This window comes from Wohlfahrtiimonas sp. G9077 (assembly GCF_002252155.1).
GTDB lineage: Bacteria > Pseudomonadota > Gammaproteobacteria > Cardiobacteriales > Wohlfahrtiimonadaceae > Wohlfahrtiimonas.
On record NZ_NEFD01000003.1, the window covers coordinates 115,343 to 173,013 of the forward strand.

Annotated in this window: 49 protein-coding genes (1 of these 49 cut by a window edge); 28 read left to right on the forward strand and 21 right to left on the reverse strand. The window is 43.4% G+C overall.

The window, feature by feature from the left end; all coding sequences use genetic code 11:
• Position 1 precedes the first annotated feature (1 nt).
• From B9T20_RS05395 to accD, 6 genes are read right to left on the reverse strand one after another with little or no spacing between them, the layout of a single operon-like run.
• Positions 2-724 carry an SDR family NAD(P)-dependent oxidoreductase gene (locus B9T20_RS05395; protein WP_094490147.1) on the reverse strand — a complete coding sequence of 241 codons (723 nt, stop codon included), beginning with the start codon at positions 722-724 and terminating at the stop codon, positions 2-4.
• Complete coding sequence (gene ubiG / locus B9T20_RS05400; RefSeq protein ID WP_094490148.1) at positions 721-1,437, reverse strand: bifunctional 2-polyprenyl-6-hydroxyphenol methylase/3-demethylubiquinol 3-O-methyltransferase UbiG; 717 nt, start codon at positions 1,435-1,437, stop codon at positions 721-723. The genes B9T20_RS05395 and ubiG overlap by 4 nt, the downstream gene beginning before the upstream one ends.
• Positions 1,438-1,454: 17 nt before the next feature.
• Entirely contained in the window at positions 1,455-2,063 is a 609-nt protein-coding gene (locus B9T20_RS05405) for a CvpA family protein (protein ID WP_094490149.1), read from the reverse strand.
• 19 nt (positions 2,064-2,082) lie between these two features.
• Entirely contained in the window at positions 2,083-2,817 is a 735-nt protein-coding gene (locus B9T20_RS05410) for an SPOR domain-containing protein (protein WP_094490150.1), read from the reverse strand.
• A 5-nt stretch (positions 2,818-2,822) separates the two neighbouring features.
• Positions 2,823-4,100, reverse strand: coding sequence for a bifunctional tetrahydrofolate synthase/dihydrofolate synthase (folC, locus tag B9T20_RS05415; RefSeq protein WP_094490151.1), 1,278 nt, complete (start codon positions 4,098-4,100; stop codon positions 2,823-2,825).
• The gene (gene accD / locus B9T20_RS05420) at positions 4,090-5,001 is read right to left on the reverse strand and encodes an acetyl-CoA carboxylase, carboxyltransferase subunit beta (RefSeq protein WP_094490152.1); all 912 of its coding nucleotides are present in this window, start codon (positions 4,999-5,001) and stop codon (positions 4,090-4,092) included. Before accD ends, folC begins: the two co-directional genes overlap by 11 nt.
• A 159-nt stretch (positions 5,002-5,160) precedes the next feature.
• Here accD and sufU point away from each other — a divergent pair, with 159 nt between their 5' ends.
• Positions 5,161-5,616 carry a Fe-S cluster assembly sulfur transfer protein SufU gene (gene sufU / locus B9T20_RS05425; protein WP_199415227.1) on the forward strand — a complete coding sequence of 152 codons (456 nt, stop codon included), beginning with the start codon at positions 5,161-5,163 and terminating at the stop codon, positions 5,614-5,616.
• Between the two features lie 12 nt (positions 5,617-5,628).
• Positions 5,629-6,015 carry a DUF59 domain-containing protein gene (locus B9T20_RS05430; RefSeq protein ID WP_008316548.1) on the forward strand — a complete coding sequence of 129 codons (387 nt, stop codon included), beginning with the start codon at positions 5,629-5,631 and terminating at the stop codon, positions 6,013-6,015.
• Positions 6,016-6,098: 83 nt separating this feature from the next.
• Here B9T20_RS05430 and B9T20_RS05435 read toward each other — a convergent pair whose 3' ends face one another.
• The 4 genes from B9T20_RS05435 to aroQ form a co-directional block, all read right to left on the reverse strand.
• Positions 6,099-7,364 (reverse strand): phosphoethanolamine transferase, encoded by a 1,266-nt coding sequence (locus tag B9T20_RS05435; protein WP_158520524.1) that lies wholly within the window; start codon positions 7,362-7,364, stop codon positions 6,099-6,101.
• A gap of 401 nt (positions 7,365-7,765) precedes the next feature.
• Positions 7,766-9,112: an acetyl-CoA carboxylase biotin carboxylase subunit gene (gene accC / locus B9T20_RS05440; RefSeq protein WP_094490154.1), complete on the reverse strand. Its 1,347-nt coding sequence runs from the start codon at positions 9,110-9,112 to the stop codon at positions 7,766-7,768.
• Between the two features lie 15 nt (positions 9,113-9,127).
• A complete protein-coding gene (gene accB, locus B9T20_RS05445) occupies positions 9,128-9,595 on the reverse strand; it encodes an acetyl-CoA carboxylase biotin carboxyl carrier protein (RefSeq protein WP_094490155.1) in 468 nt (155 codons plus the stop codon).
• Between the two features lie 17 nt (positions 9,596-9,612).
• Positions 9,613-10,083 (reverse strand): type II 3-dehydroquinate dehydratase, encoded by a 471-nt coding sequence (aroQ, locus tag B9T20_RS05450; protein WP_094490156.1) that lies wholly within the window; start codon positions 10,081-10,083, stop codon positions 9,613-9,615.
• A gap of 276 nt (positions 10,084-10,359) precedes the next feature.
• Here aroQ and B9T20_RS05455 point away from each other — a divergent pair, with 276 nt between their 5' ends.
• From B9T20_RS05455 to rluA, 7 genes are all read left to right on the forward strand, one after another.
• A complete protein-coding gene (locus B9T20_RS05455) occupies positions 10,360-10,776 on the forward strand; it encodes a hypothetical protein (protein ID WP_233491607.1) in 417 nt (138 codons plus the stop codon).
• A gap of 187 nt (positions 10,777-10,963) precedes the next feature.
• Positions 10,964-11,845: a transglycosylase SLT domain-containing protein gene (locus B9T20_RS05460; protein WP_233491609.1), complete on the forward strand. Its 882-nt coding sequence runs from the start codon at positions 10,964-10,966 to the stop codon at positions 11,843-11,845.
• An 85-nt stretch (positions 11,846-11,930) separates the two neighbouring features.
• The gene (locus B9T20_RS05465) at positions 11,931-13,172 is read left to right on the forward strand and encodes an aromatic amino acid transporter (RefSeq protein WP_094490158.1); all 1,242 of its coding nucleotides are present in this window, start codon (positions 11,931-11,933) and stop codon (positions 13,170-13,172) included.
• Positions 13,173-13,217: 45 nt separating this feature from the next.
• Positions 13,218-14,108 (forward strand): hypothetical protein, encoded by an 891-nt coding sequence (locus B9T20_RS05470; protein WP_094490159.1) that lies wholly within the window; start codon positions 13,218-13,220, stop codon positions 14,106-14,108.
• A gap of 206 nt (positions 14,109-14,314) precedes the next feature.
• Positions 14,315-15,985, forward strand: coding sequence for a Na+/H+ antiporter (locus tag B9T20_RS05475; RefSeq protein WP_094490160.1), 1,671 nt, complete (start codon positions 14,315-14,317; stop codon positions 15,983-15,985).
• A gap of 32 nt (positions 15,986-16,017) precedes the next feature.
• Entirely contained in the window at positions 16,018-16,923 is a 906-nt protein-coding gene (gene rarD / locus B9T20_RS05480; RefSeq protein WP_233491610.1) for an EamA family transporter RarD, read from the forward strand.
• 8 nt (positions 16,924-16,931) lie between these two features.
• On the forward strand, positions 16,932-17,591 hold the full coding sequence (gene rluA, locus B9T20_RS05485) for a bifunctional tRNA pseudouridine(32) synthase/23S rRNA pseudouridine(746) synthase RluA (RefSeq protein ID WP_094490161.1): 660 nt from the start codon (positions 16,932-16,934) through the stop codon (positions 17,589-17,591).
• Between the two features lie 12 nt (positions 17,592-17,603).
• Here the strand turns inward: rluA and B9T20_RS05490 are convergent, their stop codons facing one another.
• Entirely contained in the window at positions 17,604-18,923 is a 1,320-nt protein-coding gene (locus B9T20_RS05490) for a toxin-antitoxin system YwqK family antitoxin (RefSeq protein ID WP_094490162.1), read from the reverse strand.
• 248 nt (positions 18,924-19,171) lie between these two features.
• Here B9T20_RS05490 and fabG point away from each other — a divergent pair, with 248 nt between their 5' ends.
• The 4 genes from fabG to carB all read left to right on the forward strand — a co-directional run bounded on the left by fabG (position 19,172) and on the right by carB (position 25,136).
• Complete coding sequence (gene fabG / locus B9T20_RS05495; protein ID WP_094490163.1) at positions 19,172-19,927, forward strand: 3-oxoacyl-ACP reductase FabG; 756 nt, start codon at positions 19,172-19,174, stop codon at positions 19,925-19,927.
• A gap of 42 nt (positions 19,928-19,969) precedes the next feature.
• The gene (locus B9T20_RS05500) at positions 19,970-20,557 is read left to right on the forward strand and encodes a class III extradiol ring-cleavage dioxygenase (protein ID WP_255375202.1); all 588 of its coding nucleotides are present in this window, start codon (positions 19,970-19,972) and stop codon (positions 20,555-20,557) included.
• 220 nt (positions 20,558-20,777) lie between these two features.
• A complete protein-coding gene (gene carA, locus B9T20_RS05505) occupies positions 20,778-21,902 on the forward strand; it encodes a glutamine-hydrolyzing carbamoyl-phosphate synthase small subunit (RefSeq protein WP_094490164.1) in 1,125 nt (374 codons plus the stop codon).
• 15 nt (positions 21,903-21,917) lie between these two features.
• On the forward strand, positions 21,918-25,136 hold the full coding sequence (gene carB, locus B9T20_RS05510; protein ID WP_094490165.1) for a carbamoyl-phosphate synthase large subunit: 3,219 nt from the start codon (positions 21,918-21,920) through the stop codon (positions 25,134-25,136).
• Positions 25,137-25,182: 46 nt separating this feature from the next.
• Here carB and B9T20_RS05515 read toward each other — a convergent pair whose 3' ends face one another.
• Positions 25,183-26,130, reverse strand: a complete 948-nt coding sequence (locus tag B9T20_RS05515; protein ID WP_094490166.1) for an AEC family transporter — start codon at positions 26,128-26,130, stop codon at positions 25,183-25,185.
• Positions 26,131-26,302: 172 nt separating this feature from the next.
• Between B9T20_RS05515 and B9T20_RS05520 the strand changes: the two genes are divergently transcribed.
• Complete coding sequence (locus tag B9T20_RS05520; protein ID WP_008316574.1) at positions 26,303-26,587, forward strand: DUF2798 domain-containing protein; 285 nt, start codon at positions 26,303-26,305, stop codon at positions 26,585-26,587.
• Positions 26,588-26,649: 62 nt separating this feature from the next.
• Here the strand turns inward: B9T20_RS05520 and glyA are convergent, their stop codons facing one another.
• On the reverse strand, positions 26,650-27,900 hold the full coding sequence (glyA, locus tag B9T20_RS05525; protein WP_094490167.1) for a serine hydroxymethyltransferase: 1,251 nt from the start codon (positions 27,898-27,900) through the stop codon (positions 26,650-26,652).
• Between the two features lie 154 nt (positions 27,901-28,054).
• On the opposite strand from glyA, the gene B9T20_RS05530 reads away from it, so the two are divergent.
• From B9T20_RS05530 to B9T20_RS05555, 6 genes are all read left to right on the forward strand, one after another.
• Positions 28,055-28,696 carry a protein-L-isoaspartate O-methyltransferase gene (locus B9T20_RS05530; RefSeq protein WP_094490168.1) on the forward strand — a complete coding sequence of 214 codons (642 nt, stop codon included), beginning with the start codon at positions 28,055-28,057 and terminating at the stop codon, positions 28,694-28,696.
• 63 nt (positions 28,697-28,759) lie between these two features.
• On the forward strand, positions 28,760-31,003 hold the full coding sequence (gene parC / locus B9T20_RS05535; RefSeq protein ID WP_094490169.1) for a DNA topoisomerase IV subunit A: 2,244 nt from the start codon (positions 28,760-28,762) through the stop codon (positions 31,001-31,003).
• A gap of 79 nt (positions 31,004-31,082) precedes the next feature.
• Positions 31,083-31,697 (forward strand): 50S ribosomal protein L25/general stress protein Ctc, encoded by a 615-nt coding sequence (locus B9T20_RS05540; RefSeq protein ID WP_094490170.1) that lies wholly within the window; start codon positions 31,083-31,085, stop codon positions 31,695-31,697.
• A 6-nt stretch (positions 31,698-31,703) separates the two neighbouring features.
• Entirely contained in the window at positions 31,704-32,270 is a 567-nt protein-coding gene (pth, locus tag B9T20_RS05545) for an aminoacyl-tRNA hydrolase (RefSeq protein ID WP_094490171.1), read from the forward strand.
• A gap of 17 nt (positions 32,271-32,287) precedes the next feature.
• The gene (gene ychF / locus B9T20_RS05550; protein ID WP_094490172.1) at positions 32,288-33,379 is read left to right on the forward strand and encodes a redox-regulated ATPase YchF; all 1,092 of its coding nucleotides are present in this window, start codon (positions 32,288-32,290) and stop codon (positions 33,377-33,379) included.
• 328 nt (positions 33,380-33,707) lie between these two features.
• Entirely contained in the window at positions 33,708-38,117 is a 4,410-nt protein-coding gene (locus B9T20_RS05555) for an autotransporter outer membrane beta-barrel domain-containing protein (protein ID WP_094490173.1), read from the forward strand.
• A 52-nt stretch (positions 38,118-38,169) separates the two neighbouring features.
• Here the strand turns inward: B9T20_RS05555 and B9T20_RS05560 are convergent, their stop codons facing one another.
• Both B9T20_RS05560 and B9T20_RS05565 read right to left on the reverse strand, forming a co-directional pair.
• A complete protein-coding gene (locus B9T20_RS05560; RefSeq protein WP_199415232.1) occupies positions 38,170-39,639 on the reverse strand; it encodes a SulP family inorganic anion transporter in 1,470 nt (489 codons plus the stop codon).
• A 113-nt stretch (positions 39,640-39,752) separates the two neighbouring features.
• Positions 39,753-40,094 (reverse strand): RidA family protein, encoded by a 342-nt coding sequence (locus B9T20_RS05565; protein WP_094490175.1) that lies wholly within the window; start codon positions 40,092-40,094, stop codon positions 39,753-39,755.
• A gap of 323 nt (positions 40,095-40,417) precedes the next feature.
• Between B9T20_RS05565 and B9T20_RS05570 the strand changes: the two genes are divergently transcribed.
• Together B9T20_RS05570 and B9T20_RS05575 are read left to right on the forward strand one after the other, a co-directional pair.
• Positions 40,418-40,783: a hypothetical protein gene (locus tag B9T20_RS05570; protein WP_233491614.1), complete on the forward strand. Its 366-nt coding sequence runs from the start codon at positions 40,418-40,420 to the stop codon at positions 40,781-40,783.
• A 115-nt stretch (positions 40,784-40,898) separates the two neighbouring features.
• Positions 40,899-46,886 (forward strand): tandem-95 repeat protein, encoded by a 5,988-nt coding sequence (locus B9T20_RS05575; protein WP_094490177.1) that lies wholly within the window; start codon positions 40,899-40,901, stop codon positions 46,884-46,886.
• Between the two features lie 56 nt (positions 46,887-46,942).
• On the opposite strand, the gene B9T20_RS05580 is transcribed toward B9T20_RS05575, so the two are convergent.
• The 3 genes from B9T20_RS05580 to guaD form a co-directional block, all read right to left on the reverse strand.
• Positions 46,943-48,382 (reverse strand): amino acid permease, encoded by a 1,440-nt coding sequence (locus B9T20_RS05580; protein WP_094490178.1) that lies wholly within the window; start codon positions 48,380-48,382, stop codon positions 46,943-46,945.
• Between the two features lie 72 nt (positions 48,383-48,454).
• Entirely contained in the window at positions 48,455-49,831 is a 1,377-nt protein-coding gene (locus B9T20_RS05585; protein WP_094490179.1) for a glutamate decarboxylase, read from the reverse strand.
• A gap of 184 nt (positions 49,832-50,015) precedes the next feature.
• Positions 50,016-51,320 (reverse strand): guanine deaminase, encoded by a 1,305-nt coding sequence (gene guaD / locus B9T20_RS05590; RefSeq protein ID WP_094490180.1) that lies wholly within the window; start codon positions 51,318-51,320, stop codon positions 50,016-50,018.
• A gap of 104 nt (positions 51,321-51,424) precedes the next feature.
• Between guaD and B9T20_RS05595 the strand changes: the two genes are divergently transcribed.
• Positions 51,425-51,919 carry a MarR family winged helix-turn-helix transcriptional regulator gene (locus B9T20_RS05595; RefSeq protein ID WP_094490181.1) on the forward strand — a complete coding sequence of 165 codons (495 nt, stop codon included), beginning with the start codon at positions 51,425-51,427 and terminating at the stop codon, positions 51,917-51,919.
• Here the strand turns inward: B9T20_RS05595 and B9T20_RS05600 are convergent.
• The 3 genes from B9T20_RS05600 to greB all read right to left on the reverse strand — a co-directional run bounded on the left by B9T20_RS05600 (position 51,908) and on the right by greB (position 54,590).
• Positions 51,908-53,146, reverse strand: coding sequence for a D-amino acid dehydrogenase (locus B9T20_RS05600; protein ID WP_094490182.1), 1,239 nt, complete (start codon positions 53,144-53,146; stop codon positions 51,908-51,910). The genes B9T20_RS05595 and B9T20_RS05600 overlap by 12 nt on opposite strands.
• Before the next feature lie 71 nt (positions 53,147-53,217).
• On the reverse strand, positions 53,218-54,108 hold the full coding sequence (locus tag B9T20_RS05605) for a LysR family transcriptional regulator (RefSeq protein ID WP_094490183.1): 891 nt from the start codon (positions 54,106-54,108) through the stop codon (positions 53,218-53,220).
• Complete coding sequence (gene greB / locus B9T20_RS05610; RefSeq protein WP_094490184.1) at positions 54,105-54,590, reverse strand: transcription elongation factor GreB; 486 nt, start codon at positions 54,588-54,590, stop codon at positions 54,105-54,107. The genes B9T20_RS05605 and greB overlap by 4 nt, the downstream gene beginning before the upstream one ends.
• Before the next feature lie 189 nt (positions 54,591-54,779).
• Here greB and B9T20_RS05615 point away from each other — a divergent pair, with 189 nt between their 5' ends.
• The 5 genes from B9T20_RS05615 to upp all read left to right on the forward strand — a co-directional run.
• Positions 54,780-55,190, forward strand: a complete 411-nt coding sequence (locus B9T20_RS05615) for a YtxH domain-containing protein (RefSeq protein WP_094490185.1) — start codon at positions 54,780-54,782, stop codon at positions 55,188-55,190.
• Between the two features lie 60 nt (positions 55,191-55,250).
• A complete protein-coding gene (locus tag B9T20_RS05620; protein WP_094490186.1) occupies positions 55,251-55,640 on the forward strand; it encodes a hypothetical protein in 390 nt (129 codons plus the stop codon).
• A gap of 59 nt (positions 55,641-55,699) precedes the next feature.
• Positions 55,700-56,971, forward strand: a complete 1,272-nt coding sequence (locus B9T20_RS05625; RefSeq protein ID WP_094490187.1) for a glutamate-5-semialdehyde dehydrogenase — start codon at positions 55,700-55,702, stop codon at positions 56,969-56,971.
• Between the two features lie 79 nt (positions 56,972-57,050).
• On the forward strand, positions 57,051-57,383 hold the full coding sequence (gene grxD, locus B9T20_RS05630; protein WP_018121782.1) for a Grx4 family monothiol glutaredoxin: 333 nt from the start codon (positions 57,051-57,053) through the stop codon (positions 57,381-57,383).
• A 66-nt stretch (positions 57,384-57,449) separates the two neighbouring features.
• On the forward strand, positions 57,450-57,671 hold the 5' end (the start) of the coding sequence (gene upp, locus B9T20_RS05635) for a uracil phosphoribosyltransferase (protein ID WP_094490188.1). Its footprint extends 414 nt past the window's final position; 222 of the gene's 636 nt are visible here — the first part of the coding sequence; it begins with the start codon at positions 57,450-57,452; its stop codon lies off the right edge, out of view.

Consider the following 57,671-nt stretch of genomic DNA (forward strand, 5'->3'; position numbering starts at 1 on the left):
ATTATAGGGTGAAGGTTTGTCCTGTGGTGAACGGGCGGGTATCATCATTTAAATCGATGATGTGCGTGATGACATCTGCCACTTTTTTCGCATCACGGTTCCCAGAAGGTGAGACGCTGTAGCGCATTGCTGAATTTAAGCACACAGGATCGATGCTGTTAAATTGAATTTTTTCTTGGGACTCAAACTCACCGGCAAAGAGTTTCATTAACGTATTTAAGCCAGCCTTTGCCACTGCATAACTGCCCCAATACGCTTGAGAACCGTCGGCCACTTCGGCATGGTCAAAAAAGATCACCGAAGCGCGTTCAGCCTTATTCAACAACGGTAACATGGCTTGCGTTAAATAGAAAGGCGTATTTAATGTGGTGTTGATGCTTAATAACCATTTTTCAGGATTGGTGTGGGCAAGGGGCGTTAAGTTACCAAGATTGGCCGCAGTGTGCACGATACCATCGAGTTTCCCAAATTCAGCCGCCAATGTTTCATAGAGCGCATAGTAATCATCATTGCTGCATTTAGCAAAATCCATGTATAAAATGGCAGGCTCAGGGCCGCCGGCTGCCACGATTTGATCATACAAATCTTCGACAATTTTTTGTTTTTTCTCACGGGCAAGGAGCACAACCGTTGCGCCTTCTTTTGCTAAGGCTAATGCACTGTTGCGACCGACCATGCCTGTAGAACCGGTGATTAAAATGACTTTATTGGCTAAACGACTCATTTTTCTTCCTCTTTTGGGGCAGACATTGGTTTTTGTGCATACAACAGATAATTCATGGACAAATCTTGTGTTAAATAGGCTACGCGATTGAAGGGGTTAAAGCTCATGCCGCGGCTGTCTTTGACCGCTAAGCCGGCATTTTCACAATAGGTATATAATTCAAAAGGCGTGATGAATTTATCAAATTCATGGGTGCCTTTGGGCACAATTTTTAACACCGTTTCCGCCGCAAAAATCACCAATTGTTTGGCTTTAAAGGTGCGATTAATGGTGGATAAAAAAAGCTTGCCGCCGGGTTTTAAAAGTTTGCTGCACGCATCTAAAATCGATTGTGGATCGGGCACATGCTCAAGCATCTCAAGGCACGTGACCACATCATAAGTGTTGGGCTGTAAGTCCGCGAGGGCTTCGACGGTGGAGAGCTGATAGTCAATCTCAAGGCCTGAGATTTTTGCATGTTCACGGGCCACTTCTAAAGCGCCAATGGCTAAATCAACCGCCGTTGTGATGGCGCCGCGCTTTGCCAATCCCTCTGAAATGATGCCGCCGCCACAGCCCACATCAAGGGCTTTGACGCCATGTAAATTGGCATGTTCTGTGATGAATTCAAAGCGTGTGGGATTAATGTCATGGAGCGTTTGAAAACTGCCATTCGGTGTCCACCAATCTTGTTGGTTGAATTTGCTGATCTCATCTTGAGAGACATTGTCCATATCGATTCTCCTAACGATTAATGGTTGTGCGGTTGCGTTGGGGTGGATTTAGGGCTCTGTAAATCCGATTGCAACAGCTTAGAGAGTTCACTGATGTTGATCTGTTGTAAGAATTTTTCGGGTAAAAATTTGGCAATGAAGTTTGCGCTTGACTCCACAAATGGCGTCAATTGTGATTTTTGCCACATCGGGATGCTATTTAAACCCACATTCATGGCAAACAAGCCTAAAAATGCCACGATCAACCAACCACGCAATACGCCAAAGCCCATGCCTAAAATGCGATCAATGAATGAGATTTTCAAGAAGCGAATGAGCAAAGAAATCCCTAAATTCACAAGGCCCGCTAAAAATAGGATGCCTAAAAAAGTGATGGCGTAACTTAAAATGGAGACGAGTAACTCTTCTGTGGAGCCTTCGCTTGGATTTAAATCAATTTTGCCTTTGGTGATGGCATGCAATTGATCCGGAAGCATGGCTGCCACATCTTGAGAGAAGTAAGCTGCGCCCCAAAAAGCGACGATCCATACAAGCAAAGAGAGGGCTTCGGTGATGAGCCCTCTGAAAAATGCAATGACGGTTGATAATCCAATGATGCCAATGATGGCGATGTCGATGTAGTTCATAAGGTCCTAATTTACTCGATTATTGAATTTGAATGATGTAACTGTTCACGCCTTGGCGTTTTAATTCCGCTTGCACATTTTTGGCATTGTCTTGGGTTTTAAGGGGTCCAATGCGCACTTTGTATTGCTTAGAGATCAACGCCACTTCAGAAGCATAACCGCGGCGCTTGTATTCATTCATCACACGCGTAGCATTTTCGCGGCTGCTGTAGGAGCCCACTTGCACATACCATGTGAATTTAGGTTGAGCAGCGTTTGCACTTTGGGTGTTTTGGCTTTGGGCAGAGCCGATGAGCTCAATTTTAGGCAAGGGCGCAGGTTTAGTGTTGGCAGGTTTTGCCGCTGTATTGTTGGGCTTTTGTTGATTTTGTACCGGTGGCTTTGCAGGTTTATTTTGCAATTGTGCTTGTGGGGCTTGCACGGTTTTGCCCTGTTGATTGGCTTGTGCTAACAATTGCTCTGCAATGGACACATTGTTGTCAATGGGCAGTGATGGCTGATTGTCCGTCACCGCTTCCCACATATTTTCTGTGATGGGTTCATGGACAGAGGGCGGCACAGGACGCGCATCGACAGGTGGTGTGATGGTTGCAGGTTCATCATCTGTACTTGCATAGAAGTCATCTTCTTGTTCGACGGCGGTATTTTCCGGCACATGATAATCATCGGATGATAATAAATTTGGAATGATCCAAAGACCTAAAGCGATGAGCGCGATGCAGCCGACAATGCGTTGTTGAAGTTTTTTATTCATGGTTTTTATCTCGGGTTAATCCAATTCAATCCTTCGCTGACTGTGTGGAATGATCCAAACACCAAAATTATAGCATCATTTTGCGGAAGTTCGGTTGCCATTTGACACGCATCGGCCACTGAATGGGCGGTGTGTATCGTTGCACTTTGGGCCAAAATGGGTGAAATTCTTGCTTTTAATGCATCAGAGTTTTGCCCGCGATCGCCCTCTAAGCCTGCTAGCACCCATGTATTGATGTCATCTTTAAGGGCATGGGCAAGGTTTGCAGCATCTTTATCTTTGAGCATGCCAAGCACTGCAATGATGGGGCGATTGTCTGCTTTAAATGGCATTAGCAAAGCGTGCAAAATGGCAGCGCCTTGCGGATTGTGGGTCACATCAAAATAAAATTCGCGGTTTTGATGCATCACTTTTTGAAAGCGACCTTGTAGGCGTGTATGTTGTAAGCCTTTGGCAATCACAGCTTCTGTCAATTGCGCGGCAATGGGGCTATTGAAAAGTGCGCTGATGGCAGCGGCAGCATTTTGCAATTGATGCACACCTTGCAAGCGCGGCATTGGTAAGGTCAATGTGCGGTCATTGAAGCGATATTGCCATGTTTTTTCATCGATCATGGCATATTGAAAATCACGTCCCGCTTCAATCAACGTCGCATGCTGTTTAGCCACTTGATTTAAGATCGATACATTTGGTGATGATTCGGCTGTGACCACAATGCTGTGATCTTTGATTATGCCAGCCTTTTCATGGGCAATCTCAGTGATGGTGTTGCCAAGGAGATTGGTATGATCTAGATCAATGGGTGTAATGACGGCAACATCGGCATCCACAATGTTTGTGGCATCAAGACGGCCGCCTAAACCCACTTCTAAAATGGCGATGCTCACATTGTGCTTTTTAAAGAGATAAAACGCCGCTAATGTGGCAAATTCAAAATAGGTTAGGGTGATCTCGCCGCGTGCCTTTTGAATGGCTTCAAAAGCCTCAATGATCTCGCTGTCTGACGCTTCCTGCCCATTGATGACAATGCGCTCATTAAAGCGATGCATGTGCGGTGAAGTGTAAAGGCCATGACGGGTGCCCGACGCTTCACAAATGGCGGCGATGGTATTGGTGGTGGAGCCTTTGCCATTGGTGCCTGCAACTGTCATGATAAAAGGTGCCACCGGCGTTAGATTGAGGGCTTGATAAACTTTTTTGATGCGTTCTAATTTAAAATCCATCGCTAAAGGATGGATTTTTTCAAGTTCAACTAACCACTCATTGAGCGTTTTATTTTGCATTCGCGTCTTTTTCGTCCACTTTTTCAAAAGAGGTTTCGGTAAATGGCTCAGGTAAATTCCCCATTTTTGACAATAAAGAGGCGATTTGATTGCGCATTTCGCGGCGGTCAATGATCATGTCGATCGCGCCTTTTTCCAATAAGAATTCACTTTGTTGGAAGCCTTCTGGTAATTTCTCACGCACGGTTTGTTCAATCACGCGTGGGCCTGCAAAACCGATGTATGCTTTGGGTTCTGCGATGATCACATCACCAAGCATTGCAAAGCTTGCAGAAACACCGCCATAGGTTGGGTGTGTCAATACGGAGATGAATGGGATTTGTTCATCATTCATTTTACCGATGATGGCGGATGTTTTAGCCATTTGCATCAATGAGGTTAAACCCTCTTGCATGCGGGCGCCGCCACTGGCTGCAAAAACGATCAATGGTCTGCGTTCTGCAAAGGCTAAATCAGCCGCGCGTTTAAAGCGTTCGCCCACCACAGAACCCATGGATGCACCCATGAAGTCAAATTCAAATGCACAGGCCACCACAGGGATGTTTTTCAATGTGCCGCCCATTGCGATCATGGCATCTCTTTCGCCAGTTGTTTTTTGTGCATCATTGATGCGCACTTTATAAGATTTCACATCTTTAAAGCCTAAGAAATCGATGGGCTCTAACTCTGCGCCAATTTCGTGGGTAGAATCAGTGTCTAAGAAGTTGATGAGACGACTTCTTGCCGAGATTTTCATGTGATGATTACATTTCGGACAAACGTTTAAGTTTTGTTCTAGCTCTTGTTGATAGAGAATCGAATCACAACTTTTACAGTTTTTCCAGATGCCCTCAGGTACCTTCTTGTTAGAATGGGTACTCTTGATGCGCATTGGATTAAGACGTTCGAACCATGAACTCATTGGATACACCTTTAATAAGTTTGAAAGTGGATTGGCAATGATAAATTATTCTCGTTAAATACTCAATAGAACACAATTTAATGGCATTTTAATGCGAGCGAATGAAAAAGGGCGTATAATTGTGAACTCTTTTAGTCCTATATGGTGAGCGAGACGACAATGATGGATTCAGATTTGCAGGCATTGTATCAAGAAGTGATTCTTGATCATAACAAAAAACCTCGTAACTTTCGCGTGATTGATCCGGCTACACATGCAGCGCGTGGTCACAATCCATTGTGCGGGGATCAAATCAAAGTATTTTTAACCGTTGATGACAATGGCGTGATTCAAGATGTCTCCTTTAAAGGGGAAGGTTGCGCGATTTCTACGGCATCAAGCTCATTGATGACCGAAGCGGTGAAAGGCAAAACGATCGAAGAGGCGGAAAAGTTATATAACATTTTCCATGATGCAGTCACCACAGATGAAGATGTAGATACGAGTGAGCTTGGACGTTTAGCAATTTTGACAGGTGTGAAAAAATATCCTGCCCGCGTTAAATGTGCCACATTGGCATGGCATGCATTGCATGCAGCCCTCACAGAAAATGAAGAACCTGTGAAAACAGAGTAAGAAGGATTGAGCATGAGTGAAGAGAAATCCCCAAACGACGCAGTCATCTATTATGCTGAAGGCGTTGAAAAAACCGAAGCGAGTGAAGCGGTGGTTGAAGAGATCATCAATAATTTAAAGCGTGTGTATGACCCAGAAATTCCTGTGGACATCTACGAGCTTGGGTTGATTTATGTGATTGAGTTTTTAGACACCACAGAAGATCACTTTAAAATCAAAATTGACATGACATTAACCGCACCCGGTTGTCCTGTGGCCGGTTCAATGCCTGAGTGGGTACAAAATGCTGTGATGGCAACCCCAGGGATTGATGATTGCCATGTAGATTTAGTGTGGGAACCCTTCTGGACCCCTGAGCGCATGTCATTGCGCGCGAAGTTAGAGTTGAATATGCTCTAAATTTTATGGTTACATTTTTGTTATAGTGATCTATTTCTGAGAGAAAATAGGGTAGTTATGCTACCCTATTTTTAATAAGCTATTTACTTGCGTTTGTCATAGATGTCGACCATTTTATCATATTGCATTACACTACCATCGCTGAAATAGACTTCTGTGGGATTTGGGATGTTGATATTCAAAAATTCATAACCCAAGGCATTAAGGATAAATTCCATAGTCATTTGCGTATTAAATACATTAGCTGAACGCAATTTTGTTAAAAATTGTATTAAATCATTGATCGACCCTGAATTATCATATATGAAAAAAGGAACGTTGAATTGATCCTGAGAAGGTGTATGTAGTCCATGCCCAAGTCCAGCAACTTCACCATGATCAGATAAATAAATAAGCAGGGAGTTGTCAGACATTTGATTGATAATTTGACTCAGTAATCGATCGGTTTTCCTAATTGTTGCATCATATTCAGGATGTTTGCTGCCAGATGCTAGCATTACTTTTAAATCTAGATCATCATAGTTTGTGTAGGGTGCATGTGATCCATTTAGATGAATGAAAAAAAACTGTTGGACATTGGTATTTTTTTTCTTAGTTACTTCATCAAGTAAAGTGTCATCTACTAGATTAAAAGTATAGAAATCAGATGACCTTCCTATTACTCCTATAGGTGTATCATGGACTCCTGAAAAATTTTGACTAGATAGCCAAATTGTTTCAAAACCTTTATTTCTGGCTGCTTTAACTATATTAGTATAATCATAATATCTATCATGATCAGATGCTGTTGCAAAACTTAACACTCTTTTGAGAGATTCTCTAGTGATAGGGGCTGGAGAAATTGCATTTGGAACCCAATAAAATTCTTTATTTTCTTTTAGATCATCAATAAATGGCGTCGTAGGGTATTTGTACCCTGTGTATGAAAAGTGATTACTTGATGCAGATTCTCCAATGACAAGATAAATCGTCTGATAATGACTATTTTTTCCTAGTATTACATTGTCAGGTAGATGATTATTTATAGGAATAGATAATAATCTTTGTTCCTTAAGGTATGATATATAGTTAGTAATCGGAGATATAATATTTCTAGAATAGAAATCGGCAATAATTCCTTGTGGATTAATACTAAATTCATGAAAAATCCGGCTATTTGTTTTGATAGCCAATGAATATACAGGATGTATAAAAAGCAAGATTGTAATGAACAATACTATATGTTTAGCCTTGCCATATCTAGCCTTGTTAGTATTCAGTATCAAATATAAGGCGCTTATTGTTAAAGTCATAGATATGATTAGAGGTGCAAAGCCAAATTGTCGAATATACCCTACTGATTCAGACAAACTTGTCTCCATGATAGAGGAATAGGCACCAAATGAGAGAAAACTACCAAATGAACTAATACTTAAAAGTAGAATAAAGTAAAAAATGCAAACTATGCTCCCACAGATTGGTTTGAATTTCTTGGAACAGTAAATGGGTAATGTCAAAAATAAGAATAGTATTAGAAAATTAATAAAGTCAATTTTTCCAAGAGAGTTACCATTCCACCATAATAATATATATGGGATAGTGGATAAAAATAATAGAAGTGAAATTTTAAAAAAATACATTTGCAATATCTTTATTAGGAGGTGCATGGGAGGATTACCCATGTATTTATTATACTCCAAAATAGGTTGTTAATTGATTTTATGTATGAGTAAAAAAGCCCTGAAATATCAGGGCTTTTTATTTGCAAAAATTAATCTTCTGCTTTTAACATTTTTTCAAGATAGTGAATGTCCGTACCACCTTTGATGAAGTTTGGATCATTTAAGATCTTAAGGTGCAATGGGATGTTCGTCTTGATGCCTTCGATCACAGTTTCTTGTAAAGCATTGCGTAGGCGCGCGATCGCGATTTCACGCGTTGGGCCGTGTGCAATGATTTTACCCACCATTGAATCGTAATAAGGCGGAACCTTATAACCTGCATAAATGTGGGTATCCACACGAATGCCAGGGCCACCTGGTGGCACGAATGTTGTGATGGTGCCAGGGGATGGCAAGAATGTTTTTGGATCTTCTGCATTGATGCGACACTCAATGGCATGACCTGTATAGGTGATGTCTTCTTGTGTGAATTTAAGTGGTTTGCCATCAGCGATGTCGATTTGTGCGCGCACAAGATCAATGCCTGTAATCAATTCCGTCACAGGATGTTCCACCTGAATGCGTGTATTCATTTCGATGAAGTAGAATTCACCATTTTCATACAAGAATTCAAAGGTACCTGCGCCGCGGTAACCGATGCGTTTACATGCATTCACACAGGATTCACCAATGCGAGCACGCTCTTCATCTGTAATGCCAGGCGCCAATGCTTCTTCGATCACTTTTTGGTGACGACGCTGCATAGAGCAGTCACGTTCACCTAAGAAAACTGCATTGCCGTGTTCATCGGATAACACTTGGATTTCAACATGGCGTGGTTTTTCAAGGAATTTTTCCATGTAAACCATAGGGTTGCCGAAAGCTGCGCTTGCTTCTGCTTTTGTCAATTCAATGGCAGACAATAAATCTTCTGCTTTATGAACCACGCGCATACCGCGACCGCCGCCGCCACCTGAGGCTTTGATGATGACCGGATAGCCGATTTCTTCACCCAATTTTAGGTTGGCATTTGCATCATCTGTTAAAGCACCTGGAGAACCTGGCACACAAGGCACGCCCGCTTCGATCATGGCTTTTTTCGCAGAGACTTTATCACCCATCAAACGGATGGTTTCAGCGCGTGGGCCGATGAAAATAAAGCCAGATTCTTCAACGCGTTCTGCAAAGTCTGCATTTTCAGCCAAGAAACCATAACCAGGATGGATGGCATCTGCATCTGTCAATTCTGCAGCTGCAATGAGCTGAGGCATGTTCAAATAGCTTGAAAATGATTGTGGTGGCCCGATACAAATGGAGTCATCGGCTAAAAGTACGTGTTTTAAGTCTCTGTCAGCGGTTGAATACACAGCAACGGTGCTGATATTCTTCTCTTTACATGCTCGCAAAATGCGCAGTGCAATCTCACCACGGTTTGCGATTAAAACTTTTTTAATCATGGAGTGGTCCTTATCTTATTCAAGAATGAAGAGCGGTTGATCGAATTCGACTGGCTCACCATTTTGAACAAGGATCGATACAACTTTTCCTGAAATTTCTGCTTCGATCTGATTAAACATTTTCATCGCCTCAACGATGCACACTGTGTCGCCAACGTTCACAGTTTGACCCACATCTGTAAAGGCATTTGATGTTGGAGAAGCGGCGCGGTAGAAAGTACCAACCATTGGAGAGCGGATCACTTTACCTTCTGGTAATTCTGCTTTTTCTGCAACCGGTGCAGCAGCAGGTGCCGCCGTTGTGGCAACGATTTGTTGCATTGGGTTGTATGCAGGTTGGGCAATCGGGGCAACTTGAGCAACTGCAGCGCCTTGAGAATTACGGCTGATGCGAATTGAACCTTCACCTTCGATGATTTCGATTTCAGAAATCGTTGATTCATCAACAAGGTCAATCAAGTTTTTAATCTTACGAATATCCATGAGTTTTTATTCTCCTACTAAGTTTTCGATGATCTTGATGAAACAATGTTTTTAGCGCGATAGAGCCCAAGCTCATAGCCAAAAAGTCCATGTCCCACCAGAATTCCTGAGGCAATGTCTGACAAATATGAATGGTGTCTAAATGGCTCCCTTGCAAAGACATTCGAAATGTGAATTTCGATGAATGGAATGTCTACGCTCAAAAAGGCATCACGAATGGCAATACTTGTGTGCGTATACGCGCCAGGGTTGATTAAGATGACATCAATGTTCTCAGACTTTGCTTTGTGAATTTGGTTGATGATTTCGCCTTCAATATTAGACTGAAAGCATGACAATGCAAGCTGTAATTGCATCGCTTTGTGCGTCAATTGTGTTTCGAGTTCAGGCAGGGTTGTGTAACCATAGATCTGAGGCTCTCTCGTTCCAATCATATTGAGATTAGGGCCATTGATTAACAGTACCTTAGAATGCTCGTTTGTGGACATAGTGCCTCATATTAGTCACGTAAAAATATTGCAATTATACGTATATCGCGTGAACTTTTCAAAAATTAAGTGAAATTTGGCTAAATGACAAAATGTAACCTTTTTGATGGGGTTTCTAAGGATATTGAACAATTGCGCGCAATCTTGATTATTTTTTTCAAAAAAGCTCATACCTTCCATGAAATTGTATATTATGTGCGAAGGGATGCTGAACTTTTTTACGATAAATTGACTAAAAACTTAGCAAGTCATGTCCAAAAATTGAGATCAAAAGTGATGGAACGCGCACTGAATATACATCAAAAGCAGGGGATATTATTGAGCACAGGTGGATTGATCCTCTTGATCTCATTTGGCATCGGCTATTTTTTTGCAAGCAACGGCATGACACATCATCACATTACATCTCTCGGTTTGGTGAAATTTTTAGCCGCAACAGTGATTTTAATGATGCTCTTTTATTGTATGGCATTCGTTGTGCTCAAAGTGGCCGGGGATCATATGATTTGGCTCTCTTTAGCGGGCATGCTGTTATTGAGCCATTATATTTATTGTGTGGTGATGATCTATGATGTGACGATGGTGCATACGCCAACGATCTCCCTTCTCTCCATTTGCCATTATCCTTTTGTCATCAGTTACTGTGTTTTAGCGATTGTGCGCTGGGCATTGTTGTTAAAAGATCCTGAATAATAGCCACTACATCGCGCCTTCATTTCTAGCAAAATTGCCAAATTTGCGCATTTTTTTAGCGACTTTTTTTGTCGCTGTGCTAAAATTGCGCACTTTAAATAAATAGGCATTCAGTTAGATGTTTGAATTTAATAGAAAAAGTTTCAAACACATCCTCAGCGTTGTCGTGCTGATGTGGTGTACATTCATGGTCAACGCATGTGCGAACCCTGCGGCAAAAACAGTCAGCCACTTGAAAAAAGAACAACATTTGATTGCCGATTTTGCAAAGCATCGTCAATTGAGCAATGAAGTCACTCACAAAGAAGTTCAAAAATACGTCAAAAGTTTTCAGAAAGATCCGCGCATCTTTAATCATTTAGATGAAGATCGCTTGGTGATCATGCGCTATATCTTTGAAGAGTTAAAGCGCCGCAAAATGCCTGCTGAATTGGCCATGATTCCATTGGTGGAAAGTGGTTATCAGCCGGGTGCCTCAAACAATGGTCGTTATGTGGGCTTGTGGCAATTTGGTAAAGTGACGGCAGAGCACTTTGGCATCGATGTGCACAAAAATTATGATGGCCGCTTTAATCCCGAACTCTCCACAAAAGCGGCGCTCGATTATTTGCAATATTTAAATAAGATGTTTGATGGCGATTGGCTCTTGACGATTGCGGCGTACAATGCCGGAGAAGGGCGCGTAAAACGCAGCATCCAAGCGAATCGTCAAAAAGGTAAACAAGTCGATTATTGGCACATTGATTTGCCAGAGGTGACGCGCGCGTACATTCCTAAAGTGCTCGCATTGTCTGAAGTGATTGCTGATCGTGAGCGTTTAGCCGCCGTGAGCCACAGTGAAATTCCAAACTTGGTGCGTGTGCGCGTGGAAAACTCTGAGAAAATGAAAAAGATCATTCGTGATTCAGACATCTCAATGGAAGTCATTGAATTTTATAATCCAAATGTGAAGCATAAAAACAGTGTGCGTTCCATCATGATCCCGGAAAATGAATTGAAGCATTTAAAAGGTCTCTCCTCAAAGGAGCGTGATCAATACATCGTCTACGGAAATCGTCAGCGCTCATAATCTTTCTCACTAATCTTATATTGTCTTCTCTTTATGGATGGGTACAATGAGTATTTTGTACAAAATATAAGATGAGAATTTGATTATGAAAACAGGACAACCATCGGTAATAGGCGGTGCAATGATCGCAGCAGGTACGATGATTGGCGCAGGGATGCTCACCTTGCCCATCGTCTCTGCAGGCATGTGGTTCACATGGACCATTTTTATCATGCTGATCACAACATTCTTCATGCAAAATTCGGCAGAAGAGATTTTAGAAGTCAATTTGAGCTATCCGGAAGGCTCAAGTTTTCACACATTGGTGAAAAATAATCTTGGCCATTTTGCCAGCGTCATCAATGGTTTTTCTGTGGCGTTTGTCCTCTATATATTATTGTATGCGTATGTCGATGGTTCGGGCTCTGTCATTAAAAATGCGTTAGCGGTGAATTTAGATGTGGATTTGCCTAAGCCACTGGCGGGCTTAATCTTTGCCGCGATTTTATCGGTTTTGGTGTGGTGGGGTGCAAAAGCAGTGGATCGCATTTCCACTGTATTGATGTTGGCCATGTTCATCACATTGTTTGCCGCTTTAAGTGGTTTGTTGAGCTCTGTGTCTGCAACAAAACTCTTTGAACCCACGGGCGAGCACAATTACGCCATCTATGCCTTTGCAAGTTTACCTTTCTTTTTAACCTCTTTTTGTTTCCATGCGAGCGTGCCAAGCTTTGTGAAATATTATGGCCGTGAAGGTGGAAAAAAGATCCGTGCCGCTTTAATGATTGGCATGTGGCTGACGTTGATTTTCTACGCTGTTTGGATGCTTGGCATTATGGGCAATGTGGATCGCGCCTCATTTCAACACATCACGGGCGATAAATTATTGTGGCTGTTTGATTCAGTTCAGCTCACCGCATTTTTCCGCAATATGTTGGATTTCTTTGCTTTCTTTGCTGTGGTGACCTCATTTTTAGGCGCAGGTTTAGGGCTGTTTGATTACATTGCAGACTTATGTCATTTTGATGATTCCCATTTAGGGCGCGCAAAAACAGCGGTGATCACATTTGTGCCACCCACCATTTTGGGCATGAGTTTACCGAACGGCTTTGTGATCGCCATCGGTTTTGCAGGGTTATTTGCGGCGATTTGGTCTGTGATCATTCCGGGCATGACGGTGCTTGCCCATCGTAAAAAACAAGCGAAAACCGGTGAAACCGCCACTTTTAAAGCATTTGGTGGAAAATGGATGCCCTACATTGTGATCGGATACGGTATCATTGCTGCGGTGTCTCATTTATTGGTGGAAGTGTTCCAAATTAAATCGCTGAACTTTTTCATTCAATAAGACAGACGGATAAATTTTTGGATATTTTTGTGAAAGGATAGAATCATGAACACCCCACAACCGGAATTGATGTATTTAGACTTTGGCGTGATGTTGCAATTGTCAGATTTAAGCCCTGAGTTTAAGACATATTTAACCAAAGCCGAGGCCGAAGAGATGAGCCGCAAGGTGAGCGCCTCTTTAGTGCAGCTTTATCCTGCGTTGTCGCAAGTGGGCATGGTGTTGGTGGGCGCAGGTTATCAAGTGTCGCAAATCATGCGCCCGCGTTTTCCCATCTATCATGAAATGACAGAAGTGTCGAAAATCCAATTTCGTGCCAAGCAATTTAAACCTTCGATTGTGACGATTACGGCCGTGGATGGCGAGTTTTCTGTGGGCGCCTTTAATAAGGACACAGAATCGCCCGATCCTTTATACATTTTTCCGGCATTGTTGGTATTGCCAAAAAATGAGGCCAATCAAGCATTGGTGAGTGAGATTGAAACCACATTGTCTCAGCAAGGGATCATGACGGAAGTGTTAAAACCGTTGATGGAAACGGCGCTTCATTGCGATGTGGCGCACATGCACATGGTGACATTGAGTGACATCAGCAGTTTTTATGCCACGCAACTCATTCAAATCAATCTTGAGCCATTGTGGGAAGTGATGAAACACATCATTTTTGAAATGGGGCCAACGTTCCAAGTGTTAGGCAGCGGCCATTTGCTCTTGTGGGATGGCAATGAAGTGGTGTTTTTGGTGCCGGATGAAGCCACTTTCCTTGAAGTCTTCAAAGGCAATCATGAGGACTTTATCCATTATGATCAAACCATGAAGCGCTTAAAATTGCTCTTAACGGATCACGGGATTTTGTTCTCTGAGTTCATTGTCACGGAACCTCAGTTTTTCCTCACCACACAAACGTTAGAAAGCGTGTTAGAAAAAGTGAAATAAAACTTCTCCTTTTCGTTAAAAAAGCCACACATCAGCTGTGGCTTTTTTTATTTTTGGATTAATTTTTTAAAAAATGCTTAATTTTTCACCAACGATAGTTCATCATAAAGGATGTGCATATCTTATACTTAAAAGATAAGTCGTAAAATTGCCCTGGCAATCTTTACATTCTGACAATCAAGTAAAGCGAAAAGAACCGACGACAGATGAAAATTTTTTACACAATATTAATATTGATCACCATGGTGTCGCTTTCGGACGTGATCCGACGACTGTTACCCATCAAATTGCCATTGCCTGTGTTGCAAATCATCATTGGGGCGGCGATTGCCTTTCCATCATTTGGCTTGCATGTGGAATTTGATCCGGATCTGTTTCTGTTTCTGTTCATTCCGCCATTGATTTTTGCCGATGGCCGTCGGATGCCATTTTATGAGTTCATGCAATCGCGTTGGGAAATCATGAGCTTGGCGCTCTTTTTGGTGTTTGTGACGGTATTGGGCTTGGGGTTATTCATCCCAAAATTGATGCCTGAAGTACCATTGGCCGTTGCGTTTGCTTTAGCGGCCGTTTTGTCCCCAACCGATGCGGTGGCTTTATCCGGCATTGTGGGCAAGGGACGTTTGCCTAAAAAAATGAATAAAATTTTAGAAGGGGAAGCGCTCCTTAATGATGCCTCTGCGCTGGTCTCTTTAAAATATGCCGTGGCCATTATCATGGGCACAATGGTGTTTAAAACCACCACAGATTATGCCGAAATGGGCGTCAACTTCTTGTTAATGGCCGGTGGCGGCGTTTTGATTGGCCTTGTGGTGACGTGGGTTTATGTGCGTTTGGTGCGTGCATTGAGCCGTTTACAAGGCGATGAAACCGCCATTCAGATGATCTTTTTATTGCTGCTCCCATTTTTGGTGTATGCCGTTGCCGAACACATCGGCGCATCGGGTATTTTAGCTGCTGTTGTCGCAGGGATGACGGTGACGTACAGCAATACCATGAGCGATGTATCCATCGAGATGCGCTTTCAGGCCAACAGCATTTGGTCCGTATTGGAATATTTATTAAACGGCATTGTGTTTTTGATGTTGGGCTTACAAATCCCCGGTATTGTGGAATATTCCATCGAGCGCATCACCACAGACAGCGATACAAATTTTGTGAGTTTAGTGTCTGACATTTTCATCGTCTATGGCATGTTGATGTTGGTGCGTTTTTTATGGTTATTGGCCATGAAACATTTAAAGAAAGTCTTCTTTTGGCGCAAAAACAAAAAATGGGGCTTTGAAGATTTAAGTGTGCGCGAATTGGTGATCATGACATTTGCAGGCGTGCGCGGTGCGGTGACATTGGCTGCAGCATTGTCCATTCCTCTTTACATCAGTACATCGCCCACCATTATTTCAGTGCCGGCGCGTTATCAAGTGATCTTCATCGCCATCGGCGTGATCATCATCTCCTTGATTGTGGCGATTGTGATTTTACCGATCTTATTAAAAGGTTTTTCCGTCGATGATGATGACCTTGATCATGAGATCAAAATTGCCAAAGCTTCGATGCAGCAGGTGGCGTTGTCGAGCCTACAAACGCTCGAAACCCGTTTAATTAGCAACAATGAAATCAAAGTGGATCCACAGCACATTTCTGATATTCACAACCATGTGGCGCGCGACATTCGTCAATCCCTTGGCATTACGGATGCGGAAACAGAATATTATGATTCTGTGGAGTTGCGCTTTCGTCTTGCGGCAATTCGTGCAGAGCGTGCAGAATTAACGCGCCTTAAAACCACGCGTAAAATTAGTGAAGAAACAGCGAATAAATTGCGTTATGATTTAGACTTATTGGAGACAATATTGGCTGGTCGCGAACAGCAATAGAATTTCGCTCGTAACTACAATTAGGTTAAGCTGTGAATCAAAGTGAATACAAAAAGGGCATTGTCTATACATTGCTGTGTTACATCATGTGGGGCAATTTCCCGTTATATTGGTATTCGCTGCGAATGATGAGCTCAACTCAATTAATGAGTGAGCGCATTGTGTGGTCAGTGATCTTTGTGGTTTTGATCACCACTTTGCTCAAAGAGTGGCGTGGTGTGCTGACGGTATTAACAGAGCGTAAGCTTGTATTGATGCTGTTTGTCACCTCGCAGCTACTCTTTTTTAATTGGCTCAGTTATTTATGGGCAATTACGCATGATCGCGTGCTAGATGCCAGTTTAGGTTATTTCATCACGCCCATTTTTAGTATTTTATTGGGGCGACTCATTTTAAAAGAGCGTTTATCACGTGCGCATTTTTTTGCCATTGTGATTGCCATCTCAGGGATCATCTGGATCACCATCGAAAGCCGCACGGTGCCATTTGTGGCGCTGATCTTAGCGAGCTCCTTTGGCTTTTATGGGCTACTGAAAAAGAAATATCCTGTGAGGGCGTTAACAGGCATTGCCTTTGAAACGTTTTTCATGTTGCCATTTGCCGTGAGTTATTTGATCCATTCGATGATCACGGATCACATTGTCTTTTTTGAATTGTCAGCCTTGCCAATGACGCTGCTGATTTTATCAGGTGCAGTCACTACCATTCCGCTGTTACTCTTTGCAGAAGGCGCGAAAAAGATCCCATTGTCCTTAGTGGGCATTGTGCAATTTGCCTCCCCGACCTTGCAACTCATCAATGGTTTGATCTTTTTTGGTGAATCGATGAGCATGATGCGTCTTGTGGGCTTTATGATTGTGTGGGTGGCCGTTGGCATCTTCATTGTCTCAGAATATCAACGTTATCAAGTGCAGCAGCGTTTCCTCAAAGCTGTTTAGAGAGTTTTATGGATTATTATTACGATCCGGCCATTGAACCATGGCTTTCAGTGTTGTATCAAGATCGCGACATCATGGTGGTCAATAAACCGCATGATTTATTGAGTGTTCCGGGCAAGCCCGCTGAGCTTTGGGACAGTATTTTAACGCGCGTTCAATGGGAATTTCCCGATGCTGAAACGGTTCATCGTTTAGATTTGGCCACAAGTGGCTTAATGGTGGTGGCGCTCCATAAAGAGAGCGAGCGCGAATTAAAGCGCCAATTTCGCGAGCGGGAAACAGAGAAAACCTACATTGCCAAAGTGTATGGGATTTTTGAAGAGAAGACGGGCAGCATTGATTTACCGCTCATCTGTGATTGGCCCAACCGCCCTAAGCAAATGGTGTGCTTTGAACGTGGAAAAGATGCTTTGACCCATTATCAAGTATTGAGTGAAGACAAAGATGGCAATAGTTTAGTGGAACTCATTCCCGTGACGGGGCGTTCCCATCAATTGCGTGTGCACATGCAATCGCTTGGCCATCCGATTTTAGGGGATCGATTTTATGCGCATGATGCGGCATTAAAAGGACAAAATCGTCTGCATTTGCATGCCGCAGAGTTGGCGTTTACCCATCCGATCACAAAAAAAAGGCAGCGGTTTGTGGCTCCGCCGCCTTTTGCATAACGGTTGATGGGATTAGAGCGCTTCTAAAATATTATTAAGGGAGCGCAAAATGCGTTTGCCTTCTGTTTCAGGTGCCGGTTGATCAGGGATTTGGACATCATCGGCTTCTTCAACCGCTTCAATGTCCGCAGCTTCTTCGTCATCTGTCAGGGCAGGTGCAGCTTCGGTTGCTTCTACTGCTGGATCAAAGGCTTCATCAGCATCATCGATGAGCACGCGATTGTCTTCATCATGTGGAAACAGGACTGTGGCTTCCGTTGTGATGGCGGTATCTTCAGCATCACTGTCATCCTCGATAACAGGCGTCACCACTTGATCCGATGGGATGATGATCTCAACATCTAAATCATCGTTGATGTCATCATTGGCATTTGCTTCCACTTCCGCTTCTGCTGCCGCGCCTGTTAAGCGTGCCATACACTCATCTTGTGTGCCGGCGACAAAGTTTTCATCCCAACAGGCAACACTGTCGATGCCCATGTCCGTAAAATTGATGCGGTATTGCGGATAACCATTCGGATACCAGCTGACATATAAGCCTTCTTGCTGGCCATCTTTAAAGTGGATCTCTTCCATTTTTTGGGCAGGTAAACCCGTGTCTTGATACCAGAATGTCACAGTGCCATTGAGTTTGCCTTGTGAGTACTCTTCTTGCGCTGTGATCTCTTGGGCTTCGTTGTAATAAACATAGGTGCCTTCACGGTTTTCAATGTTCCAACGCAGCAAATCTTCACGTGCAATGACCACAGGATCCATTTGTCGAGTGCGTGTATCGGTAAAATAGTCTGACACTAAAAAGCTGTCTGAGGATTCGTCATAAGAGAGAATGGTGCGGAATGTGCCACCATCGACTGCATTTGGTTGGCGATTGCCATTTTCATCAAAATAACTGACGATCAATTCACCATTTTGTAACTCATATTCAGAGGCATTGCCATCTTGATCCCATGTGGTCCATGTGCCATTGCCGCCGCCATCTTGTTGGCTGTAACCAGCTTGGGCTTTTGTGCCATCTTTGTTCCAAAAGGTGAGTGGACCATATAAACTTTGCGGGAACCATGATTGCAATTCACCCGGATCCATAAAGCAGATGGGATCGGTCTGTTTTTGGTCGTTTTGGCTGTAAAAATCTTGCACCAAATAGCAACCGCTGACGATGTCTTTAAAATGACGATAATATTCACTGCCATCTCGGTTGGGTAATAATGTACCATCTTCAGCGAAATAGGCGATGATGCCATTGGGTTCTAATTCTGAAGGTGTTTGTGCGTAGGAAAATGTACCTAAAATCAGCAAAGATGCCATCGATAAAGCCGTTTTCTTATATGTCATAATCATTCCTATCGGTTATTCATAATGTTTGTTAAGCAGTTTACCGCAAAATGGTGAAGATTTCATAGTGGCAAAATTTTTCGGCCATGAGCTCATATTTTTCAAGTAAAGACAATGGCCTAGCCCTTAAATGATAGAATATTCTTGTTCAATTTGATCTTTCGCATAAACATTCTCTCACCTTTTGAGAATGTTTTGTTTTTGATCTAAGCTTATCAGTTGATTATAAAATAATTAAGGAGGCGATAATGTTTACATTAAATGATCAAATAGCTTTAGTAACAGGTGGCGCAAAAGGTATTGGTAGGGGCATTAGTGAGGCATTGTCGCAAGCAGGTGCATATGTCATTATTGCAGACATTGATGAATCAGCAGGTATTGAGAGCGCTAAAGCCATCAATGGTGAATTCATTAAAATGGATGTGACGGATCAAAAAGCTGTGCATCAATGTTTTGAGGAACTTTTAAAACAGCATGGTCGCATTGATATTGTGTGCTCAAATACAGGTATTTTTCCACAAGCGACCTTAGATGAAATGACGGAGCAAGATTGGGACTTGATGCAATCTGTGAATGTCAAAGGGATGTTCTTTGTGGTGCAGCGTGCATTAAAAGCGATGGAAAAACAGCAATATGGGCGCGTAGTAATCACTTCATCGATTACTGGTGCAATCACAGGTTTTCCAGGTTGGAGTCATTATGGGGCATCAAAAGCTGCGCAATTAGGTTTCATGCGAAGTGCAGCACTTGAATATGCGCGCTTTGGCATTACAGTCAATGCCGTGATGCCAGGTAATATCTTAACGGAAGGGTTAGCTGCCCAAGGGGAAAACTACCTCAATCAAATGAAAGCAACAATTCCAACGCACACTTTAGGTGAGCCGAAAGATATTGGCTATGCTGCGGTATTTTTAGCTTCAAAAGAAGCGAAATTTATCACAGGACAAACGATCATTGTGGATGGTGGACAGATTCTGCCTGAGTCACCTGAGGCATTGCTGTAAATATTCCGATATTTTAAAAATGATGAATCCTTCCTTCGACCGATGATCTATGATTATTGGTCTTTTTTTCTTTGGAGTATTTATGAGTACATTTATCCTGCTGTGAATGACCTTAATATTCGAGATGCAACGGCGAATGTATTGCCGATGGCACAATTAAGTGATCAATGGGGATATGATCATGGTAATTATGGTGTGTTGTGTCACCTATTACCAAAGGCGGATATTCCTGTATTACAAGTGAGTATCGATGCTCATCAAAAGAGCCGTGCTCATTATGAGATTGGACAACGTTTAAAGAATCTGCGTGATGAAAAGATTTTGATCATTGGTTCTGGCAACATTGTGCATAATCTTTATCAAATAGGGCAAGTACAGTCGCGTCCATGGGTGCAGAATTTTGATGAGCAAGTGGTAAAACTGACCAAACAACATGATATTGAGGGGATTTTAAACCTTGAAAACACACATCCTGATTTTCATTTGGCTGCACCAACGCCTGATCATTTCTATCCATTTTTATCAGCGCTTGGTGCAACAGATGTGACAGATGAGTTAGAAGTTTTTAATCAAGACATCACGTTAGAAACCTTAACGATGACCAGTTTTGTCTGGCGTAGTACAAAATGATTTTTCATGCCATAGACGTTTGTTTTTTGGTGACTTTTATCATTTGATTTGATTTTTGTTAAAAAAGTGTTTGTATAAAATGCCATCCCTCGTTATCATAAGTCGCTTCTATGGCATGAGAAGCTATGTCACAAAGCACGTAAATCTCTCCTCGTTTGAGAGTGGCGTGTTTTTTTTTGCCCAAAAAAAATGATGTAACACATGAGATAGGAATTCAACAATGACGATACCAGCACTATTGGTTTTAGCAGATGGCAGCACGTTTCACGGCACGGCCATTGGCTCAGAGGGTCAAACAGTCGGAGAAGTGGTGTTCAATACTTCAATGACAGGCTACCAAGAAATTTTAACCGACCCATCTTACACAAAACAGATGATCACATTAACTTATCCGCACATCGGGAATACAGGGACGAATCGTGAGGATGAGGAATCTGATTCAGTGCATGCAGCTGGTTTGATCATTCGCGATTTGCCGCTGCTAGCGAGCAATTTTCGCAATGTCGAAAGTTTAGAAGATTATTTAAAGCGTCACAACGTTGTGGCGATTGCTGACATTGATACGCGCCGCTTAACACGCCTATTGCGTGAGAAGGGTGCACAAGCAGGTTGCATCGTGACAGGTCACAATCCTGATGTTGCCGCGGCCCAAAAAGCTGCTCAAGATTTTGGTTCAATGTCCGGTCTTGATTTGGCCAAAGTGGTCACTTGCGACAAAGCGTATGAGTGGACCGAAGGTGAATGGCGTTTAGGCGAATCTTTCCACACAGACATCAAGCAGCCATATCATGTGGTGGCCTATGACTTTGGTGTCAAACGCAATATTTTGCGTATGCTTGCAGAGCGCGGTTGCCGTTTAACGGTGGTGCCAGCCACAACGCCTGCAAGTGAAGTATTGGCGATGAATCCAGATGGCGTATTTTTATCAAATGGCCCTGGAGATCCTGAACCTTGTGATTATGCCATCAAAGCCATTCAAGAAATTTTGGCGGCGAAAAAACCGATTTTTGGCATCTGTTTAGGTCATCAGTTGTTGGGCTTAGCATTGGGCGCACAAACCGAAAAAATGTTGTTTGGTCATCATGGTGCGAACCATCCTGTCCAAGAATTATCCACAGGAAAAGTCATGATTACGAGTCAAAATCATGGTTTCCAATTGAATGAAGAGAGCTTACCTGAAGGTGTTGAAGTGACACACCGTTCTTTATTTGATCAATCCATTCAAGGCATCAGCTTGAAAGATCAAGTGGCATATTCATTCCAAGGACACCCTGAAGCGAGTGCAGGCCCAAATGATGTGGCCTACTTATTTGACCAGTTCATCGATGCGATGAGCGCACAGTAATCCGAGGAGAGAGAAATGCCTAAACGTACAGATTTAAAATCCATCTTAATTATTGGTGCAGGACCGATTGTGATCGGCCAAGCATGTGAATTCGATTACTCAGGTGCGCAAGCATGTAAAGCATTGCGTGAAGAAGGGTACCGTGTCATTTTAGTGAACTCAAACCCTGCAACCATCATGACCGATCCTGAAATGGCGGATGTGACATACATCGAGCCAATTTTGTGGCAAACGGTTGAGAAAATCATCGCTAAAGAACGTCCTGATGCCATTTTGCCAACCATGGGCGGCCAAACGGCTTTAAACTGCGCTTTAGACTTAAGTCGCAATGGCGTGTTGGCAAAATACAATGTGGAATTGATTGGTGCATCTGAAGATGCCATCGATAAAGCAGAAGATCGTGGCCGTTTTAAAGAAGCGATGGAAAAAATCGGCTTAAAATGTCCTGAATCTTATGTTTGCCACAGCATGAATGAAGCATTATCTGCACAAGCGAAAGTGGGTTTCCCAACATTGATTCGTCCATCTTTCACCATGGGCGGTTCAGGCGGTGGTATTGCATATAATAAAGAAGAGTTCATGGCCATTTGTGAGCGTGGTTTTGATGCATCCCCTACACATGAATTGTTGATTGAACAATCCGTATTGGGTTGGAAAGAGTACGAAATGGAAGTGGTGCGCGATAAAGCGGATAACGCCATCATCATCTGCTCGATTGAAAACTTTGATCCAATGGGCGTTCATACCGGTGACTCCATCACGGTTGCACCGGCACAAACATTGACAGATAAAGAGTACCAAATCATGCGTAACGCAAGCTTAGCGGTATTGCGTGAAATTGGTGTGGATACGGGCGGCTCGAACGTTCAGTTCTCTGTGAATCCTAAAAATGGTGAATTGATCGTCATTGAGATGAATCCACGTGTATCACGTTCATCTGCATTGGCATCAAAAGCAACCGGTTTCCCAATTGCGAAAGTGGCCGCTAAATTGGCAGTGGGTTATACATTAAATGAGTTGAGCAATGACATTACAGGTGGCCGTACACCGGCATCTTTTGAACCATCGATTGACTATGTTGTGACCAAAATTCCACGCTTTGCGTTTGAAAAATTCCCAGCTGCCGATGATCGCTTAACCACACAAATGAAATCTGTGGGCGAAGTGATGGCGATGGGTCGCACATTACAAGAATCCATGCAAAAAGCATTGCGCGGCTTAGAAACAGGTTTGTGTGGCTTTAACCCACGCACGACAGATAAATCTGTGATTTTGCGTGAGTTGGCAAACCCAGGCCCTGAACGCATTTTATATGTGGCAGATGCATTTCGCATTGGCATGAGCAAAGAAGAGATCTTTGACGTGTGTGCCATCGATCCTTGGTTCTTGATGCAAATTGAAGATTTAATGCAAGAAGAAGCCAAAGTGGCAGCGGGCACATTGGCAGATTTAGATTTTACCACCATGCGCCGCTTGAAGCGCAAAGGCTTTTCAGATAAACGTTTGTCTCAATTATTAAATGTTTCTGAAAAAGCAGTGCGTGATGCACGTTTTGCCCTCAAATTGCATCCTGTGTATAAACGCGTTGATACATGTGCGGCAGAGTTTGATACAGACACAGCTTATTTATACTCAACGTATGAAGAAGAGTGTGAAGCGCGCCCAACGGATAAGAAAAAAATCATGATCCTTGGCGGTGGCCCAAACCGCATTGGTCAAGGGATTGAATTTGACTATTGCTGTGTGCATGCGTCTTTAGCGCTTCGTGAGTCTGGCTTTGAAACCATTATGGTCAACTGTAACCCGGAAACGGTTTCCACAGACTTTGACACCTCTGATCGTTTATATTTTGAGCCATTGACGTTAGAAGATGTGTTAGAAATCGTACGTGTTGAGCAGCCTTATGGCGTGATTGTGCATTATGGTGGTCAAACGCCATTAAAATTGGCCAATGCTTTGGTGGAAAATGGTGTGAACATCATCGGTACATCTGCAGATAGCATTGATGCGGCAGAAGATCGCGAACGCTTCCAAAAAGTATTGAACGATTTAGGTTTGCGTCAGCCAGAAAACCGCACAGCGCGTAATGAAGAAGAAGCCATTGTATTGGCAAATGAAGTGGGTTATCCGCTTGTGGTGCGTCCATCATATGTATTGGGCGGCCGTGCAATGCAGGTGGTTCATTCTGATGATGAATTGCGCACTTATATGAATGAAGCGGTGCAAGTGTCAGAAGACAGCCCTGTATTGCTAGATTTCTTCTTAAATCATGCCATTGAAGTGGATGTGGACTGTGTGTCTGATGGTCAAGAAGTTGTGATTGGCGGCATCATGCAACACGTTGAACAAGCCGGCGTTCACTCTGGTGACTCAGGTTGTTCATTGCCGCCTTATTCATTGAGTGCAGAGATTCAAGATGAAATTCGCCGTCAAACCAAAGCGATGGCCAAAGCCTTGAATGTTGTGGGCTTGATGAATGTGCAATTTGCCGTACAAGATGATGTGGTGTATGTGTTAGAGGTCAACCCTCGCGCATCTCGTACTGTGCCATTTGTGAGTAAAGCCACCAGCGTGCCTTTAGCGAAAATTGCAGCACGTGCCATGGCTGGCATCTCTTTGGCTGAACAAAACTTCACCACAGAAGTGATCCCTGATTATTACTCTGTGAAGGAAGCGGTGTTCCCATTCATGAAATTCCCTGGCGTAGACGTCATCCTTGGGCCAGAAATGCGTTCAACCGGTGAAGTGATGGGCGTGGGTAAAACCTTCTCTGAAGCGTACTTAAAAGCACAATTAGGTGCAGGTGAACGCGTACCAAAAGTGGGTAAAGTCTTCATCTCCGTACGCGATGCCGATAAACCTTATTTAGAAACCATGGCACGTAACTTCCAAGAACAAGGCTATGGCTTGTGTGCAACGCGCGGTACAGCAGAATACTTAACGGATAAAGGTTTCTTTGTACAAACCATCCATAAAGTGGCAGAAGGCCGTCCGCACATCATCGATTACATCAAAAATGGTGAAATCGCGGTGGTTGTGAACACTGTTGTAAGCGATCCTCAAGCGGTGAAAGATAGCCATTCCATTCGTCGCAGTGCATTGAATCAACGCATTCCTTTATACACTACATTAGCAGGTGGTGAAGCAGTGAGTGAAGGCGTGAAAAGTATGTTCATGATGGATGTGTACTCAGTGCAAGAATTGCATGATCACATTGCTAAAAGCAAAAAATAAGTCATCGACTTAACAAAAAGCTCCGCATTGCGGAGCTTTTTTTATGCTAGAAATTTAAGCCAATCAAATGGAGCAGATAGAGCATGCACGGAATGGTGATTAAAGATGCCATCACAGAGATCAATGTCATGGCGGTGCCAAAGTTCACATCCGCACCATAACGCTGAAAGAGCACAGAGGCCAATGTAAACGTTGGCATCGTCACTTGAATGAGCAGCACTTTAATGACAATGTCATCAATCGGTAGCAACAGAATCAAACCAAAAGCGAGCAGTGGGAAAATCAGGATTTTAAAAATAACGCCGTAAGTGACGCGTTTGACATCAATGTCACGGATCATTTTCCATAGATCAGGAATCAACATGCCAATGTAGATCATGCCAATGGGGCTCGCTAACCCTGCTAAAGCTTTGGTCAATTGCTTTAAACCATCATGGGCTTCAAATTGTAATGCGCCAAGCGTTAAGCCAATGACAATGGCGAGCAATGGGATGTTGATCATCGCCGCTAAATTGCGCAAGCGAAAACCTTTGTCACGCTGCAATAGATAGATGCACAATGTCCAGATCACAAAATCTAAACCGGCATCAAAGATCGCGGCGAGCAATGCACCTTGAGCGCCTAATAAAACATAACAGAGCGGAATGCCGATAAATGCAGTGTTGCCAAGTGTGGCGGCGATGGCCAGTTCATTGGCCTGCTTTTCGGCAGTTTTAAGATACTTTTTCGCTAAAAAGCGCGCCAAAATAATTCCGCCACCATTGATGATCACTGAGAGCACAAAAATGGTGAGGATCTGCTTCATCATCGTGGCATCAAGCTCAAAATTAAACACGCTCGACAGCACAATCGATGGCAGGCCCACATTGACAATCAGCGCCACAATCAAGCGTTGAGATTCAAGGGTTAAGCCGTAGGCACGGCGCAGCAACACGCCGACGATCATCATCGCAGCCATGACGGAAACGGAAGTGAGGGTGGTGAAGAAAATCATTGGACAACTCGCGCAAAAATTATGATTTATGGTTATGAGAGAATACTATAGCACTAGTTTTTAGATGCATGGGGCTTTTTGCGAGGGATATTTTCAGAGGGTGAGGCAGGGCGATTGAGCAATAAGTTACGCTGTGTTAAATTATCATCTTTACACTCTGTAGGTTCAAATTATGGCGAACAACGCATCTAAAGACACTTTGATTTTTGGCGTGCCAAAACTCCCGATGAAAGCATTGGTGGTGGTCATTCCGTTTATGGTCTCCTTCATCATGAGCGGCGTGATCTCTTTTGTGAGTATGGTCAGAAGTTTAGGACTCGGGCTTCATGTGTTTAGCCCGTGGGTGAGTGTGTGGATGTTTTCATGGATGATCGCTTTTCCCACCATTTTAGTGGTGTTGCCTTTAGCGCGTAAATTGGCCATGAAGTTGGTGAAATTACCGCCACAAATGCAGTGATCAAAGCATGAAAAAGCCCTGTTAAACAGGGCTTTTTAAATCATATTTTAAAGTGTTGGCAATTATTTTGCGTACACTGGGAATTTACGACAAAGCGCTGTCACATTGTCCGCAACGCGCGCTGCGAGTGCTTCATCATCAATGTTTTCTAACACATCACACATCCAGTTAGCGAGCAATTCAGATTCTGCTTCTTTAAAGCCGCGCGTTGTAATCGCTGGCGTGCCCACACGAATGCCGGAGGTGACAAAAGGTGATTGTGGGTCATTCGGTACTGTGTTTTTATTCACAGTGATGTTTGCTTTACCAAGGGCAGCATCTGCCGCTTTACCTGTGATGCCATGTTTGACCAAATCCACTAAGAATAAGTGATCTTCTGTGCCATTTGACACGATGTCAAAGCCACGAGATTGGAACACACGCACCATCGCTTTAGCATTTTTCAACACTTGCTTTTGATATTCTACAAATTCAGGTTGCGCCGCTTCTAACAATGCCACCGCTTTTGCTGCGATCACATGCATTAAAGGGCCACCTTGAATGCCTGGGAAAATCGCTGAGTTCAATTTTTTCTCGATGTCAGGATTTGCTTTTGCCAAGATGATGCCGCCACGAGGACCACGCAATGTTTTGTGTGTGGTTGTGGTGACAACATCAGCGTATTCCATAGGATTTGGATATAAACCTGCCGCCACTAAACCAGCAACGTGCGCCATGTCCACAAATAAGTACGCGCCAACTTTGTCGGCAATTTCACGGAAACGTTTAAAATCGAGCACTTGTGAGTAGGCAGAGAAGCCCGCTACAATCATTTTGGGTTGATGTTCGATGGCCAATTTTTCCACATCATCATAGTTGATCAAACCATTTTCATCGACGCCATATTGTACTGCGTTGTAGGTACGGCCAGAGAAGTTAACTTTTGCACCATGGGTTAAGTGACCACCGTGATCAAGGCTCATGCCAAGCACTGTGTCACCGGGTTGCACCAATGCAAGATAAACGGCGCCGTTTGCTTGTGAGCCGGAATGTGGTTGTACGTTTGCGTAGTCTGCGCCAAAGAGTTTTTTTGCACGTTCAATCGCTAAGCTTTCAACGATGTCCACATATTCACAACCGCCATAATAACGTTTGTTAGGATAGCCTTCGGCATATTTGTTGGTGAGTTTAGAGCCTTGAAGTTCCATCACAAGTGGGGAACAATAGTTTTCAGAAGCGATCAATTCAACGTGATCTTCCTGACGTTGTCCTTCCTTTTCAACAGCTTCAAAGAGTTCAGGATCAAAAGAGTGTAACGCGAGATTTTCAAACATGATGATTTTCCTATAGAATAACCCAAGCAAAGGCGTAGTTATTGTAGAGTGTAAAAAGTTTTCCTTCAACAGCTAACGCCATTTTAAGAACAATTAGATTATTTGATCCATTAATGAGGAATGCGTAATTATGACTATGGAAAATAGAGATCATATGCGTTTGAATATGATAGAGCAGCAAATCCGTCCATGGAATGTCTTAAATCAACGAGTGCTCAATGCATTTGATGAAGTTAACCGTGATGAGTTCGTGGCAGAGGCATTAAAGCCGCTTGCATTTTCAGAAGCAAGATTGCCATTAGGCGGCGATGATTTGATGCTGTTTCCTGCGTTAGAAGGGCGCATTCTTCAAGAAGTGAACATTGTCCCCACAGATAAAGTTCTCGTGGTTGGCACAGGCAGCGGATTTTTAGCCGCCTTAGCCGCGACACTCGGTGAACATGTCACAAGCATTGACATCAATGATGTTTACACACAAAAAGCCCAACAAGTTGCCGCATCTTTAAACATCCACAATGTTGAATATGTGACGGCGGATGCCAAAACATTTGCCATTGAAAAGGCGAGCTTTGATGTGATCATTTTAACGGGTTCAGTATTAAATGTGCCAAACGCATGGATCGAAGGTTTGACCGCGGGTGGTCGCTTGCTCGCATTTGTGGGCATGCAGGATCAAACAGTGACAAGCGGCATTGTGTTCCAAAATCAATTGGATCAAATCCGCGAGGATTCATTGTTTGAAGTGGAATTAGAGCGTCTTCATGGATTTGAAGATCAACCACAATTTGTATTTTAATTAAACTTCACTTTTATCCCATCTTGTCTGACAGGATGGGATTTCTATTTTCTGAAAAAAATTATGACTCAATTTACGCAACAAAATTTTGAAGTGCGCTCCATGGCGGAGTTTGCAGAAGAAGCTTATTTGAACTATTCGATGTATGTGATCAAGGATCGAGCGCTTCCGCATGTGGGTGATGGATTAAAGCCGGTGCAGCGCCGCATTATTTATGCCATGAGCGAGCTCGGATTGAGTGCAGTGTCAAAGCATAAGAAATCAGCGCGCACAGTGGGTGATGTGATCGGTAAATATCATCCGCACGGTGACAGCGCCTGTTATGAGGCTTTGGTCTTGATGGCTCAGCCATTCTCATACCGTTATCCATTGGTGGATGGGCAAGGGAACTTTGGTTCATTGGACAATCCTAAATCGTTTGCTGCGATGCGTTACACTGAGTCAAAACTCTCTAAATACGCGGATGTTTTGCTCAAAGAGACCAATGAAGCCACGGTGGATTGGCAGCCAAACTTTGATGGCTCCTTAAATGAGCCCGTGCGTTTGCCTGCGCGTTTGCCCAACATTTTATTAAATGGTGGGACAGGCATTGCCGTCGGGATGGCCACAGACATTCCGCCTCATAACTTAACTGAAGTGGCCAATGCTGTGTGTGCGCTCATTGATCAGCCGGATTTATCGTTAGAAGCGTTGATGCAATATGTGCCTGCGCCTGATTTTCCGACGGGCGGTGAGATCGTCAATAGCAAAGCGGAATTATTAAAACTCTACACACAAGGCACAGGCTCCATTCGCTTGCGTGCCAAATATGTGATGGAAGAGGGCAACATTGTCATCACAGAATTGCCATATCAAGTTTCCGGTGAAAAGATTCAAGTGGACATCGCGCAGCAAATTCAAGCGAAAAAATTGCCAATGATTGATGACATTCGCGATGAATCGGATTATGAGCATCCTGTGCGCATTGTATTGATTCCGCGCTCAAATCGTGTGGAGTGTGATCGCGTGATGGATCATTTATTTGCCACGACGGATTTAGAAAAATCCATCCGTGTGAATCTCAATATGATTGGCCTAAATGATCGTCCTGAAGTGAAGAGCTTAGCGAAAATTTTGACAGAATGGATCGCCTTTAGAACCGATACTGTGACGCGCCGTTTGCAGCATCAGCTCAGTAAAGTGGAAGCGCGCTTACACATTTTAGAAGCGTTGATGATTGCATATTTGAACCTAGATGAAGTGATTCGCATCATCCGCTTTGAAGAAGAGCCAAAAGCCGTATTGATCGAGCAGTTTAAATTGTCAGAGATCCAAGCGAATGCGATTTTAGAGACAAAATTGCGCCATTTGGCCAAGCTTGAAGAGATGAAGTTGCAGGCAGAGGAAGATGAGCTCTTAACTCAGCAACAAGCATTACAAACCCTGTTAAATGAGCCGAAAAAATTGATGGCGCTCATTAAGCAAGAAATTAAAGAAGATCAAAAAGCGTATGGTGATGTGCGTAGAACGAAAATTGTGACGCGTGCACAGGCGGCGGCGATTGATGAAATTGAATTGGTATCGAGTGATCCAATCACCATCATTTTGTCAAAAATGGGTTGGGTGCGTGCGGCAAAAGGTCAAGAGATTGACCCAAAACAGATGAATTATCGAACCGGTGATCAATATTTGTGTTCTGCCTTTGGGCGCAACAATCAGCAAGTGGTCTTTTTTGATCAAACTGGGCGCGCCTATAGTTTAGCAGCGCATACGTTGCCCTCAGCGCGTACGATGGGTGAAGCCTTGAGTGGACGCTTTACATTGTCTGCCGATACGGTGATTAATCAGATCATTTGTGATCAAGAAGAGAGCCAATACTTATTGGCCGCAAACAGCGGTTATGGTTTTGTGGTGGATTACACAGAATTGTTGAGCCGTCAAAAAGCAGGTAAGGCGATTGTCAATTTAGGTGATGCCACAATGTTTGCGCCGATGAAAGTGGACAAAGACAATCAGCCGTATATGGTGGCATACACCGATAAAGGCCGTTTGTTGATCACAGAAATTGAGGCATTGCCAGTGTTGGCAAAAGGCAAAGGCAATCAGATCATCGGGATTCCTGGGGCGGCGTTTAAAAATGGCGAGGATCAAATGCTTGATTTACAAATGCTTGGGAAACATGACACCTTAACGTTGCATTTTGGACGTGCGAAGATGACATTAAAGCCAGAAGACTGGGCACCATTCATCGATGAGCGTGGCAAACGCGGCAAAGAGGTGAAAAAAGGGAGCAAAATTACGCGATTAGAGATTGCGCATATGGATTAAATTGCTATAATGTGGCGCTTATGTTTTTGACTGGTCGCGGTCAAAAACTTTTTATTTCAAACTATTATCGGAGTTCACAATGAGTGATTTCATTTTTAAAGCATCTCTTCGCCAAGACATGGGGAAAGGAGCGAGCCGCCGCCTACGTCGTGAAGGGTTGATTCCTGCTGTTGTTTATGGTGCTGATAAAGAAGCAGTAAGCATCGTGTTGAACCACAACGAAGCATTGACAGTTTTCCGTAACGAAGACGTTTACTCAAGCATCGTGACTGTAGAAATCGATGGCAAACCAGAAAGCGCAATTTTACGTGATGTTCAACGTCACCCATTCAAACCTTTATTGGCTCACTTAGATTTCTTACGCGTTAAAGCGGGCGAAAAATTGAAATCAATGGTTCCAGTTGTATTGTTAAATGCAGAAGATGCAGCAGGCGTTAAAGCCGGCGGCGTTTTAACTCACGCATTAACAGCGATTGAAGTTGAATGTTTACCTAAAGATTTACCACACGCAATCGAAATCGACATCATCGATTTAGCGATTGGTGCACACATCACTGTTGCTGACGTTAAAGCACCAGCGGGTGTTGAAATCTTAACGCCAGCTGAAGATCAAGTGGCTGGTATCTTAGCGCCACGCATCGCTGACGACGCTGAAGAAGCAACGGATGCTGCTGAGGCAACAGAAGAAGCATAATTGTCTATGACATTGAAATTAATCGTTGGCCTAGGCAATCCTGGGCCCGAGTATACAGAAACCCGCCACAATGCGGGTTTTTGGTTTATTGATGAGATTGCATCCACCCCATTGTCCTATCAAAGTAAATTTAAGGGATTGGTGGGTGAAATGGTGCAAGATGGCCGCAAAGTCTATCTTTTAAAACCAGAAACTTTTATGAATAAAAGCGGTGAGTCCGTATTGGCACTTGCGCATTTTTATAAAATTCTGCCAGAAGAGATTTTAGTGGTGCATGATGAATTAGATCTACCGCCGGGCGCTGTGAAGCTCAAACAAGGGGGTGGACATGGTGGCCACAATGGCTTAAAAAGCATCATTTCTTGTCTTGGCTCGAATCATTTTAACCGATTGCGCATTGGCGTTGGTCATCCCGGAGATGCCAGCCTTGTGGCAAATTATGTGCTGAAAAAAGCATCGGGCGCGGATCAGAAATTGATGGAAGATGCCATTTGGGAGGCAAGACGCCATTTATCTGCGATGGTGGCAGGTGATTTTGAACCGGTCATGAACGAATTACATCGTAAGAAGTAACTTTAAAGGAATTATTTATGGCAATTCAGTGTGGTATTGTAGGGCTTCCGAACGTTGGTAAATCAACGCTTTTCAATGCATTGACAAATGCAGGCATCGATGCGGCAAACTATCCGTTTTGTACAATTGAGCCCAATGTGGGTCGTGTTTTGGTGCCAGATACGCGCATTCAACCGCTTGTGGACATTGTTAATCCTGAGCGTGTACAACAAACATTTGTGGATTTTGTGGACATCGCGGGCTTGGTGAAAGGTGCATCGCAAGGTGAGGGCTTAGGCAATCAGTTTTTAGCGAACATCCGTGAAACCGATGCCATTGCACATGTGGTGCGCTGCTTTGAAAATGATGACATCATTCATGTGTCCGGTAAGATTGACCCGATTGATGACATCGAAGTGATCAACACTGAATTGGCATTGGCCGATTTAGCCTCTGCTGAACGCTTTTTACATCGTGTTGAAAAAGTGGCCAAAAGTGGTAACAAAGAAGCACAAGCACAAGTGGCGGTGCTCAAAAAAATCATCCCTGTGTTAGATGAAGGCAAAAGCGTTCGCTCCATTAAATTGGATGATGAAGAAAAATTATTGGTGCGCGATCTACAGTTTTTAACCATCAAACCTGTGATGTACATTGCCAATGTGAATGAAGATGGTTTTGAAAACAATCCATTATTAGACAAAGTAGAAGCATATGCAGCAGCAGAAGGTGCTTTTGTGGTGCCAATTTGTGCTGCAATCGAATCTGACATTGCTGAACTCGAAGATGAAGATAAGGCAGATTTCTTGTCTGAAATGGGTTTTGAAGAGCCTGGTTTAAACCGCGTGATTCGTGCCGGTTACTCATTATTGAATTTAGAAACTTATTTTACTGCAGGCGTGAAAGAAGTGCGCGCATGGACCATTAAAAAAGGTTCGACAGCGCCACAAGCTGCCGGTGTGATTCACACCGACTTTGAAAAAGGCTTCATTCGTGCAGAAGTGATCGCATACGATGATTACATTACGTACAAAGGTGAAGCAGGCGCGAAAGAGAAAGGCAAAATGCGTTTAGAAGGTAAAGAGTACATCGTACAAGATGGTGATGTGATGCACTTTAGATTCAACGTATAAACAATATGCATTCATGAAACCGACCAATGAGGTCGGTTTTTTTATGTCTAAAAATGGGCGGATTGATAGAAATTATTAATGATTCTGAGGAGATAATCCTGTTATATCTAGAAAGGTTAATATTTGTTAAAAATTCAGTCTAATCAGATTGAATGATTAATGGATGAATTCAATCAATTATGATGTAAATCCGCATGCTATTTTTATTTTCCTTGATTATAATCATTTTGCTTTTTATTAAGTAAAATAATGTAAGTTTAAGAAAATAAAGTTTAATATAATGGGCCGAGGCACACAATTGATCAACTTTGACCATGGATGACGACCTATGAAAACGAAATTTCAAAAAACCAAACTCTGTTTTGCTTTATCCTCGATTTTGATTGCATCAAGCTTACAACCCATGGCATTTGCATATACATCCCCGGTGGGAGCAGGACAAATCTCTAGCGGTGAAACCATTGATGGACCACAAATCATTGAGCAAGGCGGTAAAGCAGAAAACAGTATTGTGACGGGTTTTGGTCAGCAAAATGTCACAGGACAAGGCTCAAGCTCAAATCATGGAACGATTGAAAATGGCGGAAAGCAAACCATTGCAAATGGTGCCGTGGCCAATGGTATGCTTGTGCTCGGCAATGGACAATCGGCCATTTATCATGGTACACAAACGATTGGTCAAGATGGGCTCGCCACCAATACGCGTCTTGAAAATGTGGGTCAACAGTTCATTGAAGCGGGTGGTCGTGCGGACAATGCAAAGTTGTATGATCTTAGTCGTCAAACGATTAAAAAAGATGGTGTGGCCAATGATACATTGCTGAACAATAGCCATCAGGATGTTTATGGCGTGGCCAATAAAACGGTGGTGCAAAATGATGGTCGTCAGTTGATTGATGATGGCGGTGTGGCCAATGATTCTCAGATCACCTCTCTTGGTTGGCAAACAATCAAGAAAGGTGGAACGGCCAACGGTACACATTTATCGAATGTGGCGGGGCAAAATGTGAGTGGCGGCGTTGCCAATGGCACCATAATTGGTGACAACTCATGGCAAGATGTGCGTGCAGATGGCACAGCAAACAACACAACCATTGAAAAAAGCGGTTGGCAAAATGTGTTTGAAGGTGGCGTTGCAAAAGAGAATATCGTTGAGGGCGCTCAAAATGTGAATGGTGGTACAGCCATTAACAATACGATTAAAGAAGGTGCGGTGCAAAATGTGAACGAGAAGGGCACCGCACAAACAACGACAGTAGAAAAAGGCGGCACACAAAATGTGAATGCAGGCGGTAAAGCTGAGCACAATACCGTTTTAGGCGGCCATCAAATCGTCAGTGGTGAAGGTGCATTGGCCACGGATAATGAGATCAGCCAAGGTGGTTTTCAAACCATCAGCAATGGTGGTCAAGCGATCCGCACAAATGTCACTGGTACCGGTAAAGGTGAGTTTGATCATGGCGCCCAAATTATCAATTCAGGTGGTAAAGCAAGCAATACCAATGTGAGTGGTACAGGCATTCAGTTTGTCAATGAGGGTGGAAGTGCAGAGAAAACTTACTTAACTGACTCCGCGCGCCAGATGGTGGATAAAGGTGGTTCAGTGACGGATACTACACTTGATGGCGCCCATCAAATGCTCAATAATGCTTATGCGAAAGATACGAAGGCTTACAATGGCGCGATTCAGGAGATTCGTGACAGCATTGCCGAAGATAATTTGATTGGTAATGAGAGTGTGCAACAAGTGATCGGTGGGCAAGCCATTAATAATATCATTGAAAATGGTGGCAAACAGTCGATCATTGCCGGCGGTAAGGCTGAAAACACAACCGTTGCCAAACAGGGTGAACAAGATGTGGCGGATGGTTCTGCTCATCACAATACGATTTTTGGTTTACAAAACATCAGCGGTGGAACGGCAACAGACAATACAATTGAAGAAGGCGGGCGTCAAAGCATTATTGCAGGCGGTCATGCCAATGATACTGTCGTGAAAAAAGATGGCTTGCAAGATGTGGCCGATGGTACAGCGACCAATAACACTATTAAAGATGGTGGTATTCAGAGTATTTCTGGCGGTACTGCCAATCAAAATATGATTGAGGGCGGTGGTGAGCAAACCATCATTGCTGGCGGTAAAGCAAATCAAACCACTGTGCTAGATCAGGGTGTACAAAATGTACGAGATGGCATTGCAACGGATAATATCATTTCTGGGCAACAAAATGTCAATGGTGGTACAGCCAATAACAATACCATTAAAGATGGTGGCAAACAGGTCATTACAAACAATGGTCAGGCAAATATCACCACTGTTGAAAAAGGTGGTGAGCAGCATGTGATCAATGGGATTGCAACGGACAATAAAATTGAAGCAGGTGGCATTCAAAATGTAGATGCGCAAGGTATCGTGAACAATAATGTGATCTCAGGCACACAAAATATCAAAGGCGGCTCAGCCAATACCAACGATATTTATCGTGATGGCATTCAAAATATTACCGATCAAGGTCATGCAAAGAATACAACGGTGCATGATGGCGGTACACAAAATGTGCTCAATGGTACGACAGATCAAAATCATATTAAGTTTGAGGGGACACAGAATATCGGTCAGGATGGTGTGGCCAATGACAATGTAATCTCAGGCACACAAAACATCAAAGGCGGCTTAGCCAATACCAATGATATTTATCGTGATGGCATTCAAAATATTACCGATCAAGGTCATGCAAAGAATACAACGGTGCATGATGGCGGTACACAAAATGTGCTCAATGGTACGACAGATCAAAATCATATTAAGTTTGAGGGGACACAAAATATCGGTCAAGATGGTGTGGCCAATCAGAATGTGATCTCAGGTACGCAAAACATCATCGGCGGTACGGCCAATAAAAATGATATTTATAAAGATGGTGTGCAAACCATCACGTATGGTGGCCATGCAACGGCAACCACTGTTAATGGTGGTGGCACCCAAAATGTGAATGATGGGACAGCGACAGGCAATACGATTGCAGTAGGCGGCACACAAAATATAGGCAATGCAGGGCATGCCATAGATTCAACCATTTATGGGCAACAAGAGGTTGCGGCAGAAGGCATCATCACCAATACAGTCGTTGAGGGCGGCCTCAGTTATTTGCATGAAGGCGCGCAATCTACAGGAAACTTAACGATCAACAATGGCGGCTTGTTGGCGGTCAATGCCACAACGGTGACAGATCGTACTGTGGATGGCGTTAGCATTGATTCAAACAGTCAAATGGTTGTGATCAATCAAACAGGTGAAGATGGATATTTAACCATTGGCAATGTGAACAATAATGGCACCATCATTATTAATGGCTTCCATTCGCTTAATGGTGAAAGTAACACCACGCGACCTTTTGAAGATTTTGTCGTGGTTCATGCGGATACACTTGCAGGCCAAGGCAGTATTTTAATGCATACAGACATTGGTCAGCAAATTGGTGATTTGTTATCTGTTGGGCAGTTAGATGCTGCAGCACAACAATCTTTAGATGTGCAAAACAATGCCGCATCTGCTGTGACTGTCAATGATCACTTAACCATTGTGACGACCGACAGCGGTGGGAAAGCAGATCAATTTTCATTGTCCCATGCCGTTGAGCAAGGCGGTTATCAATTTGGGTTGCGTCAAATCAATGGGGATAAAGATTGGGAGCTTTATGCACTTGATCAAGATGCACCACCGATTGATCCAGGTAAACCTGTGGATCCAGATCAGCCAACCGGGCCCAATAAACCTGTATTGTCCTCAACTGCGGATGCTGCGGCGAACAGCATTGTCAGCACTTATTTAGCAAACTTTGTGGACACTCAAACATTGTTGCACCGCATGGGCGAATTGCGAGAAGGCCAAACGCATGTAGGGCTTTGGGGGCGCGCGTATGGGGGTAAGTTAGATTCATTTGGCAATGGTTTGTTGTCCGGTTTTAACATGAAATATTACTCAATGCAGTTAGGTGCCGATTATCAAGTAAATTTAGAACATTCTCGTGTTTACTTTGGTGGTGCTGTGAGCTATTTGCATGGGGATCAGGATTTCCATAAAGTGGCGAACTACTTGGCAAAAGGCGAGGTGCATTCTGTGAATCAAGATGGTGACGGCACCTTGAAAAACTATAATGCATATTTATATGCAACGTATATGACAGATCAACATTTTTATGTGGATACCGTCTTAAAATATGGCCACATGCGCAGTAAATTTGGCGTTAAAGACAGTGCAGGTGCAAATGTCAGTGGTCATTCATCCATTAATTTATATGGTTTGTCCGCAGAAGTGGGACAGCGCTTTTATTTAGATGGTGATCAGCACTTTTATGTCACACCGCAAGCGCAATTGACCTATACGCACTTTGGCAGCGGCACTTATAAAGCAAGCAATGGTTTGAATGTTAAAGTCAAAAGCCGTGATTCTTGGTTAGGGCGCGTGGGGGCTGAGATTGGTTATCAGTTTAAATCTGAAAACCCCATCAATGTGTATGCGCGCGCTTCTTATTTAAAAGAGTTTTCAAATGATGGTGATTTTATGCTCAATACGAGCCGTGAGTCTTATTCAATGAAAGGTCATTGGTGGCAATATGAAGTGGGCGTGAATGCGAAGATTGGTCAACAGCACAACGTTTACTTCAATGTGAATTACAACAAAGGCCAGCGCTTTAATCAAAAACAGATCAATATTGGTTATCGTTATGAGTTTTAAGCCATAAAAGATCAATCTAAAAGCCCTTAGTCACCTAAGGGCTTTTTTATGATTAGGCAAAAATGGCGTGATCATGATCACTGAATTTTTGCATCAAGGCAATTGACTCGGGATTGAGTCCTTCAACGCGCACATGCACATTTTCACGTAAAAATTTATGGATGATTTTATCGAGCGCTTGTAATGCACTGATGTCCCATAAATGTGCATGGTGCACAGCAATAATGACTTGCTCAATTTGTGCTTTAAAATCAAAAGATTGTTGCATTTTTTCGGCGGCGCTGAAAAACATCTGCCCGCTGATCACATAGCGGCATGTTTGTCCATCTTCTGACAATGACTGCGTAATGGTGAGGCTTTTTTCCACTTGATAGGCAAAAAAGATCATCGCTAAAATCACGCCCGAGATGACGCCAAACGCTAAATTATGTGTATAGATTACAACCCCAACAGTGGTGAGCATCACTAAATTACTCAGCAGCGGTGTTTTAGGCAGGTCACGGATGGAGTCCCAGCTAAAGGTGCTGATTGATACCATCACCATCACAGCTACCAAAGCGGCCATGGGTATGCTTTTGATCCAGTCGGATAAAAACACCACCATGAGGATTAAAAATAATCCTGCACACAGTGTTGATAGGCGCGTACGTCCGCCTGAACGTACATTGATCATTGATTGACCGATCATTGCACAGCCAGCCATGCCACCCATGCAGCCTGTGACAATATTGGCCAAGCCTTGGCCTTTACATTCTCGGTTTTTATCACTAGTGGTGTCGGTAAGTTCATCGACAATCGCGGCCGTCATCATCGATTCTAAGAGCCCTACAATCATCATGGCCAACGCATAAGGGAAGATGATACTGAGGGTTTCAAGATTCCATGGAATGTCTGGCAGAAAAAAGATGGGTAAAGTGTCCGGCAATTCGCCCATATCACCCACAGTGCGCAGATCAAGCGGTATGAGGTATGTAAAGAGCGTCAAACCCACAATGCACACCAATGGGGATGGCAGCCACTGGCCAAGCATCGGCACATAAGGGAATAGATAAATGATGGTAAGTCCTGCAGCCACTAAAGCATAAACATGCCAAGTGACATTCGTCAATTCTGGCAATTGTGCCATAAAAATGAGAATGGCTAAGGCATTGACAAAGCCGATCACAACAGAAGTGGGCACAAAGCGCATCAACGCGCCGAGTTTTAAGTAACCAGCTAAGATTTGTAAAACACCTGTGAGCAGTGTTGCGGCTAATAGATAGTCTAAGCCATGAGATTTAACAAGTGTAATCATTAACAGTGCCATCGCACCCGTTGCAGCGGAGATCATCGCAGGGCGGCCACCTGCAAATGCAATCACAACAGCCATGGAAAACGAGGCGTATAAGCCCACTTTTGGATCAACACCCGCGATGATGGAAAAGGCGATGGCCTCAGGGATCAAGGCAAGTGCCACCACCAATCCTGAGAGTAAATCTTTACGTGTATTGGAGAACCATTGTTGGTAAATGGAAGAAGTGATCATTAAAAAAACCTAAAAACTGCGAATATGAAGGGGGGTATGATACGGGAAATATCATTGATTTCATAAAAGTTTTTAGGTTTATGTCTTGAGAATTCAGCAGATTTTAACAGCTATACCGCTGCAATCACTTTGACTTCCATTTTCCATTCAGGGCGCATTAAACCTGCCTGTACTGTACAGCGAACTGGTGGGTTTTGAGCATCGACCCATTCATCCCACGCACGGTTCATGTCATCAAAATCAGCCGGATTCACAAGGAAAATGGTCACATCCAAAATTTTACTTTTCTCACTGCCATTTTTTGCCAATACATCATCAATGTCTTTAAGGATGCTGGTCATTTGAGCATAGGCGCAATTGTCATCGACTAAAGGTACTGAAGTGTAATAAAGCGTTTGATTATAGATGGCAGCGTCACACATTCTTGGGCCGATGTTAAAACGTTTGATCATTGTTTCCTCCAAAAAGCTCAGTATGCCATAGATTTTGCATGAAATGTCATCAGCACATTGTGAGAAAAAATATGATTTTTTGACATAGATTAACCAATTGAAATTTAGGAAGAATAAAAATTTTAATAAAAGTAATTTTGTGATAGCAACAAAAAAGAAAGATGTGTCCTACACTATACAACGGTAAGGAAATGCTCAGCGTTTCATATAACAGTAATGATTAATGTGCAATAAAGATAACAATATCATTGACTAGAATACATAATTTGATTATATTTTACACTTTTCTACAAAACTAAAAGTTAGTGAACTCATATCGTCCCATGAAAAATTTAATGATTGTCTTGATGGTTGCAGGTTTAGCCGGTTGTGCTGCCAACCATTCTGTGAAAAAAAATCATCCTTATCAGGATTCACTCGATCAGGATGCTCAGCTTGTTGAGGTTTTGCGTGATCAAAAAGTGCAACCGAGTTGCCCGATCATTTTTTCAATCAATGATACAAATGTTGGCAGTTTTGCAGCATATGACACCGCTAATTATTATCTAAAGCCTGATCATTACAAATTACAAGCAAGCAATTGCACAGGTACGGCTGAATTAGATGTGAACATTCAAGCACATCAAAATCGAATTTTCTTATTGTCACTTGATGGCCATGGCCACCCGATGATTGTGAATAAAAAATAAACAACCGAATCATCACTTAAAGGACACGCGCTAAGCGCTTTAATCTAATTATTATGACTATGACTGACACCTCATCCATGAATGAGCGTGCGGGCAAACTAGGGGTTTTAAATCAATGTCATCTGTTATTGTTGTGGATAAAAAATCATTGGATCAATCGACTGTTAGCGGTTCACGAATCGTTTTAGAGACAGCGTCGAAGGTTCATACACAGTTATATCGTTCAGATGTTGCTGAGTTTGTACAAGACGGCAACGACTTAATTTTAAAATTAAAAAATGGGAAAACCATTGTCATTGTGAATTTCTTTGTGGCGCATGAAGATGAAACATCAGATGTGTTGTTTAAAGATGACAATGGCATTCCATGGTTGCCGCTTTTATTAGGTGGCGCGGGCGTTGCGGGCGGTTTAGCTTTAGCAAGTGGCGGGGGTGGTGATAACAATGGTGGGGCGGCTTCTACGTCTAAAAATCACGTGCCTGTGGCAGGATTGTCTAACCAACCCATTGAAACGAAAGAAGATACTGAGCATCAAGGCAAAATCATTGCTGAAGATAAAGATAAAGGCGATGAATTAAGCTACAAAGTCGGTGAAGAGCCGAAGAATGGCAAGGTCATCATTGATGAAAAAACAGGCGAGTACACGTATACTCCAAATCTTGATTACCATGGTGATGACAAATTCACGGTTGTGGTATCAGATGGGAATGGCGGTGAAGTGGCGGTGACAGTGCCTGTCACAGTGACGCCAGTGAACGATGCCCCGACTGCTGAAGCAGAACAAGGTTTCACCACAGATGAAGATACTGAACATAAAAGTCAGATTGTTGCCAAAGATAAAGATGGTGACGAGTTAACCTATAAAGTCGGTGAAGAGCCGAAGAGTGGTCAGGTTGTTATTGATGAAAAAACAGGGAAGTACACTTATACGCCAAATTCTGATTACCATGGTGATGACAAATTCACGGTTGTGGTGTCTGATGGTAAGGGCGGCGAAGTGACGGTGACTGTGCCTATTACTGTAACGCCAGTGAATGATGCGCCAACCGCTGAAGCTGAGCAAGGTTTTACTACAGATGAGGACAAACATTATACTGGCAAGATCGAAGCCGATGACCCGGACATTTCAACGAATGGTGATAAACTCACTTATGAAGTTGATCTTACTGATGGGCCTCAAAACGGTACCGTTCAATTAGATAAAGAGACGGGTAAATATACCTATACTCCGAATGATCACTTTAATGGGAATGATCACTTTACGGTTATCGTGAAAGATAAAGCGGGTGAATCTGTCAAAGTTAAGGTGCCTGTTACTGTAACGCCAGTGAATGATGCGCCAACTGCTGAAGCTGAGCAAGGTTTTACTACAGATGAGGACAAACATTATACTGGCAAGATCGAAGCCGATGACCCGGATATTTCAATGAATGGTGATAAACTCACTTATGAAGTTGATCCTACTGATGAGCCTCAAAAAGGTACCGTTCAATTAGATAAAGAGACGGGTAAATATACCTATACTCCGAATGATCACTTTAATGGGAATGATCACTTTACGGTTATCGTGAAAGATAAAGCGGGTGAATCTGTCAAAGTTAAGGTGCCTGTGATTGTGAATCCTGGGAACGATGCGCCAGATCTAGATGACGCTGAAGTGACAGTGAAACAAGGTGTTAAAGGTCTTGAGGTTCATGATGTTAATGATGCATCAACAGGTAAAGATGAAGATGTCGATGGCGATAAGCTCACGTATGCTATTACGGGTGGTAATGAAGATGGCTTGTTTGACATCGATCCTGACACCGGAATCATCACATTGGCTGATGGCAAAATGCTTGATCATGGTAAAGCATCTCAGCACCAATTAGAAGTGACGGCTACGGACAATAGTAGTGATCAATTATCATCGACGGCGACGATTACGATCAACGTCTCAAATGATAGTAAAATCACCACAGAGATTACGCCAAAAGGTGAAATTACAGGGACAACAGATAATGTTGAAAAAGGTCCTGTGAAGTTAACGATCACAGGGACTGATAAAAATGGTCAGCCTGTGACAATTGAGCGCACTGTAGAGTTAGATCGTCAAGATGGTTCGTCAAAAGGTAAATACACGTATCAGTTAACGCCAAAAGATGGCATTGTCGATGGTTCTAAAGTTACGGTAGAAGCCAAGACAATTGACCGTCAAGGTGATACCATTCATGCCGATACTGAGCTTCCTGGGTATTCAGATGAAGATAAGACTCCTGGGCTCGATATAGTTGAGCCAACGATTGAGATCACCACCAGTGCAGGCGGTCATAAAGTGATTTGGAGCGAAGGAAGTGAGGGCGATTTAAGCAACTCATCGAAACAAGGCTTTACGATTGATGGTACGACTACCGGCGTTGAAGCTGGTCAAAAAGTCACGGTAACATTGGATCAGACAGCGGATGGTAAACCGATTACGGTAGAGGCGATTGTTGACGAAGAGGGTAAATGGTCGGCTGAAATCACGCCTGACATTGCTGCGATTCTTAAAGATGGTAGCGCTACGGTAACGGTGAGTGATCGCGCTGGGAATAGTACTAAGCCGAAAACGATTGACTATACCGTTGATGCGCCAAGTGCGAATGTTACCGGATATTATGACAATATTGAAAATGTGCTTAATACAGTTGTAGCTGAAGGTAAGGTATCTGAAACAGTGACAATTTCTAGTGAAATTGATCCAAACTTAGCAAGTGACACCACAAAAAAAATGGTGGGTGAAAAAATCACAGGTGATCATGGAACGTTTACGCTAGATGCTTCTGGTAAATGGACTTATACCTTAAATTCAGGTGAAGCAACTTCTAAAGCACTGATCGATTCTAAAGGACCTTTAACAGAAATCTTTACGGTTAAAGACAGTGAAGGTAAATCTTATGAAGTGAAAGTTTCCATCAATGATCGCGTTGCAGATGATGGTGAAAATGTTGTGGTATCTGCCACCACATCATCATTGTTGAAAGATCCAGCACAGGTAGAGAGTGATCAGGGCGCATATACAATCTATACCAACGATTCACTCGGTAAAATTACAGGAACGGCATCACAAGGTGTTGAGAAGGTTCGTGTGTATGTCAATAAACAAGCAGCTGGCACAGATGCGGAAATGGATTCATTAGGTTATCCGCAGTACTTTGAAGTTGAAGGGGCGGTTAAAGATGGCAAATGGTCATTGAGCGAGCAAGATCTCACCAATGGTTTACAAAAAACATGGTGGGCAGATCAGCTCAGAAATGACAACATCTATCTTCAAGTGCGTGCAGTTGATCCGACAACTGGTAAAGTCGGTGATGTGTCTGAAAAATACACCTTTGTGGTGGATACTGTTGCGCCAGAAGCAACCTATGTGAACTATGCGGATGGTAAAGTGACAGCGCTTGTCAGTGGTGATCCTGCTGATGCTCATCGAGCAGCAACGGGCAACGATGTGATTGTTAAGTACACGGATACAGATGGTAATGTTCAAGTTGTGACAGGTAAAGTTGGTGATAAAGCAGTGGCTGATAAACCGTATCTGTCGATCAGTGTAGATGTGAAAGATCTTGATCCGACTAAAGAATTTAAAGTCTATGTGAAAGACAACGCCGGCAATATCGGGGTGAACAATGATTCTAAAGAGAATCCTTTGAAGATTGAGTTGCCAACGCCACAGGTTGATCAATACCATGACAATGTGAATAACGTCAGTGGTACAGAGATTATTGGTAATACCGGTTACAGTGATGATCCTTCTGGTTTAATCAGCGGTACGATTGTATTGACTGAAGCAGATCTTAAAGTGGTCGATTCTGTTCGTGTTTATCTCTATGATAATCGTCAAAATTGGATTGAAATTGATAAAAATGATCTCGTTAAAGAGTCAGGTGATACTTATCGCTGGACAACGAAACCGGGAGATTTATCAAAAGTCACCACAACAGGTAAATTGGCTGAAGGTGAAGTGAAATTTTATGCAGCCACTTATGATAAAGAGTCTGGATCATTGAGTGAGTTATCACCACCTTTTAAAGTCACGATTGATGTAACCGCGCCTGAAATCACGATTGAGAGTGTTGCGGGTGATCAGGTCATTACGCAACTTGAGAAAAAAGATGGCTTTACTGTGAAAGGTGCTACAAAAGGTGCTGAAGAAGGCAACACAGTAACTATTTTGGTGGAAGGTAAAAGTTACACCACAACTGTGGGTAAAGATGGTAAGTGGTCTATTGATTTACCAAAAGAAGCCACACAAGATTTGACGGATGGAAAAACTTATACAATCACAGCATCTGTGACGGATAAGGCTGGCAATCAATCAAGTGAAGCGAACAGTGAGGCAATAGTCAATGCGGCGCCAATTGTGACGACTCAGACACAGACCGTTGAGGAAGACAGTGGTACTAGCAGATATTTTCAAGTGAAAGCAACTGATCCAGAAGATAATCGTATCAATGGCTACAGCTTAAAATATGAGGTTCTTGAGGATACGCTAGATCCTTCAAAGGGTTCTGTCGTGATGGATGAATATGATGATGGGCATTTTATATTCACACCAGAAAAAAATTTCTCCGGCGAAGTGACGTTCTCAGTCAAAGTAACGGATAGTTATGGTAATAGTACCATAGCAGAGCAAAAGATTATTGTGACTCCTGTGGCGGATGCCCCTGTCTTAAAAACAGAAATGAATTTTGATGTGGGTGAATTGAGCCTTAATAAATATACCTGGAATAATATTGCAGGTTATAAACAGATCGGTGATCAATGGTATGATTTTCGCGCTGTACAGACAACGGGATCGGGAATTAATCCAACGGAACTCGTCAATGGCATCAATGCACTGTTTGAGCACCAAAGACCTGAAGGTGAATTAACCAATGAGATGAAGTCAGAGGGCTGGAGCGAATCTGAACATGGATGGGGGCTTCCAGAATCTGGTGCTGTATATATGAATGGCTATGTCTACTTAGAAGCGGGTAAAGATTATAAATATACAGGATCTGCAGATGATAATGGACTGATCATCATTGGCGATAATGAGTCAAGCAAGTATGTGAGTTGGGAAGGTCTTCCGAGTACAACAACAGAAACCTTTAATGTGAAAACATCTGGTTTTTATACTTTTAATTTGTATATTTATAATGAAAGTGAGAAAGGCAACTACAACTTCAAAGTCACTGAAGCAGATGGTAAAAATGTTAAATACTTCCCAAGCGTTGAAGCCATTAAAGGTGAATTGGGTAAAGATGTTCATTTAGCCAAAGAGATGACGGGTAAAGGTGATAAAGGCTTCTACGGTGTATCATTTGGTTATACAGGCTCTGAAAATGATGATGTAGAATTGACGGGCATTGTGGCTTCTCTTGCTGACCGCGATGGCTCTGAAACACTCTCATTAAAATTGACAGGATTAGTTGAAGGGACAAAACTGATCTATACTAGTGTTGATAAAGATGGTAGAGAAGTGACAAGCGAAGCAGTAGCCGATTCACATGGCTCGATTACAGTGAACGGTGGGGCGAATGTGACAGATTTTAAAGATCTATCCCTTGATTTACCACAAGGCATTGCAACCGGTAAATTACCCGTTGCCATGACAGTGACCGCCACCGAACAAGGCAATGGCGATGCAAAATCTGTGACCAATGAGTTTACTGTGACGGTGAATCCACCTGTGGCAGCACGCATGATGGTAACAGACGAGTCAGAGGAAGATCATACATCGGATGCACATGTGATTAAGATTGGGTTGTTAGAAGATAATAACACGGGTGGTCATTCACTTGAGAAAGTGATTAACTTTGCCATTAATCAATCTGAGGAATCTTCAGAATCTAGTAAAATTGAGTTCTCCGAAGACTTCTTCAGCGGTTTAATCAGCACAGGCTTAACTGCGGATAATCTTGTGAATGTTGAGAAGTTCATCAATGTGACTTATGATAAAGATACCCAAACGGCAACCATTAGTGTTGATCGTGATGGTGTGGGTGATGATTATAAGCCAGAAGAGTTGTTATTATTGACCAATCAACCCACAGAGATTTCGTTGGCAGATTTGCTTGACAACCATCAAATCGTGATCGGTTAAGGTAAGATCAAAGAAAAACCCAATCCTAGGATTGGGTTTTTTTATATGCACTCAATTTATGAGGTTTGCTTATTTTGTTTCCAAGAGGGTTTTTTAAAGGCTTGGATTAAGAGTGGTAAACCACAGAAGATCACAAAGCCTGAGCTGACCAATGCCACATATAAGGTTGGGTTGCCAATTGGCAATTGGCTTGGCGGTACAAAGGAGACCGTAAAGGCAAATAACACGCCAAATAAGCCTACGCCTGCAATGGTATTCATGCCCATTTTTCCGCCGGGTACTTTATAGGCACGCGGTAGATCAGGCTGCGTATAACGAAGCTTGATGCCAGTTGCATACATGAGCATGTACATCACTAAATACAAAGTGATGGTCATGGCAGAGAGCAAGAAGAAGGCCACACTCACATTGTCCATAAAGAAATAGAGCGATGAGAGAATGGTGACGATGATCCCTTGGATGAGCAAAATATTTTGCTGCACACCATTTTTATTGGTTTTGGCTAAAAATGGTGGGATTTCACCTTCTTGTGCCGTTTCTAATAAACCGCGGCTGGGCCCTGTGATCCAAGACATCACGCCCGCAAATGCCCCAAAGGCGATGAATAAGCCCAGCGGTGCCACCAACCAATGGAGGTTAAAATGGTCAAGAGAGATTAAAAATGCCTGCATTAAACCTTGGTTAAGATCAATCTCTGCATTGGGAATCATGATGGCTAAGGAAGCTGAGCCCAATACAAATAACAATAAGATGATGATGGCGGCTAAGAAGATGGCGCGTGGGAACTGCGTGCGCGGATTTTCTAGGTCGCTGGCATGCACGGCATGCACCTCAACACCTGCAAAGAGCAAAATGATGCCGCCTAAAAAGGCCAAGGAAGATAAATCTGTCAGATGCGGCATAAAGCGCGCATGCATCATGGAGCCGGTTGCCGTTTTGGTGACATCAAACATATGATTGGGATTGTCGCCAAGGTACCAGAAAATGCCCAACACAATGATCAATACGCCCGGTAAAATGGTGCCCACAATGGTGCCAATAGACGTGACTTTACTGGCAAAATTTGAGCCTTTTAAGGAGATGAAAGTTGCAATCCAATAAAAGACAATGATGACAGAGCCCGTATAAATCCCGCTGTTTGCCAAATCGGGCTGCCCAATTAAATAGGCAAGGGCCGCGGCTGCAAAGGCGAGGACAGAAGGATACCACACAACATTTTGGATCCATTGCAGCCAAATGGCGGTAAAGCCCCATTTGTTACCAAATGCAGCGCCCACCCATGTGTAAACACCACCTTTTTTCTGACTGAATGCACTGCCAAGTTCTGCCGCCACTAAGGATGCGGGCAGTAGGAAAAGTAAAATGGAAAAGCCTAAGAAGAAGAACATCTCAGTGCCTTCTTTGGCCATCATGGGTAGACCGCGTAAGCTACAGACAGCAGCAACGGTCATGATGGCAAGGGTCCAAACGGACATTTTTTTAGGTTGCATGCTCATAATAAATCCTATCTATTTTTAATATGATGAAGGAGAGGCCCAAGCGCGCTTGGGCCATTTATGATTGTGCGTTTAGCGACCGCTATGATCGAAGTGTGCGTTCGCTTCACCGGCCGTTTGTGTCACGGCAACGGGGTGTTTTTCAAAGTACTCAAGCGAACGTTTGACATCATTGATGAACATATCCGCCATATTCATACTAAAGCCATGACGCAGCACTAAGCGCATGATGACGGTCTCTTGCATGTTTGGCAGCATTGAATAAGCCGCCACTTGCCAACCGCGCATACGTAAGCGATCAGAGAGATCATAGAGGCTATAATTTTTCTGATCAGCTTTTTGTGTCCACGAAATGGCGGGGATGCCTTTTTTCGGATCGCCATCAAAGAAGATCTCAAAGTCGCCAAGTTTGACAATCTCTTTGCCGATGTATTGGGCAGAATCATAGAGATTTTGCATAATGGTGCGATAACCCTCTTTGCCTAAGCGGTTAAAGAGATAGTATTGCGCCACAATTTGACCACCTGGGCGAGAGAAGTTTAAGGCAAACGTTGGCATGTTGCCGCCAAGGTAATTGACCCAGAAAATCATATCCTCTGGCATGTCTTTCCATTCGCGCCACACAACCCAGCCCACGCCTAAAGGCGCTAAGCCAAATTTATGGCCAGAAGCGTTGACGGACTTCACGCGTTCTAAACGAAAATCCCACACTAAATCAGGTTCCATAAATGGGGCTATAAAGCCGCCGGAGGCGCCATCAACATGCACAGGAATGTCCCAGCCTTTTTCAGCTTGAATTTTATCTAAAGCGGCACAGATCTCTGCGACAGGTTCATAATGACATGTGAATGTGACGCCAAGCGTTGGCACAACACCGATGGTGTTTTCATCCACATATTGCGACAAAATCTCAGCATCTAAGCCAAGGCGCGTCGCTTCAATGGGCACTTCGCGAATTTCCACATCAAAGTAACGGGCGAACTTTTGCCAGCACACTTGCACAGGGCCAGTTACAATATTGGGCTTATCATACGGTTTGCCTTCCGCTTTACGTTTGTTGCGCCAATTGAATTTAAGGGCAAGGCCGCCAAGCATCGCCGCTTCACTGGAACCTGTGGTGGAGCAACCGGCCGTTTTGGCAGGCTCAGGTGAATGCCACAGATCAGCGATCATTTCCACGCAGCGTTTTTCAATCTCTGCCGTCATTGGGTATTCATCTTTGTCGATCATATTTTTATCAATACAATCTTCCATGATTTTATGAATATTATCTTCCATCCATGTTTGGCAGAAAGTGGAGAGGTTCTGGCGTGAGTTGCCATCAAGTAACAGTTCATCTTTGATGAGATTATAGGTTAAATCACCATCAATCCCATGTTCGCGAATGATGTTGTTAGATAAACCTTCGCGCGCTGCAGCTAAACCATAAATATCTAATTTTTCGCTCATTGATTACACTCCTTTATTGATTTGTCGTATGACTTTTGTAACGGAAATGCTCATGCTGCCGTTCAATGATTCATGCGCTGAATCATTGAACTATATTTACTATATCAAAGATTTATATTAATTTCATAATTCATAATTATGTTTTAATCAAAAAATGATAAAAATTAATATTATCTAAAAATCATTAAGGTGTGACTTTTTGTCCGGCAATGTAAGTGTCGGCAATCGCGCGATCATCCCCTAATGTCATCTGAATGAAAAGGGCTTCTTCTAAACTGTCGGCATAACGCATGCGATACTCGATGATGGGCGTGGATTGTAGATTGATCACAGCCAAATCTGCCTCCATGCCAACGGCAATGCTGCCGATTTTATCCGTTAAATTTAAAGCATCTGCGGTGCCGCGCGTTGCTAAATAAAAGGCATGCAAAGAAGAATAAGGCGCGCTGTTCATTTGTGCTGCTTTATAGGCTTCATTCATAGTTTGTAAAATGGAGAAGCTGGTGCCGGCACCTAAATCTGTGCCTAAACCGACTTTTATGGGGCGATGCGCCGCTTTCGCGCTCTGAACATTGAAGCAGCCCGAGCCTAAAAAGAAATTAGAAGTTGGGCAATGGGCAACGGCAGCGCCATGCTCGCTCAACACATGCATTTCGCGCTCTGTTAAATGGACGCCGTGACCATAAATGGCACGCTCTCTTAATAAGCCGTATCGATCATACACATCTGTGTAATCGATGGCATCGGGAAAGAGGGATTTGACCCATTCAATTTCGCCTAAATTTTCTGACACATGGGATTGAATCAAAGTGTTTGGGTATTCTTTGGCCAAACTGCCCACCATTTCTAATTGCTCATGAGTAGATGTGGGCACAAAGCGCGGCGTAATCACATATTCAGCGCGTCCCTTGCCATGCCATTTTTCAATCAGAGCTTTAGACTCATCATAGGCTTTCTCCGGCGTGTCTAATAGCGCTGCGGGTGCATTGCGATCCATGCAGACTTTACCGGCCATGATGCGCATGTTGTACTGTTCAGCCGCTTCAAAAATGGCATCCACAGATTCAGGAAATACGGTACAAAATACCGTTGATGCCGTCACGCCATTTCTGTGTTGCTCTTTTAAAAAGATCTCTGCCACCTCTTTCGCATGGGTTTTATCCGCAAAGTTTTGCTCTGCAATGAAGGTGTATTCATTGAGCCAATCGATGAGCTGCTCACCATAAGAGGCGATGATCTCTGTTTGTGGATAATGGACATGGCTGTCAATGAAGCCTGCGGTGATGATGCTGTTTTCATAACGCGTCACCGGCAGATCTCCCAATGTCGGCAATAAATCAGATGCGGCACCAACGGCAGTGATGATGCCTTGATCCATGACAATGATGGCATCAGATTCATAGGTATAGCATTCATCTAATGGGTGAAAAAAGGGATCTTTGTGAAATGTGAGCATTGCGCCACGAATGGCAATGGGTATTGCGGTCATAATCTTCCTAATTTAAAAAGTATCTTTACGTGAAGATACTTTAACGCAATTTTGTCTTTAGATAAAGATACTTTATGCTATGGCCATCAACGAAGGAGCAAAACATGGCAGAGAAAACGGATTTGATTGGCGCAATCATTGAGGATTGGCAACAGTATGATGCAAATTTAAAGACACAAGGCACAGAAGTGGTGGGGCGCTTGGTGCGGCTTGCCTCTCTCATCAATCGGCAAGTGGATGAAAATTTAGCCCAATATGATTTACAAGTGGGGGAATTTGATGTGCTCGCGGCTTTACTGAGAAACCCTAGCCATCAATTGACGCCGAGCCAATTGCAAACGGTGATTTTGATCTCATCCGGCGGCTTATCAAACCGCATCAATCGTTTAGAGAAGCGCGGCTGGATTGAGCGCTTGCCAGATGACAACGATAAACGGGGCGTGATTGTCTCATTGACGGCATCCGGCAAAGATTTAATCACGCGCGCCCTCCAAAGCCATTTGGATTTGGAAAATGCCCTTGTGGCGCATTTAACGCCGGCCACACAAGGGCAAATGGCGACGCTGCTGCACGATTGGCTGAAGCAATTAGAGGGTTAAGCCTGTTAAATCAATCGGGGAAGATTGATGCTGAATGAGCTTAGATAAGACCGCTGCGCTGCCTGCTGCAAGCGTAAAACCTAAGCTGCCATGGCCCACATTGAGCCATAAATTATGGTAATGGGTTTGACCGATAATGGGCGGGCCTTTAGGCGTCGAAGGACGCAAGCCCGCCCAAACATCAGCACTCTCCACACCATAAAGGTTCGGGAATGTCTGTTTGACGATGTTTTTAAGGGCGCGGATGCGATTGTCTCGCACGCCGTTGCCATAACCAATGTCCACCATTGCGGCAATCCGTAAGCGATCCCCAAGTTTTGCATACACAGTTTTGTGTCCATAATCGGTGACGCTTGTGGTGGGCACGCAATCGCTTTCTTTGGGAAATGGCAACGTCAAGCTGTAGCCTTTTAGCGGATAAATGGGCAATTCAATGCCAAGGGGCGTCATGAGTTTACGGGCGCCATTGCCCGCTGCTACAACCACTTCATCCACAGACATTGAGCCATGGTTGGTGACAATGTGCGTCACCATGCCTTTTTGTTGGAAAATATCCTCCACACAGGTTTGTGTGTGCAAAGTGAATTTCGGGGATGCATTGAGTTTATTCAAAAGCGCTTGGCAATAGAGATAAGCATCGGCCGTTTCATCATTGGGCGCATAAATGGCACCAGACAATTGATCACGAATGTGAGCAAGGGAAGGCTCTTTTTGGACAATCTCATCAGGTGTGAGGATGGATTGAAAATTCGGATCAATGCCTGCTGCCGCTTTATCAAAATCTTTTTGCGTGCGATGAATGATCATTTTGCCAGAGCGCTGCCAACAAAAGTCATCGAGCGCATCCTGCTCACGCCAATCGGTGAGCACAGCTTGGCTGAGCAGTGATAACCTTAAGATATGAGCTCCGTTGACTTGGTTGGTTTTGCGTGAACAGGCGCGGGCAAATTGCCACAGCCATTGCCATTGCGTCAATGAGGGCTGAATGCGTAGATTCAGGGGCGAATCGTTTTGTCCGAGCCATTTTAAACCTTGCAAGATGACGCCTTGATCAGCTAATGGCGAGACATAGCGATAACTTAACTGTGCGCCATTGGCATAGCTTGCGCCAGTGCCGATGCCGTCGGCTTGATCTAACAGTATGACTTTTTGTCCATCTTTGATGAGCGCATAAGCCAATGACAAGCCAATGACGCCGCCGCCGATGATGGTGATGCTCTTTTCCATATCTTCCCCAAAATCTTATAATCCCCTCGGATTCTATTAAAGCCGATTCAGGGCGCAGCAACAATTGATTATTATTGCTTAAGGTATAACTTTTGGTTAAGGGTATGGATTTGTGCCGTTAAATATGTCTTGAGTGTTTCGGCATAATGGCGGGCGGCGCTTGATAGGGCAAGGTTGGATCGATGCAGTAAGCAAAGGTCTAAATGCATTGCGGGATTGATGGGGTAAAGCATGTCAATGGGTAAGGTTTGCTCTGCTGAAAAGATGTCGCTGATGGTGCAGCCCATGCCCAATTTAACGAACTCTGCGGCCATATAATAGGTTTCCACATTGATGTGGGAGTTTTGAAATTGTCGATGGCGGGCAATGAGTTGCGCTAAAGAGTCGGTGCCTGGATGAATCCAACGTTCCACTTCTATGTCCGCCATGTGAATGGGTGCGCTTTGCGTCTTGGCATCTAAATAGACGAGGGGCACTTTCACCAATGGAATGGCCGTGAGATTATGCGTCGGCACATGATGAAAAGTTATGGCAAAATCGATGTCGCATTTCATCAAGCGATCAATCAACGTTTCGGTGTGATCTGTGCGGATGGCAATGTCAATGGCCGGATGATTGACCGCAAACTGCGCTGTAACGCGCGGTACGACGCTCAAACCTAAGCTTGGAATGCAGCCGATGGATAAGCGACCTTGTGGGTGATTGGCAAGATTATGCGCCAACTCTTTGAGTTGATTGAGTTCGCCATAAATGGATTGGGCTTGATCAAAGAGAATGTGCGCCTCTTGCGTGGGAATGAGTTTGCTCTGTTTGCGTTCAAAGAGGCGAAAGCCTAAGCGTTCTTCCGCATGCTTTAGGGCTTTACTGGCCGCCGGCTGCGAAATGCAGAGCATTTGTGCCGCTTTGGTTAAAGAGCCGCACAACATGATGGCATAAAAGATTTCAAGATGGCGAAGGGTCATGGTGCAGTGCCATAATCAATCGATTCAATGATCCAAGTTTTATGACTGAGCTCGGTTTTGACTTTGACTTCATCGCCTTCTTCTTTGCCAAGGCAGGCGCGCGCCATAGGTGCATCGACAGAGATGTAATTTTTCTGATGATAAATTTCATCAGGGCCCACAATGCGAAAAGTGAGGATTTCATTTTCATCGTTTTCATCACTTAAAGTGACCCAAGCACCAAAATAGATTTTGCCCTCTTGCTCGGGAGAATAATCCACAGGGCGAAGTTCTTCTAAGCGCTTGGTGAGATAATGAATGCGTCGATCAATTTCGCGCAATTTACGTTTGTTATATTGGTAATCAGCATTTTCTGAGCGATCGCCAAGGCTCGCGGCCCATGCCACTTTTTGGGTGATCTCCGGGCGCTCTTGTGACCACAAAAAACGCAACTCTTTTTGTAAAATCTCAAAGCCACCGCGGGTGACTAAATTGGTTTTCATCATGCTTCCTTAGGAGAAAATTTTATCCATTATACGGGATCGTTTTGAGAAAATAGAGCGATAAAAGTTGAAGCTTTTTGAAAAAGCATGCTACTTTAAAAGTGAAGCTGCGATTAATTAAGGTTTGAATCTTAATTAAAATATTTATATATTACATGAACCGATTTAATTTAAATGAGGGTAAAAGTTATGAATAATATTAATAAAATTCTTTTAACAGCAGTATTAGGTACGGTCACTGCCGTTGGTGGTTCTATGGCATTAGCTGAATCAACCGGTGCTAAAGTTGAAAATGCCATCAAAGAAACTGCCGACAAAGTGGCAGATAAAACCGGTGAATTGACTGATAAAGCCGCAGATAAAGCGGAAGAATTAAAACAATCTGCGGATCAAAAAGCCGATGAAATCAAAAATTCAACAGGTGACAAAGCCGAAGATTTAAAAGAGAAAGCTGCAGATAAAGCGGAAGAAATTAAAGAAAAAGCCGCTGAAAAAGCTGATGAATTGAAAGATAAAGCAAAAGATGCGTGGGATGATACAAAAGATGCCACCAAAGATTTATCAAAAGACATCAACTCAAAGATTCAAAAAGATCTATAATTCACTCATGAATGGATCACAAAAGCCCGCTGATGTGGGCTTTTTTTATGGAGTCAAAGCATGAGCCAGCAAAAAACAACAGTCTTTTATAATCGCGATTATCAGGTGCGCCATGAATGGTTGTGGTCAAAATACAATCGACAACTCGACAAAGTTGGGACGCTGCGCATTACGTTGATTCATCCGACAGCCCTTGATATGCCAACGCGGATTGAGGCTTGGTTATCCCATATTGGTGCAACGCAAGATGGCGACAACACTTATTATATGGGCGGTTGCGGCTTGGCCATTGTGTCTCGTTCGCCGCAGGTGATGATTTTAGAATTGTGTTCTGGCGGGCAGGACATTTTAGATGCCTTAGAATGGTATGCACAAACCTTAAGCGAACAGGTGATCGAGCCGGATGAAGCCATCTTAACGCGTTGGGAAGAATTGCCATTGTACGATTAATCTAAAGACGCTAATATTCTGAACATTGATGGAATTTAGCGCATTAAAAGGAAAGGATGATGGCAGAGACATTACAAAACTATTGGGATCAAGTGGGGCAGCAAGCAAGGGCGGCAAGCCGCGATTTATTGCGTGCTTCCACCGCAGAGAAGAACCGCGCCTTACAATTGATTCATGATGAAATCATGGCGCACATTGACCAAATCATGGTGGAGAATCAAAAAGATTGCGATGCTGCGCGAGCCAATGGCTTAACAGAAGCCTTTATTGATCGCCTATTGCTGGATGATGCTCGCATTCGCAGCATGGCCAGCGGCGTGTTGGACATGATCGCATTGCCAGATCCTGTGGGTGAAGTCACCGATGTGAAACCGCGTCCTTCTGGCATTATGGTGGGTAAAATGCGCGTACCCCTTGGTGTGATTGGCATTATTTATGAGTCACGCCCTAATGTGACGATCGATGCGGCAGCATTGTGTTTAAAATCGGGCAATGCGGCGATTTTGCGTGGTGGCAGTGATGCGTTTTACACCAATCAATATTTGGCCACATTATTGAGCCAAGCATTGGCGGATACAGCATTGTCAGAGCATTCAGTGCAGATCGTTGCGACGAAAGATCGCAATGTGGTGGATTTGATGGTCACTGCGAAAGCTTACATTGATGTGATCATTCCACGTGGCGGGAATTCATTGGTGGCGCGCATTAATGATCAAGCGACGGTGCCGGTCATTAAGCATTTAGATGGCATTTGCCACACATTTGTCGATGAGTTTGCCAACATCGAGTTGGCCGTTAAAGTGGTGGATAATGCAAAAACACAGCGTTATGCGCCGTGTAATGCCTTGGAAACGCTGCTTGTGCATGAAAAAGTGGCCGCTGAATTTTTACCAAAAATCGCATCGATTTTCACCACAAAAATGGTGGAAATGCGCGTGTGTGATCACGCTTATGAGGTTTTATCGGCTGACTTTGAGGTGAGGCATGCCACAGAAAGCGATTGGCGCACAGAATATTTAGCCCCGATTGTTGCCATTAAAGTGGTGAAAGATTTAGATGCGGCGATCACGCACATCAACCATTATGGATCTCATCACACCGATGTGATCATCAGTGAGCATTACACGCACACCACAACATTCTTACGCTTGGTGGATTCCGCTTGTGTGATGGTCAATGCGTCATCGCGTTTTTGTGATGGTTTTGAGTTTGGATTGGGCGCTGAAATCGGCATTTCTACCGATAAAATCCATGCGCGTGGACCGGTGGGTTTAGAAGGATTGACCTCACAAAAATATGTTGTGTTAGGGCATGGCGAAATCCGATCATAGTTCTGTGCGATTTAAAGTGAATCGATGGGCATAAAATGGTAGAATGGCCTGATTTTTTTATTCATGAAGGAGTGAATCAATGAAAGAGCAAACTTTAGAATTGATCCGTCAACAAGTGACGGAAAACCCTGTTGTGATCTACATGAAAGGCACACCACAGTTCCCAATGTGCGGTTTCTCTAGTCGCGCAGCGCAAGCATTGGCAAGCACAGGCTTACCCTTTGCTGCGGTAAATATTTTTGATGATGAAAATATTTACAACTACTTGCCATTTTATGAAGATTGGCCAACTTTCCCACAAATTTACATCGGCGGCGAATTGATCGGCGGATGTGACATCACTTTAGAGTTGTATGAAAGTGGGGAATTAAAAGAATTAATGAAAAAAGCCATCGATGCTGCGGCACAATAATCATTAATGAAAAGTCCCAAACTCTGGGACTTTTTACTGTAGATTGGTCAAAATTTGGAGATACATATGAAAGTCGTTGAAGTTAAACACCCATTGGTGGCCCATAAATTGGGTTTGTTGCGTAAAAAGGAGATCAGTACAGCCGAGTTTCGTCGTTTGTCTTCTGAAATCGCAATGTCATTACTTTACGAAGCCACAAAAGATTTAGAAACCGAAATGGTGACCATCGATGGTTGGGCAGGTAAGGTTGAAGTTGAGCGTTTAAAAGGTCGCAAAGTGACATTGGTG

What these genes read in the sequence shown, in the direction of transcription:
- B9T20_RS05395 (WP_094490147.1), bottom strand. Translation starts at nt 724, where the DNA reads ATGAGTCGTTTAGCCAATAAAGTCATTTTAATCACCGGTTCTACAGGC.
- B9T20_RS05555 (WP_094490173.1), top strand. Translation starts at nt 33,708, where the DNA reads ATGAAAACGAAATTTCAAAAAACCAAACTCTGTTTTGCTTTATCCTCG.
- glyA (WP_094490167.1), bottom strand. Translation starts at nt 27,900, where the DNA reads ATGTTTGAAAATCTCGCGTTACACTCTTTTGATCCTGAACTCTTTGAA.
- B9T20_RS05470 (WP_094490159.1), top strand. Translation starts at nt 13,218, where the DNA reads ATGAACACCCCACAACCGGAATTGATGTATTTAGACTTTGGCGTGATG.
- parC (WP_094490169.1), top strand. Translation starts at nt 28,760, where the DNA reads ATGACTCAATTTACGCAACAAAATTTTGAAGTGCGCTCCATGGCGGAG.
- ubiG (WP_094490148.1), bottom strand. Translation starts at nt 1,437, where the DNA reads ATGGACAATGTCTCTCAAGATGAGATCAGCAAATTCAACCAACAAGAT.
- B9T20_RS05600 (WP_094490182.1), bottom strand. Translation starts at nt 53,146, where the DNA reads ATGGAAAAGAGCATCACCATCATCGGCGGCGGCGTCATTGGCTTGTCA.
- rluA (WP_094490161.1), top strand. Translation starts at nt 16,932, where the DNA reads ATGGATTATTATTACGATCCGGCCATTGAACCATGGCTTTCAGTGTTG.
- accB (WP_094490155.1), bottom strand. Translation starts at nt 9,595, where the DNA reads ATGGATATTCGTAAGATTAAAAACTTGATTGACCTTGTTGATGAATCA.
- B9T20_RS05405 (WP_094490149.1), bottom strand. Translation starts at nt 2,063, where the DNA reads ATGAACTACATCGACATCGCCATCATTGGCATCATTGGATTATCAACC.
- B9T20_RS05430 (WP_008316548.1), top strand. Translation starts at nt 5,629, where the DNA reads ATGAGTGAAGAGAAATCCCCAAACGACGCAGTCATCTATTATGCTGAA.
- B9T20_RS05595 (WP_094490181.1), top strand. Translation starts at nt 51,425, where the DNA reads ATGGCAGAGAAAACGGATTTGATTGGCGCAATCATTGAGGATTGGCAA.
- ychF (WP_094490172.1), top strand. Translation starts at nt 32,288, where the DNA reads ATGGCAATTCAGTGTGGTATTGTAGGGCTTCCGAACGTTGGTAAATCA.
- grxD (WP_018121782.1), top strand. Translation starts at nt 57,051, where the DNA reads ATGAAAGAGCAAACTTTAGAATTGATCCGTCAACAAGTGACGGAAAAC.
- B9T20_RS05605 (WP_094490183.1), bottom strand. Translation starts at nt 54,108, where the DNA reads ATGACCCTTCGCCATCTTGAAATCTTTTATGCCATCATGTTGTGCGGC.
- sufU (WP_199415227.1), top strand. Translation starts at nt 5,161, where the DNA reads ATGATGGATTCAGATTTGCAGGCATTGTATCAAGAAGTGATTCTTGAT.
- B9T20_RS05500 (WP_255375202.1), top strand. Translation starts at nt 19,970, where the DNA reads ATGATCTATGATTATTGGTCTTTTTTTCTTTGGAGTATTTATGAGTAC.
- B9T20_RS05460 (WP_233491609.1), top strand. Translation starts at nt 10,964, where the DNA reads ATGGTCAACGCATGTGCGAACCCTGCGGCAAAAACAGTCAGCCACTTG.
- B9T20_RS05530 (WP_094490168.1), top strand. Translation starts at nt 28,055, where the DNA reads ATGCGTTTGAATATGATAGAGCAGCAAATCCGTCCATGGAATGTCTTA.
- B9T20_RS05580 (WP_094490178.1), bottom strand. Translation starts at nt 48,382, where the DNA reads ATGAGCATGCAACCTAAAAAAATGTCCGTTTGGACCCTTGCCATCATG.
- B9T20_RS05620 (WP_094490186.1), top strand. Translation starts at nt 55,251, where the DNA reads ATGAGCCAGCAAAAAACAACAGTCTTTTATAATCGCGATTATCAGGTG.
- accC (WP_094490154.1), bottom strand. Translation starts at nt 9,112, where the DNA reads ATGATTAAAAAAGTTTTAATCGCAAACCGTGGTGAGATTGCACTGCGC.
- B9T20_RS05520 (WP_008316574.1), top strand. Translation starts at nt 26,303, where the DNA reads ATGGCGAACAACGCATCTAAAGACACTTTGATTTTTGGCGTGCCAAAA.
- B9T20_RS05625 (WP_094490187.1), top strand. Translation starts at nt 55,700, where the DNA reads ATGGCAGAGACATTACAAAACTATTGGGATCAAGTGGGGCAGCAAGCA.
- B9T20_RS05570 (WP_233491614.1), top strand. Translation starts at nt 40,418, where the DNA reads ATGAAAAATTTAATGATTGTCTTGATGGTTGCAGGTTTAGCCGGTTGT.
- B9T20_RS05615 (WP_094490185.1), top strand. Translation starts at nt 54,780, where the DNA reads ATGAATAATATTAATAAAATTCTTTTAACAGCAGTATTAGGTACGGTC.
- B9T20_RS05565 (WP_094490175.1), bottom strand. Translation starts at nt 40,094, where the DNA reads ATGATCAAACGTTTTAACATCGGCCCAAGAATGTGTGACGCTGCCATC.
- pth (WP_094490171.1), top strand. Translation starts at nt 31,704, where the DNA reads ATGACATTGAAATTAATCGTTGGCCTAGGCAATCCTGGGCCCGAGTAT.
- B9T20_RS05575 (WP_094490177.1), top strand. Translation starts at nt 40,899, where the DNA reads ATGTCATCTGTTATTGTTGTGGATAAAAAATCATTGGATCAATCGACT.
- guaD (WP_094490180.1), bottom strand. Translation starts at nt 51,320, where the DNA reads ATGACCGCAATACCCATTGCCATTCGTGGCGCAATGCTCACATTTCAC.
- B9T20_RS05475 (WP_094490160.1), top strand. Translation starts at nt 14,315, where the DNA reads ATGAAAATTTTTTACACAATATTAATATTGATCACCATGGTGTCGCTT.
- greB (WP_094490184.1), bottom strand. Translation starts at nt 54,590, where the DNA reads ATGAAAACCAATTTAGTCACCCGCGGTGGCTTTGAGATTTTACAAAAA.
- B9T20_RS05465 (WP_094490158.1), top strand. Translation starts at nt 11,931, where the DNA reads ATGAAAACAGGACAACCATCGGTAATAGGCGGTGCAATGATCGCAGCA.
- fabG (WP_094490163.1), top strand. Translation starts at nt 19,172, where the DNA reads ATGTTTACATTAAATGATCAAATAGCTTTAGTAACAGGTGGCGCAAAA.
- B9T20_RS05540 (WP_094490170.1), top strand. Translation starts at nt 31,083, where the DNA reads ATGAGTGATTTCATTTTTAAAGCATCTCTTCGCCAAGACATGGGGAAA.
- folC (WP_094490151.1), bottom strand. Translation starts at nt 4,100, where the DNA reads ATGCAAAATAAAACGCTCAATGAGTGGTTAGTTGAACTTGAAAAAATC.
- B9T20_RS05410 (WP_094490150.1), bottom strand. Translation starts at nt 2,817, where the DNA reads ATGAATAAAAAACTTCAACAACGCATTGTCGGCTGCATCGCGCTCATC.
- B9T20_RS05585 (WP_094490179.1), bottom strand. Translation starts at nt 49,831, where the DNA reads ATGAGCGAAAAATTAGATATTTATGGTTTAGCTGCAGCGCGCGAAGGT.
- carA (WP_094490164.1), top strand. Translation starts at nt 20,778, where the DNA reads ATGACGATACCAGCACTATTGGTTTTAGCAGATGGCAGCACGTTTCAC.
- accD (WP_094490152.1), bottom strand. Translation starts at nt 5,001, where the DNA reads ATGAGTTCATGGTTCGAACGTCTTAATCCAATGCGCATCAAGAGTACC.
- B9T20_RS05490 (WP_094490162.1), bottom strand. Translation starts at nt 18,923, where the DNA reads ATGACATATAAGAAAACGGCTTTATCGATGGCATCTTTGCTGATTTTA.
- aroQ (WP_094490156.1), bottom strand. Translation starts at nt 10,083, where the DNA reads ATGTCCACAAACGAGCATTCTAAGGTACTGTTAATCAATGGCCCTAAT.
- B9T20_RS05515 (WP_094490166.1), bottom strand. Translation starts at nt 26,130, where the DNA reads ATGATTTTCTTCACCACCCTCACTTCCGTTTCCGTCATGGCTGCGATG.
- B9T20_RS05455 (WP_233491607.1), top strand. Translation starts at nt 10,360, where the DNA reads ATGGAACGCGCACTGAATATACATCAAAAGCAGGGGATATTATTGAGC.
- carB (WP_094490165.1), top strand. Translation starts at nt 21,918, where the DNA reads ATGCCTAAACGTACAGATTTAAAATCCATCTTAATTATTGGTGCAGGA.